General features: G+C 72.8%; 43 protein-coding genes (2 of these 43 cut by a window edge). 17 read left to right on the top strand and 26 right to left on the bottom strand.

Annotated features, from left to right (window positions below; translation table 11 throughout):
* The 4 genes in view from QSK37_RS35820 to QSK37_RS35805 are tightly spaced (at most 27 nt apart) and all read left to right on the top strand, a layout consistent with a single transcriptional unit that may run on beyond the window.
* Positions 1-708, top strand: partial view of an ABC transporter ATP-binding protein gene (locus tag QSK37_RS35820; protein ID WP_285629811.1) — the 3' portion only. Its footprint begins 297 nt before the window's first position; only the last 708 of its 1,005 coding nucleotides appear in the window; its start codon lies off the left edge, out of view; its stop codon occupies positions 706-708.
* Positions 701-1,699, top strand: coding sequence for an ABC transporter ATP-binding protein (locus QSK37_RS35815; RefSeq protein WP_285629809.1), 999 nt, complete (start codon positions 701-703; stop codon positions 1,697-1,699). Before QSK37_RS35820 ends, QSK37_RS35815 begins: the two co-directional genes overlap by 8 nt.
* Before the next feature lie 2 nt (positions 1,700-1,701).
* Entirely contained in the window at positions 1,702-2,625 is a 924-nt protein-coding gene (locus QSK37_RS35810) for a MurR/RpiR family transcriptional regulator (protein ID WP_285629807.1), read from the top strand.
* Positions 2,626-2,652: 27 nt separating this feature from the next.
* Complete coding sequence (locus tag QSK37_RS35805) at positions 2,653-3,600, top strand: N-acetylmuramic acid 6-phosphate etherase (RefSeq protein ID WP_285629805.1); 948 nt, start codon at positions 2,653-2,655, stop codon at positions 3,598-3,600.
* A 63-nt stretch (positions 3,601-3,663) separates the two neighbouring features.
* On the opposite strand, the gene QSK37_RS35800 is transcribed toward QSK37_RS35805, so the two are convergent.
* The 18 genes from QSK37_RS35800 to QSK37_RS35715 form a co-directional block, all read right to left on the bottom strand.
* Positions 3,664-4,650, bottom strand: a complete 987-nt coding sequence (locus QSK37_RS35800; protein ID WP_285629800.1) for an N-acetylglucosamine kinase — start codon at positions 4,648-4,650, stop codon at positions 3,664-3,666.
* Positions 4,650-5,909, bottom strand: coding sequence for a 6-phospho-beta-glucosidase (locus tag QSK37_RS35795; protein WP_285629798.1), 1,260 nt, complete (start codon positions 5,907-5,909; stop codon positions 4,650-4,652). Before QSK37_RS35795 ends, QSK37_RS35800 begins: the two co-directional genes overlap by 1 nt.
* Entirely contained in the window at positions 5,906-7,243 is a 1,338-nt protein-coding gene (locus QSK37_RS35790) for a GH1 family beta-glucosidase (protein ID WP_349498017.1), read from the bottom strand. The genes QSK37_RS35795 and QSK37_RS35790 overlap by 4 nt, the downstream gene beginning before the upstream one ends.
* The gene (locus QSK37_RS35785; protein WP_285629794.1) at positions 7,240-9,087 is read right to left on the bottom strand and encodes a YyaL domain-containing protein; all 1,848 of its coding nucleotides are present in this window, start codon (positions 9,085-9,087) and stop codon (positions 7,240-7,242) included. Before QSK37_RS35785 ends, QSK37_RS35790 begins: the two co-directional genes overlap by 4 nt.
* Positions 9,088-9,112: 25 nt before the next feature.
* Positions 9,113-11,626: a glycoside hydrolase family 2 protein gene (locus QSK37_RS35780; RefSeq protein WP_285629792.1), complete on the bottom strand. Its 2,514-nt coding sequence runs from the start codon at positions 11,624-11,626 to the stop codon at positions 9,113-9,115.
* Positions 11,623-14,166 (bottom strand): alpha-mannosidase, encoded by a 2,544-nt coding sequence (locus QSK37_RS35775; protein WP_285629790.1) that lies wholly within the window; start codon positions 14,164-14,166, stop codon positions 11,623-11,625. The genes QSK37_RS35780 and QSK37_RS35775 overlap by 4 nt, the downstream gene beginning before the upstream one ends.
* A gap of 54 nt (positions 14,167-14,220) precedes the next feature.
* The gene (locus tag QSK37_RS35770; protein WP_285629788.1) at positions 14,221-14,808 is read right to left on the bottom strand and encodes a D-sedoheptulose-7-phosphate isomerase; all 588 of its coding nucleotides are present in this window, start codon (positions 14,806-14,808) and stop codon (positions 14,221-14,223) included.
* Positions 14,805-15,842 carry an ROK family protein gene (locus tag QSK37_RS35765; protein WP_285629787.1) on the bottom strand — a complete coding sequence of 346 codons (1,038 nt, stop codon included), beginning with the start codon at positions 15,840-15,842 and terminating at the stop codon, positions 14,805-14,807. The genes QSK37_RS35770 and QSK37_RS35765 overlap by 4 nt, the downstream gene beginning before the upstream one ends.
* 3 nt (positions 15,843-15,845) lie before the next feature.
* Positions 15,846-16,775 (bottom strand): carbohydrate ABC transporter permease, encoded by a 930-nt coding sequence (locus QSK37_RS35760; RefSeq protein WP_285583794.1) that lies wholly within the window; start codon positions 16,773-16,775, stop codon positions 15,846-15,848.
* The gene (locus QSK37_RS35755; protein WP_285629785.1) at positions 16,775-17,725 is read right to left on the bottom strand and encodes a carbohydrate ABC transporter permease; all 951 of its coding nucleotides are present in this window, start codon (positions 17,723-17,725) and stop codon (positions 16,775-16,777) included. Before QSK37_RS35755 ends, QSK37_RS35760 begins: the two co-directional genes overlap by 1 nt.
* Entirely contained in the window at positions 17,725-19,083 is a 1,359-nt protein-coding gene (locus QSK37_RS35750; RefSeq protein ID WP_285629783.1) for an ABC transporter substrate-binding protein, read from the bottom strand. The genes QSK37_RS35755 and QSK37_RS35750 overlap by 1 nt, the downstream gene beginning before the upstream one ends.
* Before the next feature lie 968 nt (positions 19,084-20,051).
* Positions 20,052-21,179 (bottom strand): LacI family DNA-binding transcriptional regulator, encoded by a 1,128-nt coding sequence (locus QSK37_RS35745; RefSeq protein ID WP_285629781.1) that lies wholly within the window; start codon positions 21,177-21,179, stop codon positions 20,052-20,054.
* The gene (locus QSK37_RS35740) at positions 21,169-22,986 is read right to left on the bottom strand and encodes an alpha-amylase family protein (RefSeq protein ID WP_285629779.1); all 1,818 of its coding nucleotides are present in this window, start codon (positions 22,984-22,986) and stop codon (positions 21,169-21,171) included. The genes QSK37_RS35745 and QSK37_RS35740 overlap by 11 nt, the downstream gene beginning before the upstream one ends.
* 41 nt (positions 22,987-23,027) lie before the next feature.
* Positions 23,028-24,839 (bottom strand): MBL fold metallo-hydrolase, encoded by a 1,812-nt coding sequence (locus QSK37_RS35735; RefSeq protein WP_285629777.1) that lies wholly within the window; start codon positions 24,837-24,839, stop codon positions 23,028-23,030.
* Between the two features lie 101 nt (positions 24,840-24,940).
* On the bottom strand, positions 24,941-25,684 hold the full coding sequence (locus QSK37_RS35730; protein WP_285629773.1) for a protein kinase family protein: 744 nt from the start codon (positions 25,682-25,684) through the stop codon (positions 24,941-24,943).
* 31 nt (positions 25,685-25,715) lie between these two features.
* Entirely contained in the window at positions 25,716-26,000 is a 285-nt protein-coding gene (locus tag QSK37_RS35725; protein ID WP_285629771.1) for a hypothetical protein, read from the bottom strand.
* A gap of 109 nt (positions 26,001-26,109) precedes the next feature.
* The gene (locus tag QSK37_RS35720; protein ID WP_285629769.1) at positions 26,110-29,235 is read right to left on the bottom strand and encodes an amidohydrolase family protein; all 3,126 of its coding nucleotides are present in this window, start codon (positions 29,233-29,235) and stop codon (positions 26,110-26,112) included.
* Positions 29,236-29,459: 224 nt separating this feature from the next.
* Positions 29,460-31,538, bottom strand: a complete 2,079-nt coding sequence (locus QSK37_RS35715; protein ID WP_285629767.1) for a beta-glucosidase — start codon at positions 31,536-31,538, stop codon at positions 29,460-29,462.
* A 267-nt stretch (positions 31,539-31,805) separates the two neighbouring features.
* Between QSK37_RS35715 and QSK37_RS35710 the strand changes: the two genes are divergently transcribed.
* Both QSK37_RS35710 and QSK37_RS35705 read left to right on the top strand, forming a co-directional pair.
* Complete coding sequence (locus QSK37_RS35710; RefSeq protein ID WP_285629764.1) at positions 31,806-33,476, top strand: serine/threonine protein kinase; 1,671 nt, start codon at positions 31,806-31,808, stop codon at positions 33,474-33,476.
* 85 nt (positions 33,477-33,561) lie between these two features.
* Positions 33,562-34,161: an LURP-one-related family protein gene (locus tag QSK37_RS35705; RefSeq protein WP_285629763.1), complete on the top strand. Its 600-nt coding sequence runs from the start codon at positions 33,562-33,564 to the stop codon at positions 34,159-34,161.
* 68 nt (positions 34,162-34,229) lie between these two features.
* Here QSK37_RS35705 and QSK37_RS35700 read toward each other — a convergent pair whose 3' ends face one another.
* Positions 34,230-34,679 carry a type II toxin-antitoxin system PemK/MazF family toxin gene (locus QSK37_RS35700; RefSeq protein ID WP_285583774.1) on the bottom strand — a complete coding sequence of 150 codons (450 nt, stop codon included), beginning with the start codon at positions 34,677-34,679 and terminating at the stop codon, positions 34,230-34,232.
* Between the two features lie 140 nt (positions 34,680-34,819).
* Between QSK37_RS35700 and QSK37_RS35695 the strand changes: the two genes are divergently transcribed.
* The 8 genes from QSK37_RS35695 to QSK37_RS35660 all read left to right on the top strand — a co-directional run bounded on the left by QSK37_RS35695 (position 34,820) and on the right by QSK37_RS35660 (position 45,773).
* Positions 34,820-35,221, top strand: a complete 402-nt coding sequence (locus QSK37_RS35695; protein ID WP_285583773.1) for a luciferase domain-containing protein — start codon at positions 34,820-34,822, stop codon at positions 35,219-35,221.
* A 40-nt stretch (positions 35,222-35,261) separates the two neighbouring features.
* Positions 35,262-35,480 (top strand): three-helix bundle dimerization domain-containing protein, encoded by a 219-nt coding sequence (locus QSK37_RS35690; protein ID WP_285629761.1) that lies wholly within the window; start codon positions 35,262-35,264, stop codon positions 35,478-35,480.
* A 205-nt stretch (positions 35,481-35,685) separates the two neighbouring features.
* Positions 35,686-38,937: an ABC transporter permease gene (locus QSK37_RS35685; RefSeq protein ID WP_285629759.1), complete on the top strand. Its 3,252-nt coding sequence runs from the start codon at positions 35,686-35,688 to the stop codon at positions 38,935-38,937.
* A complete protein-coding gene (locus tag QSK37_RS35680; RefSeq protein WP_285629758.1) occupies positions 38,934-41,594 on the top strand; it encodes an FtsX-like permease family protein in 2,661 nt (886 codons plus the stop codon). The genes QSK37_RS35685 and QSK37_RS35680 overlap by 4 nt, the downstream gene beginning before the upstream one ends.
* Positions 41,591-42,538: an ABC transporter ATP-binding protein gene (locus QSK37_RS35675; protein WP_285629757.1), complete on the top strand. Its 948-nt coding sequence runs from the start codon at positions 41,591-41,593 to the stop codon at positions 42,536-42,538. Before QSK37_RS35680 ends, QSK37_RS35675 begins: the two co-directional genes overlap by 4 nt.
* A complete protein-coding gene (locus QSK37_RS35670; RefSeq protein WP_285629756.1) occupies positions 42,525-43,214 on the top strand; it encodes an ABC transporter ATP-binding protein in 690 nt (229 codons plus the stop codon). Before QSK37_RS35675 ends, QSK37_RS35670 begins: the two co-directional genes overlap by 14 nt.
* Positions 43,215-43,235: 21 nt before the next feature.
* Positions 43,236-43,760 (top strand): chloramphenicol phosphotransferase CPT, encoded by a 525-nt coding sequence (gene cpt, locus QSK37_RS35665; protein WP_285629754.1) that lies wholly within the window; start codon positions 43,236-43,238, stop codon positions 43,758-43,760.
* A gap of 618 nt (positions 43,761-44,378) precedes the next feature.
* A complete protein-coding gene (locus QSK37_RS35660; protein ID WP_285629752.1) occupies positions 44,379-45,773 on the top strand; it encodes a tryptophanase in 1,395 nt (464 codons plus the stop codon).
* A gap of 18 nt (positions 45,774-45,791) precedes the next feature.
* On the opposite strand, the gene QSK37_RS35655 is transcribed toward QSK37_RS35660, so the two are convergent.
* Positions 45,792-46,352: a NuoB/complex I 20 kDa subunit family protein gene (locus QSK37_RS35655; protein ID WP_285629750.1), complete on the bottom strand. Its 561-nt coding sequence runs from the start codon at positions 46,350-46,352 to the stop codon at positions 45,792-45,794.
* A gap of 90 nt (positions 46,353-46,442) precedes the next feature.
* On the opposite strand from QSK37_RS35655, the gene QSK37_RS35650 reads away from it, so the two are divergent.
* The 3 genes from QSK37_RS35650 (at position 46,443) to QSK37_RS35640 (ending at position 48,608) form a co-directional block, all read left to right on the top strand.
* Positions 46,443-47,333 (top strand): LysR family transcriptional regulator, encoded by an 891-nt coding sequence (locus QSK37_RS35650; protein ID WP_285630266.1) that lies wholly within the window; start codon positions 46,443-46,445, stop codon positions 47,331-47,333.
* A gap of 115 nt (positions 47,334-47,448) precedes the next feature.
* Complete coding sequence (locus tag QSK37_RS35645) at positions 47,449-48,303, top strand: SAM-dependent methyltransferase (RefSeq protein WP_285629748.1); 855 nt, start codon at positions 47,449-47,451, stop codon at positions 48,301-48,303.
* 92 nt (positions 48,304-48,395) lie between these two features.
* Complete coding sequence (locus QSK37_RS35640) at positions 48,396-48,608, top strand: hypothetical protein (protein WP_285629747.1); 213 nt, start codon at positions 48,396-48,398, stop codon at positions 48,606-48,608.
* 117 nt (positions 48,609-48,725) lie between these two features.
* Here the strand turns inward: QSK37_RS35640 and QSK37_RS35635 are convergent, their stop codons facing one another.
* From QSK37_RS35635 to QSK37_RS35610, 6 genes are all read right to left on the bottom strand, one after another.
* A complete protein-coding gene (locus QSK37_RS35635) occupies positions 48,726-50,255 on the bottom strand; it encodes an MDR family MFS transporter (RefSeq protein ID WP_285629746.1) in 1,530 nt (509 codons plus the stop codon).
* Between the two features lie 106 nt (positions 50,256-50,361).
* Complete coding sequence (gene cydC / locus QSK37_RS35630) at positions 50,362-52,080, bottom strand: thiol reductant ABC exporter subunit CydC (protein ID WP_285629744.1); 1,719 nt, start codon at positions 52,078-52,080, stop codon at positions 50,362-50,364.
* A complete protein-coding gene (gene cydD, locus QSK37_RS35625; RefSeq protein ID WP_285629742.1) occupies positions 52,077-53,732 on the bottom strand; it encodes a thiol reductant ABC exporter subunit CydD in 1,656 nt (551 codons plus the stop codon). Before cydD ends, cydC begins: the two co-directional genes overlap by 4 nt.
* Complete coding sequence (gene cydB, locus QSK37_RS35620) at positions 53,729-54,754, bottom strand: cytochrome d ubiquinol oxidase subunit II (protein ID WP_285629740.1); 1,026 nt, start codon at positions 54,752-54,754, stop codon at positions 53,729-53,731. The genes cydD and cydB overlap by 4 nt, the downstream gene beginning before the upstream one ends.
* Positions 54,755-54,770: 16 nt before the next feature.
* A complete protein-coding gene (locus QSK37_RS35615) occupies positions 54,771-56,168 on the bottom strand; it encodes a cytochrome ubiquinol oxidase subunit I (RefSeq protein ID WP_285629737.1) in 1,398 nt (465 codons plus the stop codon).
* An 87-nt stretch (positions 56,169-56,255) separates the two neighbouring features.
* On the bottom strand, positions 56,256-57,671 hold the 3' portion of the coding sequence (locus tag QSK37_RS35610; protein WP_285629735.1) for an FAD-dependent monooxygenase. The gene runs 156 nt beyond the window's last position; only the last 1,416 of its 1,572 coding nucleotides appear in the window; the start codon falls outside the window, past its right edge; the stop codon is at positions 56,256-56,258.

Below are 57,671 nucleotides of genomic sequence, written 5' to 3'. Positions count from 1 at the left end.
CCGATGACGTCGTTGAACCCGATGATGCGCATCGGCCGGCAGGTGACCGAGGGGCTGCAGGCCCACGGCTGGTCGAAGGACGCGGCCCGCGACCGGGCGGTGACCGTGCTCGGCGAGGTGGGGCTGCCCTCGCCGCAGGCGCTGATGAGGCTCTATCCGCACCAGCTCTCCGGTGGCATGCGGCAGCGCGTGCTGATCGCGTGCGCGATCGCGCCCCGCCCCAAGGTGCTCATCGCCGACGAACCGACGACGGCGCTGGACGTGACGATCCAGCAGCAGATCATCCAGTTGGTCGCCAGGCTGCGGGACGAGTACGGCATCGCCGTCGTCTGGATCACCCACGACCTCGGCGTGGTGGCGCGGATCGCCGACCGGGTCGCCGTGGTGTACGCCGGCCGGGTCACCGAGCTGGCCCGTACCCGCTCGCTGTTCGCCACCCCGCACCACCCCTACACCGACGGCCTGCTGCGCTCGCTGCCGACACCGGGAGATCCGCACCAGGCGCCGTTGCCGCAGATCGGCGGCAGCCCGGTCGCGCTGTCCGCGCTCCCGCCCGGCTGCCCGTTCGCGCCGCGCTGCGCCCATCGACAGGACCGCTGCGACACGGAGGAGCCTCCATTGATCGACCGTGCCGGCTCACGAGCCGCATGCTGGGTGCCGCGCGAGGACTGGCACGCACCGTCCGCGGGGGTGACCGGCCGTGCCTGACCGGCCGACGTCCGGCGAGATCGCGATCGACGTCCGCGACGTCGTCAAGCACTACCGCACACCGGGGCGCGGCGAGGTCCAGGCGCTCGACCGCGTGAGCGTGAGCGTCGAGCGCGGCCAGGTGCTCGGCGTCGTCGGGGAGAGCGGCTGCGGGAAGTCGACGCTCGCGCGACTGCTGACACGGCTCGAACGGCCGGACTCCGGAAGCGTCGAGATCCTGGGGCGGCGGATCGACCTCGCCAAGCGGGGAGAACTGCGCGAACTGCGGCGCGGGATCCAGCTCGTCTTCCAGGACCCGTACGCCTCCCTCGATCCGCGGCAGCGGATCGGCGCCGCGCTGGCCGAGGTCCTCAGCGTGCACCGGCTGCCGTCCGGTGACGGACGCGTCGGCGAGCTGCTCGAGACCGTCGGGTTGCCGCCGTCCACCGCCGGCCGGTACCCGCACCAGCTCTCCGGCGGGCAGCGGCAACGCATCGGGATCGCCCGCGCGCTCGCCGTCCAGCCGCAGATCCTCGTCCTGGACGAGCCCGTCTCGGCGCTGGACGTCTCGGTCCGCGCGGAGATCATCAATCTGCTGGTCCGGCTCCGCGATGAGCTGGGGCTGACCTTCGTGTTCATCTCTCACGACCTCGGCGTGGTGCGCCACCTCGCCGACCGGATCGCGGTGATGTACCTGGGCAAGATCGTCGAGTACGGGCCGTGGGACGTCGTCTCCGACACCCCCGGGCACCCGTACACCCGGGCGCTGCAGACGGCGGTGCCGATCGCCGACCCCGGGCTCGACGCTCCGCCGACCGAGCTGGTGGTCACCGGCGAGGTCCCGGACGCCGCCGACCCGCCGTCCGGGTGCCGCTTCCACCCGCGATGCCCGCTGGCCGAAGATCGATGCCGCAGTGTCGAGCCGCTCATGCTGCCCGCGTCCGGCCGGCATCGGCTGGCCTGCCATGTCGTGCAGAGCGAGGCGGCGACGGCGGACGGGACGAACGGGTAACCGTGGCCACCGATCACTCGCCCGGCCCGCAGCAGGACGTGCTGACCACACTGCGCGGGCTCCAGCTGTCGCTGGTGCCGTCCAAACGGCGGGTCGCGACCTACATCCTGGGTCAGCCGGCGCATGCCGCCACGCAGACCATCTCCGAACTCGCGCGGGCCGCGCAGACCTCGGAGAGCACGGTGCTGCGGCTGTGCCAGGAACTCGGGCTGCGCGGGTACCGCGAACTGCGGATCGCACTCGCGGCGGAGTCGGGACGCGAGCAGGAGCGGGCGGCGAACCGCCCGATCGGGAGCGACATCAGCCGCGACGACGACCTTGACTCGATCATCGACACCGTCACCTTCACCGACCAGCAGGCGATCGCCGACACGGCGCGTAACCTCGACCGCGCGGCACTGGCCAAGGCGGTCGCGCTCACCGCGGGCGCGCGCCGGGTCGACATCGTCGGCGTCGGCGCGAGCGCCGTCGTCGCCCTCGACCTGCACCAGAAGCTGCACCGGATCGGGCTCATCGCCTACGCCTGGCACGACACCCACGCGGCCCTGACCGCGGCCGCGCTGCTCGGACCGGCCGACGTCGCGATCGGCGTGTCGCACACCGGTACGACGCCGGACACCGTCGACGTCATCCGCGAGGCGAGCGCGCACGGCGCCCGGACGATCGCGCTGACCGGCGTACCGAACTCACCGCTCGCCGCCGCGGCGGACGTGTTATTGACCACGGTCGACCGGGAGACGACCTTCCGCTCCGGAGCGACGGCGTCGCGGATCGCCGCGCTGAGTGTGGTCGACGTGCTGTTCACCGCCGTCGCCCAGCGCCGTTACGACCAGGCCATCGCCGCACTCGACGCGACCCGGCACGCCATCGCCGACCGCCGGGTCACCCGGACAACGCCCCAACCGCGCGGTGGGGAGACCCGCTGAACAACGCCGCCCATGGAAAGGCCATTCGTGAACCACTCTGGAATCCGGGTCACGTCCCCGACCGAGCAGGTCAACGCCCGGACCACCGAACTCGACGCCGTGTCGACGCTCGAACTCGTCCGCCTGCTCCACGATGAGGACCGTGTCGTCCCCGACGCGGTGGCCGCGGCATTGCCCGAACTGGCCAGGCTGGTGGACGACGCCGCGGCCCGGGTCGCCGACGGCGGCCGGGTGCACTACTTCGGCGCGGGCACGTCCGGACGTCTCGGCGTGCTCGACGCGGCGGAACTGCTCCCGACGTTCGGGCTGCCCGAAGGCGTGGTCATCGCTCATCATGCCGGCGGCACCACGGCGTTGCTGCGCGCCGTCGAGGACGCCGAGGACAACGACGATGGAACCGACACCGCCGACGTCATCGCCGCGGACGTGGTGATCGGCCTGACCGCCTCCGGCCGCACCCCCTACGTCGGAGCGGCGCTGACGGCCGCCCGGGAGGCCGGGGCGTCCTCCGCGCTCGTCACCTCGAACCCGAACGCCCCGCTGGCCGAACTCGCGGACTACGTGCTCGTCGCGGACACCGGGCCGGAGGCCCTCACGGGATCGACCCGGCTCAAGGCCGGCACCGCGCAGAAGCTGCTCCTGAACTCGTTCTCGACCGCGCTGATGGTCCGGCTGGGCCACACCTACCGCAACCTCATGGTCGACATGCGGGCGACGAACGCGAAGCTGCGCGGGCGGATGGTGCGGCTGCTCGTCCAGGCCACGGGAGCGGACGACGCCGACTGCCGGGCGGCACTCGACGTGTGCGGCGATCTGAAGACCGCGCTGGTCTACCTGCTCGCGGGGCAGCCCCCGGCCGGATCGGTGACACCGCAGGACTGCCGCGCCGCGCTGGCGGAGTCCGGAGGGCGGGTCCGGCAGGCGTTGGCGGCTCTGAACGTGCGCCCCGCGCCTCCGGCCGACCTCCACTCCTGACGAGGGCGCCGTCACGTCGGCCCGCGATGGGGCGGTGATGGACGTACGCCACCACCGCCCTGTTCAGCGGAGGTCGATGACGTCGGACGGGGACCTGGTGAGGAACGCACGGCGCACGGTCTCGACGCCGGCCGCGGCACCGGTCCGGTCGAGGCCCAGCAGGGCGGCGCCCGCGACCGGTGGAGCGTCGACGACCGCGAGGGCGAACTCCCGCTCCAGTTCCGGCGCGGCCTTCCTCACCGCACTCAGGAGGCGGCCCGCCGGGTCGGCGAACAGGCCGCCGCCCAGCACCAGCGTCCACGGTCCCTCGCCGCCCAGCGTTCGCCGGGCCGCGCGGGCCATGGCCGCGACCTCGGCGGCCAGCTCTCCCACCACCCCGGCCGCGACCGGATCGCCGGCGACCGCCTGGTCCAGGACCACCGGCACCAGGACGCCCAGTGCCTCCTCGGTCAGCGAACCGGCGAGCAGCCTCTCCCCCACCGCGTGGACCGACGGAACGCCCAGCGCCGAGCACACCGCCTCGCGCAGGGGGGTCGACGGGCCGCGGCCGTCCTCGGCGCGGGCGGCGACGCGTACCGTCTCCCGCGCCAGGAAGTCGCCCGCCCCGCTCAGGTCGCCCGTCTGCCAGCCCAGCGACGGGAACTCCCAGGCGACGGAACCCGACCGCGCGACGCCCTTCAGGCCCGCGCCGCACACCACACCGACGGCGGGCGCCTCCGACGAGGCGCCCAGGCGCAGCAGCGCCCACGCGTCGTTGCCGACCTCGACCGACCCGAACACCCCGAGCGAGGCGAGCGCCTCCCGCCGCGCCGACGCCTGCCACGGCACGTCCACCCCGGCCAGGTAGCAGGCGGCGTGCGCGTCCGCCAGGGCCACGCCCGCCGAGGCGGCCGCGGCGTCCGCCAGCCGGGCGATCAGCGCGGCCACGGCCGGCACGTCGAGGGCGCAGCCCGGCCCGCGGACCCAGGACAGGAGCGTCCCGGCGGGATCCACGAGCGCGACGTCGGTCTTGGAGTTGCCGCCGTCGACCGCCAGGACCAGCCGCGTCATCACACGGCCCACGGCAGGTACGCGCGGTTCGCCTCCAGCAGCAGATCGGTGAGCCGGTCGGCGACCGCGTACTGGCCGATGAGCGGGTGGGCCAGCAGCGCGCGGAACACCCGGTCGCGCCCGCCGTGCACGGCGGCCTCCAGCGCCAGGTGCTCGTACGCGGTGACGTTCGCGATCAGCCCGGCCAGCAGGGGCTCGACCGGCGCGGAGGGCAGCGGCACCGGGCCGTCGGCGCCCACGGTCGCGGGCACCTCGATGACGGAGTCCTCCGACAGGAACGGCAGGGTGGCGCCGTTGCGCACGTTGACCACGTGCGCCCGGCCGTCACCGGCGCGCAGCGACGCCATCAGGTCCAGCGCCGCCTCGGAGTAGAACGCGCCGCCCCGGCGCGTCAGCAGCTCCGGCTTGGCGGTCACCGACTCGTCGGCGTACGTGGACAGCAGCCGGCCCTCGATCTCCATGACCTCCTGTGCCCGCACGCCGTTCGCCTGCTGGCCGGCGACCACCTCGTCGTGCGCGTAGTAGTAGTGCAGGTAGTAGGAGGGCACGGTGCCGAGGCGGCGCAGCAGGCCGATCGGCAGGCCCGTCGCCGGCGCGACCTCCTCGCCGTGCTCGCCGAGCAGCCGCGGCAGCACGTCCTCACCGTCGAGCAGCACCCGCCGCTCCCAGGTCAGGTGGTTGAGTCCCACGTGGTCGAGGGCGATGCGCGACGGCTCGACCCCCAGCACCTTGGCGAAGTGCCGCTGGAAGACCATGGCCGAGCTGCACAGGCCGACCACCCGCGTGTGCCCGGCCGTCAGCAGCGCCCGGGTGACGATGCCGACCGGGTTGGTGAAGTCGATCAGCCACGCGTCCGGGTTGACCGCGCGCACCCGCTCGGCGACGTCCAGCATCACCGGCACGGTGCGCAGCGCCTTGGCCAGACCGCCGGCGCCGGTGGTCTCCTGGCCCAGGCAGTCGCAGCGCAGCGGCAGCGTCTCGTCCTGGAGGCGCGCGGCCTGGCCGCCGACGCGCAGCTGCACCAGCACGATCTGGGCGCCCTCGGCCGCCGGGGCGATGTCGGTGTGCGTGGTGACGGCCGCCGGGTGGCCGCCGGCGGACAGCATCCGGCGGCTCATCGCGGCCAGCACGTCGAGCCGCTCGGCCGAGACGTCCTGCAGGGCGATCTCGGTGACGTCGATCCGGTCGCGCAGGCGGACCAGTCCGTCGATCAGCTCGGGCGTGTACGTCGAGCCCCCGCCGACGATGGTGAGCTTCATTCGTCCTCCTCGATGTCGACCACGGCGTTCGCGGCGATCACGCGGGCGTAGTAGCGGGCGCTGTCCTTGACGCGGCGTTCCTGGGTGACGCGGTCGACGTGGACGAGGCCGAAGCGCTGGGAGTACCCCTCGGCCCACTCCAGGTTGTCCAGCAGCGACCAGTGCAGGTACCCGAGCACCCGCGCCCCGTCGTCCATCGCGCGGGCGAGCGCGAGCAGGTGCCGGCGCAGGGCCAGCGCGCGCCCGGTGTCGCGGACGCGCCCGGAGGCGTCCGGCCCGGCGTTCCAGACACCGCCGTTCTCGGTGATCAGCAGCGGAACGGCGTAGTCGCGGCGCAGGCGCACGAGCAGGTCGTAGAAGGCGCCGGGCACGTCCTCCCAGCCCGTCTCGGTGCGCGGGACGCCCTCCTCGGCGCGCTCGACCCGCCACGGCAGCCCGTCCTGCGGCGCGGCGGAGACCCGGCGGCGCGTGTAGTAGTTCACGCCGAGCAGGTCCGAACGGGTGCCGATCACCGGCAGGTCGCCGTCGCGGACGAAGTCCAGCGGGCCGACCAGGCCCTCGAACAGCTCCACCATGTCCCGCGGGTACTCCCCGCGCAGCACCGGGTCGAGGAACCAGCGGTTCGTGTACCCGTCCGAGCCCCACGCCGCCTCGGCATCCGCCGCCGAGGCCCCGTACGTGGGGTACAGGCTCAGCGGGATGCCCGCCCGAGCCTCTGGGCGGCGTTCGCGGATGCGGCCCATCGCCAGGCCGTGGGCGAGCAGCAGGTGGTGCGCGACCAGCACGGACGTACGCAGATCCTGCTCCCCCGGCGCGTGCAGGCCGAGGCGGTAGCCAAGGACCGAGACCACCCACGGCTCGTTCACGGTCAGCCAGGTCCCCACCCGGTCGCCGAACGCGTCGAGGCAGACCTCCGTGTACGCGGCGAACGCCTCCGCCGTCGCGCGGGACGTCCAGCCGCCGCGGTCCTGCAGTGTCTGCGGCAGGTCCCAGTGGTACAGGGTCGGCACCGGCGTGATGCCGCGTTCGAGCAGGCCGTCGATCATCCGGTCGTAGTGCGCGAGGCCGGCCGGGTTGACCCGGCCGGTGCCCGCCGGGACGATCCGCGGCCAGGCGAGGGAGAAGCGGTAGGCGTTCATGCCCAGGCCCGCCATCAGGTCGGCGTCGCCGGGCCAGCGGTGGTAGTGGTCGCAGGCCACCTCACCGGAGTCGATGCCGCGCTCGGCGGCGAAGGTGTCCCAGATCGACGGGGCCCGGCCGTCCTCGGCGACCGCGCCCTCGACCTGGTACGCCGACGTGGCGGCGCCCCACAGGAAATCCGGCGGAAAGCTCACCACTCCGCTCCCGGCAGGTTCAGGGCGGCCTCGCAGCCGAGGAGGAGGACGCCGACGCTCCACGCGTGCGAGAGCGTGAGCAGCATCCCCTTCGCCTGGAAGCACTCCGTCTGGTAGTAGCGTTCGCTGGCCATGCCCTTGTAGGCGTTGAAGTCGCCGTCCTCGCGGGCGATGAACTGCCGGAAGCAGGCGAGGTTCTCCCGGGTCCGCTCCAGGTAGTACGGATCACCGGTCGCCTCGGCCAGCTCGGCCATCTCCGGCAGGCAGATCAGGCCGTACGCGTGCAGGTGCTGGTTGCTCGGCGACGCCTGGTCCGCGCCCCGGCTGCGGAAGCCGTACGCCCCCAGCAGCGTGTGCGGGTCGAAGCGCACGTCGTAGGTGTAGCGGAAGGTCAGCATCCAGTCCGCGGCGCGGCGGGCGAGGTCGCGCCAGCGCGCCTCGCCGGTGACGCGCCACAGCGCCATGTACGCGAGGATCGCGGCGTACCCGTCCTCGGACGTCGGCGCCAGGTCGACGTCCTCGGGCGCGCCGTGCAGGAACTCCTCGTCCACGAAGTGCGCGTAGTGCTCGCCGCCGTGGACCGCCGCCGGCAGGTAGGCCGGGTCGAGGTCGCTCGCCTCGGCGAGCGCGGCCACCCAGGTCAGCCCGGCCGCTCCCTCGCGCGACAGGACCTGCCCGTCCGCGGCGTGCAGCATGCTGCCGAGGTTGCCGTCGGCGTTCTGGCTCTTCACCGCGACGTCCAGGTTGCTCCGCACCGCGCGCTCCCAAGAGTCGTGCGAGACGCCCAGAGTCCGCTCCGCGACGACCGCCCGGTGCAGGAACAGCGTCGCCTCGGCGAGGGTGCGGGCATGCAGGCCGCCGGGCACCGGCGTCCAGCTCCCGACCCAGCCCCGGCTCCCGCTCCACTGGCCCCAGAACGTGCCCGACGGCGCGAGGTTGGCGCAGATGTGGTCGATGACGGCGGCCCCGGCCGTGACCTCCTCGGGCAGCGCCCGGCGGCGGCCGTGCGCCAGCAGCGCGTGCGCGTACGGGATGCCGCTCACCCAGGCGACGTGCATCGCCTCCCGGTCGCCGAGCCCGCGGACGTTGCCGTTGAACTCCCGGTCGAACGCCGCGGTCTCCAGCAGCACGGCCGGATCGGGGCGATAGTGCCAGCGGTGCAGGCCGTGCGCGGCGAGGTCGGCCGCCTCGGACACGCCGACCCAGGGCCGCAGCGGCTCGGTGGCCGTCCGCGCGTGCCGCTCGCGCAACACCGGCGCGTACGCGTGCCGGTCCGCGGGCAGCGGGTAGACGCACAGCTCGACCGTGTGCCGCTCCCCCGGCTGCCACAGGTGGGTCTGCGCCATCGGCGGCAGCGGCACCTTGTCGCCGTAGTAGCTGACCGGCGCCTCGCGGTAGGGGAACTCGGCGTGGAGGGTGGCGGTGCCCGCCTCCCAGGAGAAGCCGATGCCGGTCAGGCCCAGCGAGCCGTCCTCGTCCACGGCCAGCGCGAGCCCGCCTTCGCCGGTCCAGGCGAACACGGCGGGCGTCGCGGCACGGTCGGCGCGGAAGCTCCACGCGGGCGAGACGAACCTTTCGGTGTCGGCCTCCCGCGCGTACCGCGGGTAGAGCCGGTCGTTGCCCTCCGGGCGGTTCTCGCCGTAGAACAGCCCGGGGATCATCCAGTACGGGTCGTCCTCGGCGGGCAGGCTCGCCGACACCCGCAGCCGCGCCTCGGCGGGCTCGGTGCCCCGGTAGGTCGCGGTCACCGTCACGGTGACGCCGCCGGCCGGGGTCGGGTCGGTCGAGCGGTCCAGCTCCACGTCGAACACACCGGGGTCGAGCCCGGTGACGGTCAGGTCCATGTCCGCTCCCCATCGGAGTTCTCGGTCAGCACGCGGGGTTCTCGGTCAGCACGCGGGCGGGAACGTTCCAGCCGTCGAGCAGCACCCGGCGCTCGGCGGGCGGCACGCCGTCCCATCGGCACCGCAGCACGGTCTCCTCGCCCGGCAGCAGGTCCACCGCGTTGTCGTCCCAGCGGGCCCAGCCGGGCCGGTCCGCCGGGCGGCCGTCGAGCAGCCGTACGAACGGCGCGGCCGGGCCGTCCTCGTGCCGCAGCCGCAGCGTCCACTCGTCGCCGGAGGCCGCCAGCCGCACCTCCACGCGGGCCGGCGGGAGGGAGAGCAGCGCTCCGAAGCCGGTGCCGGCGGTGAGCAGGTACCGGTTCCGGTACGTCCGTCCGCCCGCCCGCAGTGCCAGGTCGAGGACGAAGGGCGCGCCCGCCAGCGCGGCCGTGGCGCAGCGGATCTCGCCGCATGGCCGCAGGCCGCCCGCCCCGGCCACGGGCGCGTCCGCCTCGCTCCGCCATGCGGCGGACGCGATCTCCTCGCCGTCCAGGCGCAGCACCCGCGCGGTGACCTCGCCCGGACCGGCCCACACGGTGGCGGTGAACTCCTCGCCGGTCACCCGCGGCGCCGGCAGGGCCGCGCACACGAGCGGCGAGCGGTACGCGCGGCGCACGTAGTGGTAGGCCGCCTTCGGCTCGCCGAAGTAGTCGACCGCCGCCGTGCACCAGCCGTTGGGAAAGGACTCGTTGAGCTGCCACGGCAGCACGCCGCAGCTCCCGGGCCGCCGCCGGTTGGCCTCGACCGCGTACCGCAGGCCGTCGGCCTGGAGGAACTGGCTCGCCCGCGACATGGCGGGCAGGTCACCGATCGCGTCGTCGAAGGCCGCGCGGACCAGGGGCTCGTTGTTCCACCACCGGCCCAGGTGGTCCCAGACCGGGTCGCCGTGCGTGGGCAGCGTCGCGCCGGGCACGACCGAGGCGATCGCGCGTACGTTGCTCATGCCCTCGACACCGAACTCGCTGAGGAGCAGGCCGCGCCCCTCGTCGTAGAGCCGGTAGTGGTCGGCCGGCCCCTGGTGCTCCCACGGGCCGTGCACGTCGTGCTGCTCGGGCGCGGTGCGCACGCTGTCGAGGGTGTTGCCGAACACCGGCCCGAACGGCGAGGTCGGCAGCCACCGCCGGTCCGGGTCCAGGCGCGCCACCACCTCGTGCAGCGCCGCCAGCACCGGGGACTCGCCGTCGGTCAGCGGGACGCCGTCGGCGTTCTGCAGCTCGTTGCCGCCGCACCAGATGGCCAGGCTCGGGTGGTTGCGGCGCGCGGGCACGATCCGCTCGGCCTCGGCCCGCATCCGCGCGACGAACGCCGGATCCGTGCTGGGCACGCTGCTCATCCCGGAGCTGGACTGGGCGAACTCCTGCCACACGAGGATGCCGTACTCGTCGCACAGGTCATAGAACGTCCTGCTCTCGATGAGGCCGCCGCCCCAGACCCGCAGCATCATCACGCCGGCCTCGCGGGCGAGGGTGAGCAGGTGGCGGAGCCGATCCTCGCCGGCCGCCCCGTACATCGCGTCGACCGGCACCCAGTTCCAGCCCAGGATGTCGGCCGGCTCCCCGCCGACCGTCAGCCGGTACGGCAGCGCGCCCGCCGGCCCGGCGGGTTCGCGAACGAAGCCGATGTCGCGGAAGCCCACGCGGACCCGGCGTTCGTCGCCGCGCCGGCCGGACCCGTCGCGGACGGTCGTGTCGAGCGTGTAGAGGTACGGCTCGCCGAAGCCGTTCGGCCGCCACGGGCGCGGCGAGGGCACCTCGAGGACGACCTCGGTGACCGCGCCGGCGAGCGGTACGACGGCCTCGGCGACGACCGCGCCGTCCGCGTCGCGCAGCGCGCAGGCGGCGGTCGCCCCGGTCGTGTCGCCGTCCGCGGTCACCGTGACGGTGAGCCGGTCCGCCGCGGGCCGCGCCCACACGTCCGCGAGACGCACCGCACCGGTGATCCGGAGCCGGGCCGGGCCCCACAGCCCCTGGTGGACCATGCGCGGGCAGAAGTCCCAGCCGTAGCCCATCCGGCCCTTGTGCACGGTCACGGCCTCGGTGTGGCCGACCTGCGGCTCGCTGACCGGAGCCGGGTCGACCACGACCGCCAGGGCGTGCTCGCCGGCGCCGAGCCGCTCCGTCACCTCCGTCACGAGCGGGACGAACGTGCCCTCGTGCGCGGCCACCCGCTCGCCGTCGAGGTGCACGGTGGCGGAGTGGTCGACGCCGTCGAACTCCAGGAACGCGCGCTCGCCCTCCGCCAGGGCGGGCGTGCGCAGCGTCGTCCGGTAGACCCAGGTCCGCTGCGGCACCCACTCCGACAGCAGGCTCTGCCGCCCGACGCGCGGATCGGGCACCTCGCCCGCCGCGAGCAGGTCCGCCAGCACCGAGCCGGGCACCCGCGCGGGCACCCACCGGCCGCCCACGTCGCGGGCGTGCAGCTGGGCGCGGTGGAGCTGCCAGTCGTCGCCGAGGAAGCCGCGCAGGCGCCAGTCCCGGTCGAGGGCGACCACACCGGTCATTCCGTACGGTCCAGGATGGTGTCCTCCGCCCGGTCCTCCGACTCGCTCAGTGGCCGTTCGAGCAGGTCGGTCTCGACCACCGGCAGCCTCCGGTCGTCCGGCACGAACAGCGTCTTGATCTCGTGCGGGTCGAACTCCGCGATCACCGTGCGCCGCAGGAACGGCAGGTGGACCGTTGCGGTCGCCGCCGCGCCGTCCGTCTCGTAGCCGCGCACGATGTGGCCGTCACCGTCCTCGGCCCGCTTGACCACCGTGATCACGACGTTGCCCGCGTCGCTCGCGTCGGCGAAGGACCGGTGCTGGGGCAGCGGGCCGTCGTGGAAGGACTCCAGCAGGGCGACCGGGAGCTGGTCCAGCTCGGCGGCCGCACGCGGCGTGCCGGCCGCGCGCCAGTCGCCGTCGTGCGGCAGCAGCCGGTACGTGAACCGCTGCACGCCCTGGTCCATCGCCTCGAAGTCGCCGTCCTCGGGCAGCGGCTCCGGGGTGTGCCAGGCGTACGGCGGGCTCCGCAGGACGGTGACGCCGATGTCGCCGTCGGACACGTCGCCGCCGTACTTGGCGTCGTTGAGCACCGAAAGCCCGGCCGGGCCGGCGGGCGTCTCCCCCGACACGTCCACCCAGGTGTGGCTCACCGTCTCGTGGCCGTCCGGCACGCGCTCCAGGTGGCCGTACGGGATGGCGTGCGTCGCGGTGACGCCGGTCAGCGCGGTCGGGAAGCGCAGCTTGAGCATCCGCAGCCGCTCGTGCCAGTCGACGGTCACCCGGACCTCCAGGTGCCGCGCGCCCGCGACCAGCACGTAGTCCTCGCGCATCGTCGAGGAGCCGTACGCGCTGTCGACCCGCACCACGTGGCGCACCGGGCCGGACTCGACCACGCGGACCGACGTCGGGGTGAACCGGCCGATCACGTCGCGGTAGGACACGACGCTGTGGCCCCAGGTGTCGGTCGGGTCGTCCAGGACGGCCGCGTGCGCCGCCCGCGCCGCCTCGCCGTCGATGAGGTCGACGCCGCTCGCCTTGTGCACGAGGCTCGACAGCCAGCCGGTCTCCGGGTCGATCTCGGCCCGCAGGTGCTCGTTCTCCAGGACGGTGCCGCGCTCGGCGACCGGGCCGCTCACCGGGTCGGCGTACAGCCGGTAGAGCCGGTAGCCGAGCGGCGGCAGCTCCACCGGCACCACGAGCACCCGCCGCCCGCCGCAGACCGTGGACGAGCGCGCCGGCTGGACGGGCACGCGCCGGTCCGCGTCGTCGACGGCGACGATCGCGCCACGGCCGAGCTGGGCGCCGAACTCCACCTCGACCGTGGTCGCCACCGGCCAGGGGTGCGGGTTGAACACCGCCAGCGGCGCCATGCCCTCCTCGGGCGCGACGGCGATCTGGCGGCTGATGCTCTGGATCGCCCGGTTCTGCAGGCGCGCCGCGATCGAGCGGGCCTCGCCGAGCTGGTCGCGTGCGTCGTCGTACGCGCTGGGCAGCGCCGTGCCGGCCGCGGTGTCGTGGAAGTGGTTGAGCAGCACCTGCCGCCAGGCCGTCTCGAACTCCCCGGTGACCGGCGGCATCGCCGCCACCTCTCCGGCGATCGCCGCCCACTTCTCCGCGGCGGCGAGCGCGTGCTCGGTGGTGCGGATCAGCTTCTTGATCCCCGAGTGCGCCGAGTAGCAGCCGACTCCGTGCGGCTGGATCTCGCCGGTGTACTCCGGCAGGTCGCCGTCCCTGGCGTCGTCGAAGAACGCGCCGACCGTGGAGAAGATCATCCGCGGGAACTGGTCGCTGCCGTTCAGCTCGACGATGCTGTCGATGTTGGCCCGGGTCGGGCCGCCGCCGTGGTTGCCGACGCCGTAGAAGCACATCAGCGGCTCGGTCGTGTGCGGGAGCTGGGCCAGGGCCTTGCCGACGTGCGTGCCCAGGTGCCCGGCCGGGCTGCAGTACTCGTGCGGGATCCGGTAGGTCAGCACCCGGGAGCCGTCCGCCGACCGCCACCAGAACGTCGGGCCGGGCAGCTCGGCCTCGTGCGGCTGCGGCCGCATGAAGGCGTAGCTCTCCATGCCGGACTTGCTGAGCAGCTGCGGGATCACGGCGTTCTGCCCGAACGGGTCGACGTTGCAGCCGACCGAGGCCATCCGGCCGAACCGGTCCGCCAGGAACCGCTGGGAGTACAGCGCGTGCCGCACGAACCCCTCGCCGCCCGGGATGTTGCAGTCCGGCTCGACCCACCAGCCGCCGACGATCTCGAACCGGCCCGCGTGCACCTGCTCGCGCAGCGCGTCGAACAGCTCCGGGTCGTGCTCCTCGATCCACGCCAGGTACCCGATGGAGTCGCAGGTGAAGACGAAGTCGGGGTACTCGGCGATGCGGTCGAGGGCGGCGCGGAACGTCGCGCGCGCCTCCTGGAAGCCCTCCTGCCACGGCCACAGCCACACCGCGTCGATGTGCGCGTTTCCGATCATGTGGAGGGGCCCGCGGGTGGCCCGTCCGATCGGGGGCGCCGGGTGGGAGGTGGACGCCGTACGCGGCCGGGGGTCCGGTTTCGCGCTGATCATGGTGAAGCGGGGGTTCCTTCCGATGGTGGGGGTGCCGGTCCGTGACGAGAACGGCTACGAGGACTCGGCGGCCCAGCGGTCGATGTGCTCGCTGAGCAGGTGCAACAGCAGGACGTGCGCCTCCTGGACGCGTGCCGTACGGGCCGAGGCGACGGCGAGGACCCGGTCGGCGTGCTCGGCCGCCGGTCCGCCGCCGCTGTCCGCGTGCCCGGTGAGCAGCACGGTCAGCGCGCCGGCCTTGCGGCCCGCGGCGAGCCCGGCGACGACGTTGGGGGAACGCCCGCTCGTGGTGAACCCGACGACGACGTCGTCCGGGCCGGCCAGCGCCGTGACCTGGCGGGCGAAGACGTCGTCGAAGGAGTAGTCGTTGCCGATGCAGGTCGACACGGTCGGGTCGGTGGACAGCGCCACGGCGGCGAGCGGCCGGCGCTCGCGGCAGTACCGGCCGATGAGCTCACCCGCGAGGTGCTGGGCGTCGGCGGCCGAACCTCCGTTGCCGAAGGAGTAGACGACGCCGCCGCGGGCCAGGCGCGCGATCACCTCCTCCCCGAGCGACTCGACCTCGGGCACGAGGCCGCGGACCGACTCGATTACGGCGAGGTGCTCGTCGAGGTACTCGGCGAGCGCGGGCTGGTCGGTCATGGGGACGAGACCTCCTTCGTCGGGGGAAGACGGTGACTTCGGTTCCCTCGCTCCGCGAGGTCATGGGTCCTTCCTCCGCCGTCGAGGTGGAGGAACGCCGACGCGGCCGCGCCGACCACGCCGACGGTGTCGCCGTGCGCGGACAGCTCGACGCGGGCGGCGGCGCCGGCCGGCCGCATGGCCTGGGACAGCGCCGCGCGGCGCACCGGCAGCAGGAGGGCGTCGCCGGCGCGGGTGACGCCGCCGCCCAGGACGACGAGCTCGGGCTCGATCACGTTGATCATCACCGCGAGGGCCCGGCCCAGTGCTGCGGTGGTCTCGTCCCAGACGTGCCGGGCGAGGGCGTCGCCCCGGCCGGCGTGCGCGGAGACGGTCTCGGCGGTCACCACCGGGACCTCCCGCATGGAGGACGCCTCACCGGTGGCGAGCGCCTCGTTCGCGCGCCGGGCGATCGAGGTGCCCGAGGCGTACGCCTCGATGCAGCCGCGCTGGCCGCAGCCGCAGAGGCGGCCGTTCCAGTCGATGACGACGTGCCCGAACTCCCCGCCGTTGCCGGCCGCGCCGCGGTACAGCCGGCCGTCGAGGATGACGCCGCCGCCCACCCCGGTTGAGACGGTCAGGTAGAGCATCTGGCGCACGTCGCCCCAGCGCCCGTAGTGGTACTCGCCGAGCGCGGCGGCGGTGGCGTCGTTCTCCAGGAACGACGGCCGGCCGTACGCGGCGTCGACCAGGTCGACGATGGGCACGTCGTCCCAGCCCGGCAGGCCGGGCGGGCCCTGCACCCGGCCGGTGACCGGGTCGAGCGGGCCGCCGCAGCCGATGCCGACCGCGGCCATGTCCTCGGCCCGGTGGCCGGCCTCGGCCAGGGCGTCCCGGCCGAGGTCGAGGAGACGTTTGACGGTCGTGTCCGGGCCCTCCTCGACCCGCGTCGGCGTCCGTACGAACGACCGTACGTCGCCGGCCCGGCCCACGACGCCGGCGGCCAGTTTGGTGCCGCCGATGTCGAGGGCGAGTACGTGATCCCCGAATGTCACGTGTCAGCCCTTCCGGCCCGTGGTGGCGATGCCCTCGATGATGTGCCGCTGGGCGAAGGCGAAGATCACGATCATGGGTATGGTCGCGATCAGGCTCGCCGCCGAGATGATCTCCCAGTGGTGTTCGCCGCCGTTGCCGAACGTGTCGATGATCGACTTCAGGCCGCGGGGCATCGTGAACAGCGAGGTGTTCTGCAGGTAGATGAGTGGCTTGAGCAGGTCGTTCCAGCTCGCCTGGATCTCGAAGATGAACACGATCGCCAGTGCCGGCCGCGCCAGCGGCAGGGCGATGCGCCAGAACAACCCGAAGAAACTGCACCCGTCGACGCGCGCCGCCTCGAACAGCTCCCGTGGCAGCGACAGGAAGAACTGCCGCAGCAGGAAGATGTAGAACGCCGAACCGAAGATGTTCTGCGCCCACAGCGGGACCTGCGTGCCGGTCAGGCCCACCTTGTTCCAGATCAGGTAGACCGGGATCATCGTGACCGCCTGCGGCAGCATCATCGTGGCCAGCACCAGGCCGAACAGGATGTTGCGGCCGGGGAACCGGAAGTAGGCGAAGCCGAACGCCACGACGGCGCTGCTGATCGTGACCGTGGTGGCGGCGGCGACGCCCACCACCGCGCTGTTGATCAGCCAGTTCACCATGTTGCCGTAGTGCCAGACGTCGGCGAAGTTGGCGAAGCGCCAGTGGTGCGGGATCAGCGCGTTGTCGAACACGTCGGTGCGCGGCTTGAACGACGCGCTGATCAGCCACAGGAACGGATAGGTGAACAGCACGCTCGCGAGCCCGAGCACCACCAGGTACGGCGCGCGCTTCCACACGGGAGGGCGGTCGCGCCGGCCGGCGCCCGGCGGCGCCGTCCTGGCCTTGCGGGTGGCCGGGCCCTCGGCCGCGGGCGTCGCGGTCAGGCCGGCGGGAGAAGCGGCCATCAGTCCCTCTCCCCCTCGTAGTAGACGAACCGGCGCGAGACCCGCACCTGGATCGCGGTGATGATCATGATCACGATGAACAGCAGCCAGGCGAGCGCGGAGGCGTAGCCCATGTGCAGGAAGCCGAAGCCCTGCTGGAACAGGTAGATGACGTAGAACAGCGCCGCGTCGTTGGAGTAGGTGCTGTTCTGCTGGCCGCCGAAGAACATCGTGTACGCCTGGTCGAACATCTGCAGCGCCGAGATGGTCTGCACGATCAGCGTGAAGAACAGCGCGCCGCTGATCATCGGCAGCGTGATCTTGCGGAACCGCATCCACGCTCCCGCGCCGTCGAGCGAGGCGGCCTCGTACAGGTCCTTGGGCACCTGACGCAGCGCGGCGAGGTAGATGACGACCATGCCGCCGACACCCCACAGCATCGTCAGGGCCAGGCCCGGCTTGACCCACGCGGTGTCGGTCGTCCAGTTGGGCCCGTTGATCCCGACCAGGTGCAGCGTGCGGTTCAGCAGACCCTGGTTGCCGTTGAGCAGCAGCAGGAACAGCGCGCCCGCGGCGACCGGCGGCGTCATCACCGGCAGGTAGAACACGGTGCGGAAGAACCCTGACGCGCGTCCGACCCGGTTCAGGACCATCGCCAGGGCCAGCGCCACGACCATCGCGGCCGGCACGTAGATGACCGCGTAGACGAGCGTGTTGGCGAGCGCCTTGCCGACCTTCGGGTCCGAGAACATCTGCCGGTAGTTCGCCCACCCCACGTTGTGGGGCGAGCTGATGGCGTTGTAGTCGGTGAACGACAGCACGAGGCTGGCGATCATCGGGCCCAGCGTGAACACGAGAAAGCCGACGATCCAGATGCCGATGAAGCCGTACGCGGCGCGCGCCTCCCGGCTCCGGGTGCCCTTCCTCTTCTTCTGCCGCACACGGGTCGCGGCGGTGGTGACGGCCGCCATCACTTCACCGCGCTGAACGCCTTAGCGGCCTCCGACTGTGCCTGTTTCATGGCGGCGTCGGGCTTCTGCTGGCCGGACAGCGCGCGGTTCACCGCGTCCGTCCACGCCGTCTTGATCTCGCTGCCCGCCTTGGACGGCGCGATGCTGAAGGCGTACTCGGTGGAGGCGTAGTAGTTCTGGATGGCCTTGTCGAAGCCGGTGTCGCCGGGCTTGACGTACTTGGCCTTGATCTGCGCGTCGGCGGTGGGGTTGCCGGTCCACAGGCCGGTGAAGATGGACTTGTTCTTCTCCACCGTCGCCTCGCGCGCGGCGCCGGCCTTGATCCACGTGTCGGTGGCGGTCATGGTCTTCATCCAGTTGACCGCGGCGGCCGGGTTCTTGGAGCCCTTCGGCAGGCACCACGCGCTGCCGTTGGAGAAGCTGATCGGCTTGCCCTGGCGGTCGGTGAAGGGAATCGATTCCAGGTTCAGCTTCGGCGTCGCCTGGACGAGGACGTTGACGTACCAGCCCTCCCACGGGAACGCGCCGGCCTGGTCCTTCTGGAACTCGTTCTTGGCCCCGAACAGGTCCCAGGTGTCGCGGAAGGCCTTGAACTTCGACCAGCCGCCCTGCTCGTCGATGAGGCTGAGCGCGAACGTCAGCGCCTCGATGATCTTGGGGTCGTCGAGCTTCGGCGAGCCGTCGGGGTTGATCAGCTCGGCGCCGTTGGCCTTGGCCCACAGGGGCAGGAACTCCGGCAGCTTGGGGTCGAACCCGATGCGGGAGATCTTGCCGCCGTTCGCCTTGTAGAGCTTGACGGTGTTGGTGTGCAGCTTGTCCCAGTCGCTGGTCGCGAGGTCGGCCGCGGTCAGGCCGGCGGACTGAAGCGCCTTGCCGCTCATGAGGATGTTGCGGGTGTCGTAGAACTCCGGGACGCCGTAGACCTTCCCGTCGATCGTCACCTCGCGCACGGCCGCGGGCCGGTAGAGGCTGGTCTTGAGCCCGGCCTTGTCGAGGTGGTCGTCCAGGGGCTGGACGGCGCCCTTGGCGGCGTACGTGCCGACGAGGTCCCGGTCGAGGTACACGATGTCCGGCGGGTTGCCGCTCGCGACCGCGGACAGGAACTGCTGCGGGTCGAAGTCGCCTTCGTTGATGTTGACCTGGACCTTCGGGTACGCGCTCTTGAACGCGTCGATGCGCGCCTGGGCGACGTCGTCGGGCTTGCCCATGCCCTGGATCGAGATCGCTCCGGTGTCGCCCTTGGACGCACCGCCACCGCCGCTCGTGCTCTTGCCGCCGACACCGCCACAGGCGCTCGTGACGGCGCCGAGTGCGAGCGCGCCCGCCGAGCCGGTGAGAAAACCGCGTCGGGTGATCATTGCTCACTCCTCACAACCAGGCGAATGTCCGGGCCAGGCGTGAAGAGTACGCGGTGACCTGCGGTTTCCGGTGAACTCGGGCACTGCGGGCGCGTGGGGGACCGGCCCGGACATTGAATGTGGCATCGTTACCACAGTGCGGCCGACCATATTTTCGGCCCGCAGTCGCTGTCAAGACCATGTTTCGGACGGATTAACGCGCCATTCTTGCCCGTGCCACACGCGCCTCAGGGCCACCGACGCCACCGTCCGCCCGGCCCGACCGCGCGACCGTGCCGCTCAGGGGGTGCGGCCCGGCCTCCGGCCGGAGCGTCCACCGGGCTCGTCCGGCCGCTTCCATCGCCGTCCCGGCGAGATGCCGCCAGGACACGTCACCGGCTACCGGATGTGTCCCGCTGTGGTGGGCCCGCGTCGGAAAGATCGTCAGCGACTTCACCGTCGCCCTCATTCGTCTTGGTCTCGACCGCGAGCGGGAAGGCGACGGCGAACGAAAGCGCTCAGATCCTTTCTTTCGCAATAGGACCGCCTCTTGCTGGAAGATTCCGCCGGACCACCGGAGAGGCCGGCCGGCGAGTGCGTCCTCGGGTTGACCAGCCCGACGACGCCGACCATCGGGTTCCACCTGATCGGCTCACAGCCGCCGCTCGACCAGGTCGTTCATCGGATGAAGGCACCGGCCTCGCCATGCGGGTCGCGAGGCCCGACCAGGGCGGGGCCCGCACTCCGCCACCCCTTTTTCCGGCTCCGCCGATATTCATGCCGGACGTATACCGACAGACGCCACAGCAGCGGCGAAGACAACCCCGAATTCGTTATGCGCTGATGCGGAAGGAGCAGCACCGACTCCTTCAAGGACGCCCGCGACAATCTGGTGAAGTCCAAGACGGCGGCGGTCGAGTTCTGTCTCTCGCTGCCCGTCACCGTCTCCGCGCCCCGGCGGGCCAGGTCCGCTGAGGCCCCGCGCGGGCTCAGGCCGACGGCGCGGCGGCGGCCGGGCCCGGGTCCGGCCGGACGGAGGTGGCCGGCGACGTGCGCGGCGGCGCGGTGGAGCCGCGCAGGACGATCGAGGGCTCGATGTAGCGCACGGTCATGTGCCCGGCCGCGCCCCCCGCGATGCGGTCGACGACGAGCTGCGCGCAGGCCCGGCCGAGGTCGTCGGTGTGCTGGTCGACGGTGGTGATGCCCGGCGAGACCATCGACATCCAGGGCACGTCGTCGAACGCGACCAGCGAGATGTCGTCGGGCATGCGGTGGCCGCCCTCCTGGAGCGCCTGGAAGGCGCCCTCGGCCAGCCGGTTGTTCGCGGCGAACAGCGCCGTGACGTCGGGCCGGCGGTCGAGGAGCGCGGTCACCGCCTCCCGCGCCGTGTCGGGCTGGAACCGGGTCGGCACGACCAGGCCCGGATCCATCGGCAGGCCGGCGTCGCGCAGGGCCGCGCGGTAGCCCGCGAGACGGCCCGCGCCGGTCGTCCAGCCGGTCTCGTCGATCAGCAGCGCGATGCGCGTGTGCCCGAGCCCGATCAGGTGGTCGGTGATCCGCCGCGCGCCCTGGACGTTGTCGACCAGCACGCCGTCGGTGGTCAGGCCGTCCACCATGCGGTCGGCCTGCACCACCGGCACGCCGTCGTCCATCAGCATGTGCACCGCGCGGTCCGACACGGGCGTGATGATGGCCGCCGAGACGCGCACCGCGAGGAACGTGCGGGCGCCTTCGACCTCGGCGTGCTGCTCACCGTCGTTGTTGACGACGATGACGTGGTAGCCGGCCGAGCGCAGCTGCTGTTCGATGACGGCCGCGAGGTTGGCGTAGAACGGGTTGCGCAGATCCGAGATGAGCACGCCGACCGCACGGCTCCGGCGGTTGCGGAGCGTACGCGCGTTGATGTCCGGGACGTACCCGATGCGCTCGGCCGCCTCGAGCACCCGCGCCCGCACGTCGGCCGCGACGTAGCCGTTGCCGCTCAGCGCGCGGGACGCGGTGGAAGGTGAGGTCGCGGCGGCGCGGGCGAGGTCCTGGATGGTCGGCCGCCGGCGGGGCTGGGGCGACGGTGTGCCGTTCGGTCGGTGTCCGGCACCGTCCTCACGTCTACGCCCCATGGCCGATGATTCTATGTGGCGGCACGGCGAGCCCATGTTCCGCGCGGTACGCCGCCCACGCCTCGGCGATGGCGGCCCAGGTGGCGGCCTCGACGCGTCCCGGAGCCCAGTCCATCTCGTCGGCGTAGTACAGCGCCGGCACGCCCAGTCGCGGCGCCGCGGCGGCGTACGCCCGCAGATGCCGCTCGCCGGGCAGGCGCCAGCCGTCGGTGTCCACCGGCAGCTCCGGGCACGCCGCGTGCACGACCCGCGCCCGGTAGGTCATCTGCTCGACGACGGCGTCGTCCGACGGCGGCACCAGCCCCTCGGGGTGGTCGTTGTGCAGCGCGTCGTTGAGCCGGATCATGTCGGTGACGTCGAGGAAGCCCGGGTCCGGCGTGTGCGTGACGATCAGTGAGTCCGGCTTGACCCGCTTCGCCGCCCGGTACGCGACCGCCAGCAGCTCGTGCAGCAGGTCGAAGCCCCACGACGGGCCGGCGTGGCGCAGGGCGGTGCCCGACGGCGTGCGCGCGGTGAAGTCGATCTTCAGGCCGTCGGCGTTCAGCCCGTCCGGGCCCAGCATGTACGCCATCGCGTCCTCGATCACCGCGCGGCCCGCGGGGCTCTCCGGATCGATCGCGAGCGGTGTGCCGTCCGGAGCGCGCACACACGCCTCGGCGGGGGCGCCCTCGGGGTCCCACGCCTTCCACCAGAGCAGCACCCGCTGTCCCCCGGCCTGCCGGTCGGCGACGAAACCGGCGAGATCCGGCCACTTGACGGCGTCGGGCCGGCAGGTGGCGTACCGCTCCTGCCACTTGTCGTCCACGACGATCGTGCCGGGGACGATCCCGCGACCGGCCAGGGCGTCCAGCCACTCCTCGTACAGCGCGCGGCGCGACAGCGCGGGCGCCGGCGACCCGTCCACGGCGGCCAGGGCGCACTGGGCGCCCCAGCCGCAGAAGATGGGCTGGAGCCGGTCGCCGGAGGGCGGGCGCGCGGCGTCCCGGCCGACGACGGCGGGCGCGAGCCCGCGGGCGGCCAGCTCGTCGCGGTACGCGCGCAACCCCGCGTACGGGTCGGCCGCGCCGAACAGCAGCAGCACCTCGGGCGTCGTGAACGTCCCGTCGGCGGCCGTGTGCCCCTGGTACTCACAGCGCAGGCTGAACCCGCCGGGCGCCGGGTCGTAGACGACGTCGACGAACGTCCGCCGGGCCGCGGCCAGCCCGAGCATCAGCCACGGTCCCTCCGGCAGGGTCCGCTCGTCGGCGGCCCGCTCGCGGGACAGTCCGAAGCAGGTGGGCGCCGGCGTGAACAGCCACCGGCCCACGCCCGGCTCGCCGCCCTCGCCGTTGACGCTGATGACGGCGGGTTCGACCGCCGGGCGGGCGACGCGCCAGGGGTGGTCCGGGTTCGGGGAGAAGACGGTGTGGTGGGCCGCGCCGCTCGGCAGCACGCCCTGCGGCAGCCGCGCTCCGCCGAGCAGCCGCACCGTGGTGACGCGGCCCTCACCGCGCACGGTCGCCCCGAAGGTGATCCGGCCGGGGTGAAACTCCACCACGTGCGTACGCGCGGTCCACAGCGAGCTGGCGCACGACACGGTCAGCCGTACGCACGAGTCCGTGGACTCCCAGGTCACGGCCTCGACATGCGTCGTCTCGTCCGGGCCGGCGAGCGTGTCGACGGAGGCGAGCAGCCGCAGCATCCCCCAGGACCCGCCGTCCGCCCCGGTGACGTCGGCCAGCAGCCGCTCCCGGTCGACGCGCGCGGTGTAGTGCTCGGCACGGATCTCCAGCCACCCGTCGGTCTCACCGACGTCCATGCGCGTCATCGGTCGCTCACCCTCCTCACTCGCTCCGCGGCCGGGCCCGGTCATCGCACGTCCACCAGGGCCTCGGCCTGCTGGCCGAAGTCGCGGTCGCCGGCGGTGAGGTTGGCCGCCAGCCGCGCCCGCCGCCGACGGCCCGGCGGGGGTACGACGGTGAACCGCACCACCGCCTCGCCGCCTCCCTCGACCTCCACCGCGCGGGACGCCGGGGTGGCCAGCCACCCTTCGGGCACGACCAGGTCGACGCGGAGCTCGCAGCGCTGCCGGAACGGGTTGAGGACCACCACCTCGAACTCCTGGTTCTCGCCGCCGCCCACCGTCGAGCGGTACGGCAGGATCCGCGCGCCGAAGCCCTCAGCGCCGAAGTCCACCTCGTCCAGCGGCAGCAGCGCCCGGTGCAGGCGGGCCAGTTCCTCGCCCTTCGCCAGGAGCATGTCGAGGTACCGGTCGTCGACCGGGCGCGGCTCCCAGTGCCCACTGATCATCAGGTCCGGCGACAGCCGCCGGTAGAGCAGCGCGGAGTCGACGAAGTCGTCGACGCGGAACCGGTTGCGGTACTGGAAGTTGAGCACCTCGGTCCGCTCGCCGTCGACCCAGCCACCGTCCTGCTGGTCGCCCGTGGCCAGCACCCTGGTGCCGTCGGCCTCGAACGCGATCGCCACCGCGTACAGCGTGTGGCCGGGCAGCGGGTACATGGTCAGCTCGTACTCGTGCCACCGCACGGGAACGCCCGGCGCGACCGCGCGGTCGACGGGCAGCGGGTCGTACCAGAGGCACGGCAGGTCGTACCGGTGCGGGTCGCGCAGGATCGGCGCGATCGACTCCCCGGCCCAGATCTCGGTGCCCTCGACCTCGTGCAGCAGGCCGAAGCCCGCCACGTGATCGTCGTGGTAATGGGTCGGGATGGCCACCTCGACCCGGTCGACGCCGTACGTGCGCTTGAGCGCGTCGAGCGAGGCGAGCCAGGGGCGGCGTGAGGAGCGGTCGTCACCGGTCGGCAGCCCGGTGATCATGTCGAGCCCGTAGTCGATGAGCAGCGCGGCGCCGGAGTCCGACAGCAGGGCGTAGCTGGTCGCGAAGGAGGTGCGGTTGCGCAGCAGGTGCGGGGTGACCTCCTCGTACGGCCGCCGCAGCCAGGCGTCCAGGTCCCACGGCTCATCACGGCGGAAGTCGACCAGTGCCTGCAGGTTGCGCCGGGTCTGCGCGAGCGTCTCCGCCGGCTCGGCGATCGGGCGGCCGTGCGAGGGCAGTACGAGGTCGGGGGCGCGCTCGGCGACCAGGTCGAGCGAGATCACCGACGCGGCCGCGCCCTCCAGGGCGTTGTAGCCGCGCTGCAACGCCGAGACCGACCAGACGGTGCCCGGCCCGTACAGCAGGTCGCCGGTGAAGGCCATCCGCCGGCCGTCCAGCTCGGCGAGGTAGCTGACCGAGCCCAGCGTGTGCCCGGGGGTGGGCATCGCGTGGACGTCGACCCCGCCGACGCGCGTGGTGCGGTACTCGGGCAGGACGCCGTGGACCGGTACGTCCTCCAGCAGGGAGAACCGGTCCTGGCGCAGGTCGTAGTAGTTGTCGATGACGCGCGTCTGCCAGTGCGTGCCGACGTCGGCGAACAGGTCCCGCTCGGTGGAGGGCACCCAGATGCGTATCCCGGCGGCCGCGGCGCGCGCCAGCCCCTGCCCCTGGTCACGGTGGTGATGCGTCATCAGCACGTCGGTGATCCGCTCGATGCCGTGGTCGGCCAGGTGATCCAGCACGGAGCCGGACCCGAAGTCGATGGCGACGGCGTCCGTACCGGTGACGAGCAGGTAGACGTTGCAGGTGTCGTGATGGACCCGCAGGCTGTCCGTAATACGCATATGGGAACGATTCCATACGGATGGACCGGCAGGGAAGTCTCCCTGGCCACGTCAGGTGGCGACCGGCGCGGAGCGGGCCGGTCGTGGGGATCCGGCGACGATCACCACTCGATGATGTCGCCGCGCCAGTACCGCCCTGTTATCGCGCCATTGCTTTGAATCTCCCGCAGGCGGGACATCGCGTTCGTCACGGACTGGGCGTCGATGCCCGCGTCCTTCAAATCCGTGGCCAGGCGCACCGGGTCGACCGCGTTCACCTGGGCGAGCACGTCGGCGTCGAGCTGCTGCCCCACGTGGTTCTTCACGTAGGTCGAACGAATCACCTCGTCGTCGTACCGTGGGAAGGAGATCGAGTTGTCGGTCGCGGCCGGACGTCCATGGTGGGTGAAGACATTGCCGATGTTCCGGTCACCACTGCCCATGACATAGTCCAGAACGGCCATCCGCTGCTGGTCGAGCCGGTCGTACTCGTGCGGCAGTTTGCCGGGGGTCGCGTCATGCAGCCAGTCCTGGAGCGACCCCTTCCCGTACGGGCCCTCCCAGAAGGTGGTGCGGGGAACGAGCCCGAAGCCGAGATGCCGGTCGGTGATCGAGGCACCGACCTCGCGGTTGATCATCTTGTTGGCGGGCACCCCGTAACCGATGTCCATGTCGGGATTGAGCTTGTACAGCCTGCTCGTGCCATCGGGTAGATCGACCCGGTACGCAGGGAAGTTGTTGCTGATGTCTTCCAGCTGAGGCTTCGAGAGCTTACGCGTCCAGACGCCGTCGACCTGCTCCACCGGTCCGCGAAAGAACGCGGCCGCCTTGCCGAAGAGGCGCCCCAGCGCCGCGTCCTTGGCCATGCGAATTCCGATTCAGTGTGGGCCTGGGCCGTCAGTTCAGGTTGTCGCGTTGGCTCTCGTCGACGAGGCTGTAGTAGCTCATGTTCCGCCGCTCCAGGAGAGCGCGCATGAAGGCCGCGCCCTCGCCGGCCGGCACTCGCCGGTTCTCCCGGATGAGCGGTACGCCGTTTTCGTAGTAGTCCCTGGCCAGGGCGCCCCACTCCGGGTCGAACACGGTGAGCGAGACGCCTGATTCCGGGCTCCACCGGAACTCGGCGACCCGCTCCGCCTCCGTTGCGCGGGCGTACAGCGTCACCCGAGTCGGCGTCGGTCCCATCGGTTCACGCACCCCCGTACCGGCCCGGTCTTGATCGGACGTCTCCCCGTCCCGCGCCGAACCTCCGGAAAATCATATTCCCGTCAGAACCTCCGAGCCCGGGGCGCGGTCAGCTCTCCGCGCAGCAGGACCGCTTGCTCTCCTCCAGGTAGTGGGGGTCGTGCCACCAGTACTTCCGGTTCGCCGGGTGCTCCGGCAGCTTGGGCAGCAGCCGGCCCGCGGGCGCGGCGGCCGTGCGGGCCGGGGAGGCGAACGGCGCGAGCAGGTCGTCCACCGTGTGCAGTTCCCCGTTGACCATGACCTGCCGCACGTCGGCCGCCCGGGAGATGTCGGTGAGCGGGTCACCGCCGAGGAAGGCCAGGTCCGCGTACATGCCCGGCTTGATCTGGCCGAGCGGCTCCCCGAGGAACTCCCCCGGCACCCGGGTGGCCGTGGTCAGCGCCTCGTACGGCGTGAGCCCGTACTTGACCAGGGCGCGGAGGTTCATGTGGGTGCTGACGGCGGTGTGGTCGATCGGCGAGTCCGTGCCGGTGATGATCCGGCCGCCGCCGCGGATCGTCGCGACGACCTGGGCCACCTGGGCGGCGAGGTTCCGCTCGTTCACGGTCTGGTCGGTGGTCTGGGCCGTCTTCACGGCGGCCTGGAGCGAGGCGTACTCCCAGGAGGGGTACAGCGTCTTCACCCGCCGGTCGGTGACCAGCGAGGTGTCCTCGCGGAACATCGTCGCCGCGACGAACAGCGTCGGCGTCCGCACCGCGCCGGAGGCGGTGAAGATGTCGATGACGTCGCGGTACCCGGTGCCGAGCGCGGTGACCGTGCGGGAGTAGCCGAACCGGTTCGTCGCGCCCATGTGCTCCATGCCGTCGCCGCCGAAGGCCGTCGCCGGGTAGTGGTAGTGCGACGTGGCGTGCACGCGGTGCTCGTGCGCCCAGGTGATGACCTTCCGCTGCCACTCGGTGGGCAGCCGCACGTAGGCCTTCATCAGGTCGTAGTCGAGGGCGCCGGCGCGTTCGAGCTCGAGGGCGAGCTGGTCGTCGTCGAACGTGGGCCGCATGAAGTTGTAGAAGATGCGCGGCCCGTCGACGGCCTCGCCGGTGGCGAAGTAGCGCGGGGCGACGCGGGCGCCGGACTGGAACGCCTCACGCGCCTCGACCATGTGGTACGCCGGGCTGCCCGGCGACCGGGTGGTGGTGATGCCGAGCGACAGCCAGAGCCGCCCCTGCCGGTCGCCGTACTCGTAGCCCTGCATCTCCCGGTGGTTGTGCATGTCCACCAGGCCCGGGACGACCACGGAGTCGCCCGCGTCGACGACCTTGTCGCCGCGCCCGTGGCCGCGCGGCTCGACCGCGACGATGCGGTGTCCCTCCACCACGATGTCCACGTTGTCGCGCAGCGTGCGGCTGCTGCCGTCCCACATGCGCGCGGCGCGGACCACGGTGCGCCCATTGGAGCGGGCGTTTGCCCAGGTCAGCGGCATCGGCAGGGTGCGCGTACGGCCGCCGTCGACGGTCACGAGGCGAAGCCGCCCGTTGTTCAAATACAGCAGCTGCTTCGAGTCGCCGCTCCAGCTCACCGCGTCCGTCACCTCGTGGGTGAGCTGCCGGGGCTTGCCGTCGGGCGTGCCGTCGGGATGGACGTCGACCACCCACAGCACGCTCGCGACGACGAACGCCATCTTCGTGCCGTCGGGCGACCACACGGGGCCGTCGTCGCCGCGCGTCTGGATGGAGCGGTCCGGCAGCGGGTCGACGTAGGTGCCGGCGCCGGTGCGGCGGTCCACCAGGAGGATCTTGCTGAGCCCCTCGCGATAGCGCGCGGAGTACGGCTTGATAGCCGCGAGCGCGATGACGTTGCCGTCGGCGGACCAGGTCGGCCGTCCGGGCTCGAAGGTGGCCGTGTAGACGGGCTGGACGTCGCCGGAGGAGACCTCCACGGTGTAGAGCGCGCCGGTCTGGTCGAGGAAGGCGATGTGCGCGCCGTCGCGCGACCAGGTGCCCGACACGGCGGCGGCGTTCGGCAGGTCCGTCAGCCGGCGGTCGGCGCCGGTCCGCAGGTCGCGGATCCAGATGTCCAGCTTGCCGGCCCGGTCGGTCGAGTAGGACAGGTACCGGCCGTCCGGCGACCAGGCGGGGGCGCTCTTCCACCAGTGGTCACGGGTGAGCGGGCGGGGCGCCTGGCCGATCGTCATCGTGTAGATGTCGTTGAGCGCGCGGAACGCCACCTGCGTGCCGTCCGGCGACAGCACCGGGCTGCCGATGCCGACGACGGGCTTCGGCTTGGTGGAGTCGAAGTCGCGACGGCGCTTCTTGTACGCCGGCGCGGTGACGGTGACGCCCGCGCTGAAGCCGATGTCCTTCCGCGTGCCGTCGCTCACCGAACGGCGCCGGATCCTCCCGTCGGCGGTGTAGAGGAACTCGTCGCGCGACAGCCACGACACCCGGAACGGGAACACCTCCTCGCCGGTCACGAGGGGCTTTCCCGAGCGCCAGAGCTCGCTGCGCCCGTTCAGGACGACGGAGTACACCAGGTCCCGGCCGTCCGTGGTCCAGGCCGGATTGTGGATCACCTGGCCGGCGGGGACGGTCACCGGTGTCGTGCGCTCGCCGGTGCCGAGGTCGACCACGTCGATCCGGGTGTTGGCCACGACGAAGGCGATGCGCGTGCCGTCCGGCGACCACGCCGGTTCGTACTCCTCGGCGGTCGTGTCGGTGACCGGGGTGAGGTCGCCCGACGCCACGTCCAGCGTGTGGATGCCGTAGCTGCCGGTGAGGTCGGAGGACAGGACGATCCGCCGGCCGTCCGGGGAGAAGCGCGGCTCACGGTGGTCGTACGGCCCGTGGGTCAGCCGGCGCGCCCCCGACCCGTCCGGGCGGATCATCCAGATGTCGAAGACGCCCTCGCGGTAGGACTGGAAGGCGATCCACTTGCCGTCCGGCGACCACTCCGGCTGGGCGATGTCGTACAGGTCGCTGGTCAGCCGGCGGGCCTGGCCGCCGGAGGCCGGCAGCACCCACAGCACGCCGACGAGGTCGATCGCGATGAACCGCCCGTCCGGCGACAGCTGGGCCGCGACGTCGGTGCCCTCGCGCAGGCGGACGGTGCGGCCATGGCCGGGCGACTGGGACGCGGCGGCCTCGGCCGGCCGGGCCGAGCCGACGTCGATGCCCCCGATCCCGGCGATCGCGGCGACTCCCGCCGCACCCGTCAGGAGGCTCCGCCTCTTGATGCCCGCCATGTGCTCTCCGTCCTCGCGCGGACCGGCGTGGACGCTCGGCGTGTCCGCCGAGCGCCGATCGTCCCGTGCCGGTCCTCGTCTCCGCGCGCGATCTCGCGGACGGAACGCTAGCCGCCGAAACGACCGCCGAACAGCACAATGTCCTGTTTCGGCCCCGCCACCCAGACGAAGAATGCGCTGACCTGGGCGTTCTATTGGTAACGATCTGACAATGTCCCGACCGGTCAGTATGCCGGAAGAGTCACGGACGCCGACAACGGCAGGTCACGCGAGGAATCACCGGCCGCGATCGTGTAACGGCCGCCGGGGACGGTCCAGCGCTGCGCCGCGCCGTCCCAGACGGAGAACGCCCGCCGGTCGAGGGTCAGCCGCACGTGCTTCACCTGGCCGGGTCGCAGGGTCACCTTGGCGAACCCCTTGAGCTGCCGCGGCGGCTCGCCGGCCGACGCCGGATCGGTCACGTACACCTGGGCGACCTCCGCGCCGGTACGCGATCCGGTGTTGCGCACGTCGAGGCCGACCGTCACCCGCCCGTCGTGGCCGGGCCGGCCGACGGTGAGGTGGCCGAACGCGAACCTCGTGTACGACAGGCCGTACCCGAACGGGAACAGCGGATCCTGTCCCTGCGCGTCGTACCAGCGGTAGCCGACCTGGAGCCGCTCGGAGTAGGTCGCCACGCCGTTCACTCCGGGGTAGCGCTCCGGCGAGCTCACCGGCGTCTGAGTCTCGCTGCGCGGGAAGGTCACCGGGAGCTTCCCCGAGGGATCGACGTCGCCGAACAGCAGCGCGGCGAGCGCGTTGCCGTCCTCCTCGCCCGGGTACCAGGCCTCCAGCACCGCGGGGACGTCGCCGAGCCACGGCATCAGGACGGGCGCTCCGCTGTCGAGCACCACGATCGTGTGCGGGTTGGCGGCCACGACCGACCGTACGAGGTCGTCCTGGCCGCCGCTGAGCGACAGGCTCGTACGGTCCGTGCCCTCCTTCTCCACGTCACCGACGATGACGACGGCCACGTCCGAGGACTTGGCGAGCGCGGCGGCCGCGGCGGGGTCGGCGCCGTCCGAGCTCCGCACGGTCACGCCCGCGCCGGCCCGCTTGGTGATGCCGTCGACCGGGCTGACGGTGTAGAGCGGGTTGACGTGCGCGCTGCCGCCGCCGCCCGGATGCGCGGCCTGGGCGTACGGCCCGACGACCGCGATCGAGTGCAGGCGGCGCGCGTCGAGCGGCAGGGCCGCGCCGGAGTTCTTCAGCAGCACGCTGGTCTGCTCGGCGACCGACCGCGCCACCGCGCCGCCCGCGGCCGCGTCGATCGGGGTGACCGTCCGCGGGTGGTCGAACAGGCCCGCGCGGATCTCGGCCGCCAGCCGGCGCTCGATCATCGTGTCGAGCTGGGCCATGCTCACCGTGCCGTCGAGGACGGCCTGCTTGAGCTCCTCGTCGTACGGGCCGTTGTCACGCAGTTCGAGGTCCTGGCCGGCCCGGGCCGAACCGACCGCCGTGTGGGTGGCGCTCGCGTCGGACTGGACGAATCCGCCGAAGCCCCACTGGCCGCGCAGCACGTCGGCGAGCAGGTGCCGGTTCTCGCACATGAAGGCGCCGTTGACCGACGGGTAGGCGCACATCACCGAGGCGACGTGGCCCTCCTTCACCGCGGCCTCGAAGGCCGGCAGGTGGATCTCGTGGAGGGTACGGTCGTCGATCTCCTCGTCGATGGTCCTGCGGTTGGTCTCCTGGTCGTTGGCGGTGTAGTGCTTGACCTCGGCCAGCACGCCCTGGCTCTGGATGCCCCGGATGTCGGCCACGGCGAGCCGGCCGGCGAGATAGGGGTCCTCGCCGTAGTTCTCGAAGGCGCGGCCGTTGCGGTAGACGCGCACCATGTTCACGTCGGGGGCCTCGATCAGGCTGTGTCCGACGTCTCCGGTCTCGCGGCCCTCGACCTCGCCGTACCGCCGGGCCAGCTCGGGGTCGAAGCCGGCGGCGAGGGCGACGGGCGCGGGCAGCGCGGTGGCGTTCGGCTGTCGCGGCACCGCGCCGGTGCCGACGCCGGCCGGGCCGTTGGAGATGAGGAAGTCGGGGACGCCCAGCCGCGGGATGCCGGGAACGAGGCGTGAGACGCCCCCGGCCCCGGTGCCGGTCGTGTGCACCTGGGAGATCTTCTCGTCCAGGGTCATCTGGGCGACGAGGGCGGCGGCGCGGCGCTCGGGCGTCGGCGGCGCCGCGCCCGCCGGTGCTCCGCTCGCGGCGGCGAGCGCGCCGAGCGTGAGGGCCGCCGTGGCGGCCAACGCGGTGGGCAGGCGACTCATGGGTCCTCCCTGAGGTCGGCCGGGCGGCTGTCAGACAAACACCAGACATCCGATGCGTCAATATCGCCACGCCCGCCATGGGCGTCAGAAGGGCGGGTCAGGCCACCAAAGCAGGACATACATCGGATCTCTCCGCTGCTCCTAACTCGGGCAGATCATTAGAAAAGAACACGAACAGTGACGTTCAGGTTGCGGCGGGCTGTGGTCGGTTGCAAGATCTATGCCCCAAGAAGATCTTTGACCGTGGGGGCCGAGAAAGGTGTGCTCGTGGACAGACCGTCCGCACCGAAGACCATCGGCGGCGAAGTCCTGCCTCCCGGCGCGGAGCCGCTGGCGGCCGACGACCCGGCCGAGATCGACGGCCACCGTCTGACGGCGCGGCTGTCGTCCGACGGCACGGGCATCGTCTACCTCGCCCACGACGCCGCCGGGGAGCACGTCGCGGTGAAGACGACCCGCGCGCCCGACCAGGTCCAGGCCCGGCGGGACCTGCGGATGGAGGCGTCCTGCGCCCGGCGCCTGCCGCCCTTCTGCACGGTCGCCCTGCTGACCGACGGCACCGACCACACGCCGCCCTACCTCGTCCGCGAGTACATCGAGGGCCCGTCGCTGGAGCAGTACGTCGACGCTCTCGGCCCGCTGGACGCCGAACGGCTCATGGCGCTGGCCGTCGCCCTCGGGCGGGCCGTCGCCGCCGTTCACGCCGCGGGCCTGATCCACTGCGACCTCCGGCCGGCCAACGTCCTCCTCGCGTCCAACGGCCCGCGGATCATCGGCTTCTCCATGGCGCAGGAGGCGCCGGTCTCCGGCCGCCCCGCCGAGCTCGGCACCGTGCCGTACGGGCCGGGGTGGGTGGCGCCGGAGCGCGTCGCCGGCTTCCCGGCCGGCCCGGCCTCCGACATCTTCGGCTGGGGCTGCCTCATCGCGTACGCCGCGACCGGGCGCAGCCCGTACGACGGCGACGGCGGGGACGGACGGTGGAGCGTCGCCGGCGAGGAGACCCTGACGGCCCTGGACGAGCCGGTCCGCGGCCTGGTCGAGGCGGCGCTGGCGGTCAACCCGGCCGACCGGCCCTCCACCGGGGAGATCGCCTCCCGGCTCGGCGGCGCCGCCGAGAAGCCGCGGCCGGTCTCCCCGCCCGCCGTACGAGAGCTGTCCGTGCGTCCCGTCGAGTCGTCCGTCGACGCGCCGACGGCCCCGATGTCCGTCGTGGCACCGGAGATCCTGGCCGAGCTCACCGGTGAGGCGCCGCCCGTGCCGGTACCGGCGCGCGACCCGGTGCCCGAACTGCCCCGGCGCCGTTCCCAGCACGCCACTGAGCCCGCCGCGACCGAAGCCCTGGCCGAGGCCGCGACCGGCGGCTTCGCGACCACCCGCCTCCAGGACGGCGGGCGGGACGACGCACCGGCCGCGCCTCCGCGGCGTGCCGTCGAGGCCGCGCTCCCGGGCGAGGCGCCGCCGCGTCGTGTCGACTACTCCTCGGGCACCAGCGGCCGGCCGCGCACCGAACCGGAACGGCGTCCGCGGCGGCTCCGGGCCGTCGCCATGGTCGCCGCGCCGGCCGCGCTCGTGGCCGTCCTCGCCACCGTCATCGCGATGGTCGCCACCGGCACGAAGGGCGAGCCGGCCGGGCCGAGCAGCGCCGTACGGCCGGGCGACGGCCCGGCGGACTCCGCGGGTCCGGCGACACCCGCGCCGGGCGCCCCCGGGCGCCGGTCGTACGGGCCGCGTCACGCCGCGGCCGCGCACGCACCCTCGGGCTCACCGTCGGCCACACCCCGCCGGCACGCCGGGTCGAGGACGTCGACGGCGAGCCGGCCGACCGGCGGGCACAAGCCGGGGTCGCCGCACCCGTCCTCTCCCCCGCCCGCCTCGCACACACCGACGCCGACCCCGACGCCCACGCCGACCGACACCGGACCCGCCCAGGCGGGATGACCCCGGCATTTCCGGGCACAGGGCGAACTCTTTACCGTTCGTGTACCTTTTCTCGCCATTCGACGCCGCGAGAACGGGATATCCGATGGACTTCGAAACGCTCCAGGCCCAGCAGCGCCTGCTCATCCGGCAGCGCGTCCGGCTCATGGTCAACCAGTACGAGGTGCACACCGAGACCGCGGACGGGTCCGAGGGTGAGCTGGTCGCCTTCGCGCAGCAGAAGCGCATGGCGTTCAAAGAAGAGGTGACCATCTACACGGACGACAGCAAGCAGCACCCCCTGTTCGCCTTCAAGGCCCGCAAGCGGCTCGACCTCGCCTCCGCCTACGACGTGACCGATCCGCAGGGGCGGCCGATCGGCGTGTTCCGCAAGGACTTCAAGGCGTCGCTGCTCGCCTCGACGTGGCACCTCGAGCAGCCCGGGCTGGGCGTGACCACCGGCTCGGAGCGCAACAAGGCCGTCGCGATCCTGCGCCGGGTCTGGGACTTCATCCCGTACGTCGACAGCCTCCCGTTCGCCTGGCCGTACCACTTCGACTTCACCGCGGACGGGCAGGAGACGTTCAGCGTGGACAAGAAGTTCGGCCTGCGCGACCGGTACGTCGTCGACATCAAGGACGAGCGTCTGGACCGCCGGCTCGTCATCGCCCAGGCGGTCGCGCTCGACGCGCTGCAGCACCGCTGAGCCACCGTGAAGGGCCCGCCCGCATCCGCGGGCGAGCCCTTCACGGTTCTGAGTGAGTGCCGGTCGCGTCAGGCCCGTGCGCGGGTGGGCGTCCAGCCGTGCAGCCGCATGAGCACCGCCGCGACGCGCGCGAACCGCTCGGGGTCCAGCACCGCGCCCTCCCGGCGGATGTCGTCCTCGTCCAGGGCGAACACGCGGTCCAGCCGCAGGTAGGAGTCCCGGCCCTCGCGGTCCCAGGTGCCCGAGCCCAGGTCCAGCCAGTCGTCGGAGTGCTCGTGGCGGCGGCTCGACAGCATCATGGCCAGCAGCCGCCGCCCGTGGCGGCCGACGACGAGCAGCGGCCGGTCCTTCCCGCGCTCGGGGTCCTCCTCGTACGGCACCCACGCCCAGACGATCTCACCGGGGTCGGCCAGCCCGTCGAGGTCCGGGGAGTACTCCAGAGTCGCCGCGCGCTCGGCGGTGTAGATCTCGCGTACCGCGTCCCGTGCCGGCCGGGGAACCTCGCCATGATCAAGCATTCGCGCAGCCTATCGGTCCGGCCGTGACGAACGGACCGATGTGGAACGGAAACGGAGGATGGCGCGCCGATGACCGGACCGGTAACAAATTCGGGCGTTCCACTTCCGATCATGGTCTTTTCCCGACAAGTATGCATGTTGTGAAGACACTCGATCAGTCCACCGGCTCCCTCGCCGGACGCCTCACGGCGCAGCTGGACGCCTGGCCCGCGGTGCGCGCCGGCCGGGCCGGGTGCGGCGTGGGCACCGGGTTCTCGCCGGCGCAGCGGGTGGAGGCGCAGATCGTCCACCTGCACGGCGGTGACGAGGCCGAGCTCCATCTCACGCGACCGGTCATCGCACGCCTCGGTGACGCGCTCCTCAAGTCCGGCCGGGTGGCGGTCACGCCCGGCGGCGACTGGGTCCGCGTGCGCCTCGACACCGAGTCCGACGTCGCCCTGGTGATGTCGCTCGCGAGCGTCGCGCTGCAGGCGAACGGCTCCTCCGGGACGGCCGGGCAGAATGCTTCGATCTCCCCGTGTCACGCGGGCTCGTCGGGGTAACCCTGCGGCGAGGACGCCAGCCACGTGAACGGAGGTCTTCGTGAGCGCCGACACCATTCGTGAACGGCACGCCCTCGAGCATGTCACCGACCGCCTCTCCCGGTCCTTCTCCGGCCGCGTCTCCCCCACCCGGGTCGACGCGACGGTGAACGCCATCCACCACCGCTTCGACGGCAGCCCGATCCGCGAGTTCGTGCCCGTCCTGGTCGAACGCATCGCCCGCGACGAACTGAGACACGCACCGCCCGAAACCGGCTGAACGACCGCACGCGTCCTTCCCACAACCGACGTCGCGCCCTCACGACACGGCCGCTCCGCACCCGCGGGGCGGCCGTGTCGTGTCCGGCGCCCGCGGACGCTCACGGGAAGATCTCGAACGCGGCACCGTTTCGTGACCTTCCTTGCCGGGCCTCCCGGCCGCGCGCGAGCATGAGCCTTTCGGGGAGCGCGCTGGAGGCGACGGGGTGCACAGATCAGGCCTGGTGGTCAGCCGTGCGCTGGGTCATCGCCTGCTGGTCGTCGCCGCCTCGGCGACCGCCCTCTTCGCCGTCACGGTGCTGGCGGCGCTCGGCGGGTACACCGCGTCCGTCACCGGTGAGGGACTGCGGGCCACACTCGCGGGCGCGACCTGGAACGGCGCGGGCACCCGCATCACCACCTCCGTCGCCGCACGCGACATCCCCGCCGAGCAGCGTAAGGTCACGGCGGCCGTCGCGAAGGTCTACGGCCGCGTCCCGGTGGCGATGTCGCTCAGCGCGCGCGGCGACTCCTACGCCGTCCCCGGGCAGGAGCACAGCGCCCACCCGCAGCTCACCGCGTTCGCCACCTACTCCGGCATCGAGGGCCACGCCCGCCTGACCGGCGGCCGGTGGCCGGCCGCCACGACGGGCCGCACCATGGAGGCCGCGGTGCCGGTGACGGCCGCCCGGGCGATGCGCCTCCACACCGGCCAGGTCGTCACGCTGCACAGCCGCGTCGGCGGCCCGCCGGTCTCCGTCCGGATCACCGGCCAGTTCACGCCGAACCGGGCCGACGACTACTTCTGGGGCGGCGACCGGCTCGTCACGACGGGAGTCGAGCGGCTCGGTTACACCACCTTCGGGCCGCTGGTCGTGCCCCCGCCGACCTTCACGACACGGTTCACCGCCTCGGTCACGGCCCGCTGGCTGGTCCTGCCCGCCGTACGGGAGATCCGGTCCGGGCAGCTCGCGGACGTCGCGGCGCGGGCCCGCGCGCTGCCCACGACGCTCGGCTCGGGTTACGCCGTCAAGTCCTCCGTCGCGGACCTGCTGACGCAGGTCGACCGCGCGCTGCTCGTCTCGCGCTCGACCCTGCTCATCCCCGCGCTGCAACTCGTCGTGCTGGCCGTGTACACGCTGATGCTCGTCGCGCGGCTGCTCGCCGAGCACCGCCGCCTGGAGGTCACGCTGATGCGGGCCCGGGGGGCCTCCACGCGGCAGATCGCCGCACTGGCCGTCGGCGAGGGCCTGCTGCTCGGCCTGCCCGCGGCGGTGGCCGCGCCGTTCCTCGCGCCCCTCCTGGTGCGAGCCGCCATGGCCACCCCGCTCCTCGGCACGCCCGGACTGCGCCTCGACCTCGCACCGACCCCGCTGACCTGGGCGATCGCGGTCGCCGGCGCGCTGATGTGCGTGGTCGCGATCACCCTGCCGCCGCTGCGGGGGATCCGGCGGACCTACGTCGCGACGATGGCCGCGCGCGGCCGGGGCGAACGCCGCGCGATGCTCCAGCGGGCCGGGGCCGACCTCGCCCTGGTCGTCCTCGCCGCGCTCGCCGTCTGGCAGCTCGCGCACTACGGCGGTCCGGTCACCGCGACCGCCGCGGGCGCCGGCGTCGACCCGCTGATCGTCGCCGGTCCGGCGCTCGCGCTGCTGGCCGGGGGCGTGGTGATCCTGCGACTGGTCCCGGTCGCCTCGCGCGCCGGCGAGCGGGCCACGACCCGCGGCCGGGGCCTTGCTCCGGCGCTCGGCACCCGGCAGGTGAGCCGCCGCCCGCTGCGCACCGCCGGCCCGGCGCTGCTCCTGGTCATGACGGTCGCCGTGGGCGTCCTGTCGGTGGTGACGGGGGTGACCTGGCGGCAGTCGCAGATCGACCAGGCCGACTTCCAGGCCGGTACGGACCTGCGGATCGGCGCGCCGAGCGACCAGGGCTCCCCCGCGACGCCCGGCCAGGGCGGACGCTACGCACGGCTGCCCGGGGTGACCGCGGTCAGCCCCGTCCTGCGGGACACCGCCTCCACCGGCAGCACCGACGTCGCACTCCTCGCGGCCGACGCGGGCACGCTCGGCGGGCTGCTGCGGACCCGGGCGGGCCTCCCGCCGGGGTCCGGCTGGCAGGCCATGTCCGCGCGGCTCGCTTCCACCGGCACCGGCACCGGCCTGACCGCCGTCCCCGTCCCGGGCCGGCCGACCCGGCTCTCGGCCGGTCTCCGCTTCGGGCCGTCCGCGGACGGTGAACCGGTCGCGGTGTCCCTGGTCGTGAGCGACGCGCTGCACACGACGTACGAGATCGATGCGGGTACCGTCCCGGCGGACGGCGCGACCCACACCAAGGTGATCGACGTGTCCGCGCTCGCCGGCCGCGACGGCGTGCTCTCCTATCCCCTGGCCTTCCGCGGTCTCCGCTTCACCTACGTCCGCTCCCAGGACGCGCCCTCATCCCGGCTCGCCGTGACGTCCCTGCGGCCCGGCACGGCGAAGGGCTTCGGGCCCGCGGTGCGGCGGCCCGCGGGGACGCACTGGTCCGGGCAGATCACGCTCAGCGCCGGAGTGGGTTCGCCGATCGGCTTCGGCTCCGGCGGGCTGATGACGGCGCGCCTGCCCACCACTATCGACCCCACGACACCGACCCCGCAGGTCGCCGGCAGCATCGCGCTGCGCACCGGGTCCGCCGCCGCGGGGCACGCCGTCCCGCGGCCCGGCCCGATCCCGGCGATCGTGACCCGTGACCTGGCCGCCCGCGCCCACGTCACCACCGGCGGCCGGCTGGACCTGACCGAGAACGGCATCGACCAGCCCGTCACCGTCGCCGGGATCGTCGCGGCGCTCCCCTCCACCGCGCCGGGCGCCCCGGCCGTCCTCGTCGACTGGACCGACCTCGGCGACGAGGCACTGGCGAACGGTCTGTCCGTGCCGCCGCCGACCGAGTGGTGGCTGGCCACACGCGGGACCGCCGCGGTGCGCGTGCTCGGCGCCCATCCGTCCTGGACCGGCACGACGGTCGACCGGGCCGCGCTGCGGCACCGGCTCCGCGACGCGCCGCTGGGCGGGGCGCTGCAGGGCGCCCTCATCCTCGGTTTCGGCGCGGCGCTCGTGTTCGCCGCGATCGGGTTCGCGGTCAACACCGCCGTGTCCGCGCGGGAGCGGGCGGGAGAGTTCGCGATCCTGCGCGCCCTCGGCGTCCGCGGGCGGCAGGTCCTCGGGCTGGTCGCCGTCGAACAGGCATTCCTCGTCGGCATGGGCCTGGCCGGCGGCCTGCTGCTCGGCATCGTCGTCGCCCGCCTCGTCGTGCCGCACGTCGTGCTGACGGTGAGCGCGACCGCGCCGTACCCGCCCGCGCAGGTCATCCTGCGATGGCCGGTGGTGCTCGCCATGCTCGCCGCCATCGTCGTCCTGCTCACCGCGGTACTGCTCCTGCTCGTCCGCTCACTGCGCCGCGGCGGCCCAGGCCAGACCCTGCGGCTCGGGGAGGACTCATGAGCCTCCTGCTCCGCCGTACGGCGCGCGCCCGGTGGGCGCCGCTGCTCATCCTCGGGCTGCTCGTCCTCGTCACCGCGTTCCTGGCCGGCGCCGGGCCGCGCACGCTGGTCGCCGGGTACGACCGCGCGGCGCGCGAGACGGTCGCCGGCGCGCCGTTCGGCAGCACCGACCTGGTCGCGACGGCCCAGATCAGCCCGGTCGCGCCGACGGACGAACGGCTGCGTGCGCGGTTCCCGTCCGCGACCGCCGGGGGACTCGCGGCGGAGCAGAGACGGTGGCTGGGGCTCTTCCCACCCACGCTGCGGCGCACCATCGCCACCGCCGACACGAACGCCGCGACCCAGTTCATGGGCCTGACCGGCGCCGGCTCGCGCGAGCTGTCGCTGGCCTTCTCCAGCACCGCGCCCGGCCACGTCCGCTACGTGTCCGGACGTCCCCCCGGCGCGCCGGAACCCACCGCGCACGGCCCGCGCTTCGAGGCCGCCCTTCCCGTACGCGCGGCCCAGCGGCTGGGCGTCAAGGCCGGTGACGTGGTGACGACCACGAGCCAGCCGGCGCTCGACGTCCGCGTCACCGGCCTGTTCACCCCGGCCGACCCCGGCAGCGGCTACTGGGCCGCGCACCACCGGTACGAGGACGCCGAGCTGAAGAAGCTCCAGAGCGGGCAGATCATCATCCTGGCGACCGCGCTGGTCGACCCGTCCGGCTACCGCGCGCTGTGCGGGCGAACGCCGTTCCGCATCGATCTGACCTGGACCTACACCCCGGCGGCGTCACGCGTCACGGCACGCGACGCGCCGGCGCTGGTCGAGGACGTCCATCGGGCCGGCGAGGCGCTGCCGACGGTACGCGTCGACGCGGCGGGCCCGGCGCTGGACACCCGGTTCGACGACATCCTGGACGACTTCGTACATCGGCTGCACACGACGCAGACGCTGCTGTCGCTCTCCCTCGCCGGGTTGTTCGCCGCGGCCCTCGGCGTGCTGCTCCTGGCCGCCCGGCTGCTGTCGGCCCGGCTCGGCGCGGACCTCGCGGTCCAGGCGGCGCGCGGCGCGTCGCGGGCCCAGCTCGCCGGGCTGGCCGGCGGCCTGGCCGCCCTCGTCACGCTGCCCGCGGCGGCGCTGGGCCTGCCGGCCTCGGCCCTGCTGGTGAACGGGCCCGCGCAGCCGGTGTCGCTCGCCGCCGCCGTCGTATCCGCCGTGATCGCGATCGCGCTGCCGGCCGTGGCCGCCGGGCGTCGTCGCCGGCGCCGCGTCCGCCCCGCACACCGGAGGCTGGTCGCGGAGGCGCTGCTCGTCGTGCTGGCGGTCGCCGGCACCTACCTCCTGCGGCGGCGCGGGCTCACCAGCGACACGTGGGCCTCGGGCGTCGACCCGTTCCTGTCGGCGGTGCCCGCGCTCCTCTCCGTCGCGGCGGGCCTGCTCCTGCTGCGGGTGCTGCCGGTGCCGCTGCGGCTGGCCGGCCGGTTCCTCGCGCGGGGCCGCTCCGCCGTGCCGTTCGTCGGCGTCGCGCGGGCCTCCCGCCAGGACGCCACGGCGGTGCTCCCCCTCGTGGTCCTCCTGCTCGCCGTCGCGGTCATCGGATTCGGCTCGACGGTCCAGACGAGCCTGGCCCGTACCCAGCGGATCGCGACGTACGAGGACGTGGGCGGCGACGCGCGCGCCGACGCGCTGACCATGGACGCCCGGGTGGTCGACCGGGTCCGCCGCTCGCCCGGCGTCCGCGCCGCCGTACCGGCGCAGACCGTCGACGGGGCCCGCCTGCTGTCGAACGGCGACGTCGCCGACGAGCTGACGGCCGTCGGCGTCGACCTCGGCGCGTACCGGCGGATGATGGCCGGCACCGGGCTGCGGATCCCCGCCTGGCCGCGTACCCGCCCGGGAGATCCGGTGCCGGCGCTGTTGTCCCCCGCCGCGCGCCGCAAGGCCACCGGCGGCGGGCTCGCGCTGTCGACCGACTACGGGCGGCGGATGCCGGTACGGATCGCCGGCACGGTCGCGCGGTTCCCCGGCCGGGCGCCGGGCGAGGGGTTCGTGCTGGTGCCCGCCGACGCCCTCGCCCGCGCCACCGGCGGCAGTGCCGGATCGGTCTCCGTCTTCGTCCGCGGCGAGCACCTCGACGTGGCCGCGCTGCGCCGTAACGTCGTGCAGCCCGACCTGGGCGACGCGGGCGCCGGCACCGTCACGACGTACCGGATGACCCACGACGCGTTCACGCAGGGCGAGCTTGGCCGTCTCGTCGGCCGCGGTTTCGGCCTGACCGGGGTCCTCGTCGCCTGCTACGGGACGCTGGCGGTACTGGTGATCCTGTTCGCCGGGGCGGCCGAACGCGGGCGGGCCGTTTCGTACCTTCGCACCCTCGGGCTCAGCCGCCGCCAGGCGCGGTCGCTCGCGTTCGTGGAGATCGCGCCGACGCTCCTCGCCGCGTCGGCGGCCGGCTGGGTGCTGGGCCTGGTGCTGCCCGGACTGCTGGGACCGGCCATCGACCTGCGCCCGTACACCGGCGGGTCCCCGGTCACCCACTACGTGCCCGACCTGCCCCAGGCGGCCGGGCTGGCCGGTGGCCTGCTGGTCTTCGCCGTGCTGGCCGTGTTCATCGACGCCGTGACCGCCGCGCGCCGCGGCCTCGGCGGCGTCCTGCGGATCGGAGACACATGAACGACGCACCCGATCTCGCCGAGCTGGAGCGGCGGGCCGCCGGGCGCGGTCCGGAGTACGGCGAGAAGGCGCACATCGTCTGCGACAACCTCGTACGGATCTACCAGACCGAGGGCGTCGAGGTGATCGCGCTGCAGGGGCTCGACCTGCTCGTCGGCGAGGGTGAGATGGTCGCCCTCGTCGGCGCCTCCGGGTCGGGCAAGTCCACGCTGCTGAACATCCTCGCCGGGCTGGACGTGCCGACCGCGGGCGTGGCCCGCGTCGCCGGCGCGGACCTGCTCGACATGTCCGGGCGCGACCGGCTGCGGTTCCGCCGCGAGCTCGTCGGGTTCGTCTGGCAGCAGACCGCCCGCAACCTGCTGCCGTACCTGACGGCCGCCGAGAACGTCGAGATGCCGATGCGGTTCGCCGGCGTCGGGCGGCGCGAACGCCGGGCGCGCGCGGCGGAGCTGCTCGACCTCATGGGCGTCGGTGACCGGGCCGCCGCCCGGCCGGCCGAGATGTCCGGCGGTGAGCAGCAGCGCACCGCCATCGCGGTCGCCGTGGCCAACCGGCCGAAGGTCGTCCTGGCCGACGAGCCGACCGGCGAACTCGACACCGCGACCGGCGCTCAGGTCTTCGGCGCGCTGCGCCGCGCCAACCGCGAACTGGGGGTGACCACGGTCATCGTCACACACGATCCGGACGTGGCCGGCAGCGTCGACCGTACGGTCGGCATCCGCGACGGCCGCACCAGCAGCGAGATCCTGCGCCGGACCACCCGCGACGCGTCGGGCCGCGAAGAGGTGATCGCCGAGGAGTACGCCGTGCTCGACCGCGCGGGCCGGCTGCAACTGCCACGGGAGTTCACCTCGGCCCTGGAGATGAAGGACCGGGTACGCCTCGCGCTGGAGACCGACCACATCGGCGTCTGGCCGGACCGGAGCAACGATGATCACCGTTGAGGGCCTGAACAAGACGTACCGGACCGGCCACACGCCGGTACGGGCGCTGCGGGACGTGAGCATGCACGTCGCCGAGGGCGAGCTCCTGGCCGTCAGAGGCCGGTCGGGGTCGGGCAAGACGACACTGCTGAACCTCATCGGCGGCCTGGACTCGCCGGAGTCGGGCCGCGTCGTGGTCGGCGAACACGAGGTGACGGCGCTGAGCGAGGCCGGCCTGCAGCGGATGCGGCGCGAGACCGTCGGGTTCGTGTTCCAGTCGTTCGGCCTGATCCCGGTTCTGTCGGCCGCCGAGAACGTCGGCGTCGCACTCCGCCTGACCCGGACCCCGGCCCGCGAGCGCGAGGAACGGGTGCGGTTGCTGCTGGCCATGGTGGGCCTGAGCGACCACGCACGCCAGCGCCCGTACGAGCTGTCGGGCGGGCAGCAGCAACGGGTCGCCATCGCCCGCGCGCTGGCCCACCGCCCACGGGTGCTCATCGCCGACGAACCGACCGGACAGCTCGACTCGGAGACCGCCCAGTCGATCATGCAGCTGATCCGCGCGGTCGTCCGCGACCAGGGCGTCACCGCCGTCGTGGCCACCCACGACCCGCTGCTGATGCGTCACGCGGACCGCACGATCGAGCTCAGCGACGGGGTTCTCGTCACCGACGCGGAGACGTCTTCGGCCCGGTGAGGTCCTCCGTAGAGTGACGGCATGACCCAGGTGATCGTCCTCAACGGCGGATCCAGCTCCGGGAAGTCGGGGCTCGCCCGCTGTCTGCAGTCCGTGCTGCCGGACGCGTGGCTGACACTGGGCGTCGACACGCTGATCCAGGCGATGCCCCTGGCCGTCCGCGTCTCGGACGTCCCGATCAGCGCGGACGGGGAGGTCGGCACGGGCCCGGAGTTCCGGCGGCTGGAGGCCGCGTGGATCGAGGGCGTCGCCGCGATGGCCCGTAGCGGGGCGCGGATCATCGTCGACGAGGTCTTCCTCGGCGGGCCGGAGTCCCAGCGGCGATGGCGGGAGGCGCTCCGCGGGCTGGACGTGCTGTGGGTCGGGGTCCGGTGCGACGGCACGGTCGCCGCGGGCCGCGAGATCGCGCGCGGCGACCGGGTCCCGGGGATGGCCGCCCGACAGGCCGACCTGGTGCATCGGGGCGTGACGTACGACCTGGAGGTGGACACCGCGCGCACCGAGTCGCTGGAGTGCGCGCGGATCATCGCCGCACACGTCGGCTGACACCGGCCGCAGGCCGGGCCTCATCGCCGGTGCGCCGGCCGGATCAGCGCATGTCCACCAGCGGGAGTGGGTGAACAAGGCGAGCGTCTCCGCGACGATCTGACCGTGCCGGTGGGCGCCGTGGTTCTGGCTGACGCGCCCCGCGACGACCATCAGGTCGGCCTGCCGGAAGCTGCCCGACGGCGCTCCACGCCGAGGCGCGAGAGTCGTGACGAGGGTCGCCGACCGCCATGAGTTCCATTCCGCGGCACGCGAGCCCGAACGTCGTCGGCCACGTCGACGACTTGCGCGCGCGGCCGAGCACCTTTTCCACCGCGGTGAGGAGAAAGCGCGACTTTTGCGCTTCAGCTGCCGGATCTCCCGTGCGGGCCGTCTCGCGCGGGTCTCCGGAGTCATCATTTAGGACATTTTCGAACAGTACTTGACGGGGGTAGCAAACAGCCCGAAACTAGCTGTACCTTACAGCCAGTAACTCAAAGGGACGTTCGGCAACGAACCACCTAGCGCGACGCGCGGCCCCCTTCAATCCGATCGCGCCCACGCTTCGTCATGCCCTAACCCAGTCCACGCCGGGTCAGCCCCGATCGCCACCCATGTTTCCCGCCCAAGGAGGACCCGATGGAGGCTTACCGCATTAAGGTCGTCGAGCCGATCCCCATCACTGCGCGTGACCAACGTGAGGAAGCACTTGCCCGGGCCGGCTACAACATGTTCAATCTCCGCTCGGACGAGGTCACGATCGACCTGCTCACGGACTCGGGCACCGGAGCGCTTTCCGTCGCCCAGCAGGCCGCCGCGGCGATCGGAGACGAAACCTACGCCGGCTCGACGTCGTTCTATCGGTTCCACGATGTCATCACCGACCTGACGTCCTACCCGCACATCCTTCCCGTCCATCAGGGCCGGGCCGCCGAGCGCATTCTGTTCACCGCGCTACTCGAACCCGGCCACATTGTGATCAGCAACACGCATTTTGACACCACTCGGGCAAATGTCCAGCTTGCCAAGTGCGAAGCCCGCGATCTTCCCTGCCCAGAAGCAAAGGACATCGACAGCAGATATCCGTTCAAGGGCAACATCGATCTGGCCGCGCTCGAGGAGGCCCTCGAGAGCCCTGACGCCGGCAAGATCGATCTGGTGATCATGACGATCACCAACAATGGCGGCGGCGGTCAACCGGTGTCAATGGCCAATCTCAAGGCCGCTGCCGCACTGTGCCGCCGGCACGGCGTTCCGATGTTTCTTGACGCGGCGCGATTTGCGGAGAACGCCTGGCTGGTAACCCAGCGCGAGGCAGAATACAAGGACAACACTCCACGGGAGATCGCGCAGGCCGCATTCGAACTCGCCGATGGCTGCATGGCGAGCTTGAAGAAAGACGGGATCTCCCATATGGGAGGGTTCTTGGGGATACGGGATGACGATCTGGCCAATCGCTGCCTGAATCTCCTGACCGCGACCGAGGGTTTTCGTACCTATGGCGGCCTGGCCGGTCGCGATCTCGACATGCTCGCGCAGGGCTTGGCGGAAGTCACGGATCCGCGTTACCTCAGGTCCAGAGCGGAGGCCACCGCGCACCTGGCCGAGCTCGTCACTCTGGCGGGAGTCGACATCGTCCAGCCAGTGGGGATTCACGCGATCTACTTGAACGCCGGACGGCTCTTGCCGCACATTCCCCCGGACCGGTTCCCCGGCCACGCGCTGTCCTGTGCGCTCTACCTGGAGGGTGGAATCCGTACCGTCGAGATGGGCTCGCTGTTCGCGGGAGAGGTCGACGAACAAGGTCGGCTGGTCACCCCGGCAACGCACGAGTTGGTCCGACTGGCCATCCCCCGGCGCGTGTACACCAAAAGCCACCTGGAGTATGTCGGCCAAGTGATCGCCGACATCGCGAAATACCCAGAACGAGTACCCGGCTATCGGGTGATCGAGTCTCCGCCCATCCTCCGGCATTTCAATGCACGCCTGGAGCCGTTTTCCACTTCTGCCCCCTCTACCGCTCTTCAGGAGTAGCGGTGTGGTGGCGATCGGTCACCCGGGCTTCGCCGTGAGCGGCAGGTCGATCATCGGGAGCTCGGTGAGCCGGGCCCGCTCCTCCGCGACGATCTGGGCGCGCCGGTGGGCGCCGAGTTTCTCGTTCCCCACCTTGTCGTGCAGCTTGACGATCGCGTCCAGCAGCATCTCCGGCCGCGGTGGGCAGCCGGGCAGGTAGATGTCGACCGGGACGATGTGATCGACGCCCTGGACGACCGCGTAGTTGTTGAACATGCCGCCCGACGACGCGCACACGCCCATGGCGATCACCCACCGTGGCGCCGCCATCTGGTCGTAGAGCTGCCGCAGCACCGGGCCCATCTTCTGGCTGACGCGGCCCGCGACGACCATCAGGTCGGCCTGCCGGGGGCTGCCCGACGGGCGCTCCATGCCGAAGCGCGAGAAGTCGTGCCGAGGGTCGCCGACCGCCATGAGTTCCATTCCGCAGCACGCGAGGCCGAACGTCATCGGCCACATCGACGACTTGCGCGCGTGGCCGAGCACCTTCTCGACCGTGGTGAGGAGGAAGCCGCCAGGCAGGTTTTCTTCGAGTCCCATAACACTTCGAGGCTTCCCGGTGGACCTGCGGCGATCAATGCCGGGTTCCGCCACGATCGTTAAGCACGGCGACATAATGGCCGGGTGGAGATGCGGGAGATCGAGGCGTTCCTGGCGGTGGCCGACGAACTCCACTTCGGCCGCGCCGCCGAGCGCCTGCGCGTCAGCACTCCCCGGGTCAGCCAGGCGGTGCGCGCGCTCGAACGCAGGGTCGGCGCTCCGCTGTTCGAACGCACGAGCCGGCGCGTCCGGCTGACGCCGGTGGGCGAACGGCTGCTGGCCGAGCTCCGGCCGGCCTACGAGCGGATGGACCAGGCGCTGCGCCAGGTGCGGCGGTCCGTGAGCCGCGAGTTCCTCCGGGTCGGCTTCGCGACGAGCATCCCGGGCGCGGTCGCGCCACGGCTGATCGAGGCGTTCGAGGGGCTGCGCCCGCAGTGCGCCGTGGTCCGGTCCGCGCATCCCAACACCGATCCGCCTCGCTGGGGGAGGCACTGGCCGGTCGACGTCTTCGTCGGCTGGCTGTCCTCCGACCCCTCCCTCCGCGACGACCCGGAGTTCCGCGTCGGGCCGGCACTGCTGCGCGAGGAGCGCGCGGTGCTGGTCGCGGCGGGACACCCGCTGGCCCGCCGCGCCGTCGTCGACGCCGAGCAGCTGGCCGACCACGACATCCTCTATCCGAGCGACTTCCCGGCGCGGTTCGCCGACACGTGGATACCCTCGCGAACCCCGGGCGGACGCCCGCTTCGCCGGATGCCCGTGCACACCTCCGCGTCCATCGAGGAGGCGATCCTGCTGGTCGCCGAAGGGGAGCTCATCCACCTGACCGTGGCGTCGCTGCGTCCGGACGACCCCCACGTCGTCACCGTGCCCGTGTCGGGCCTGCCGCCCGTCGTCTGCGCGCCCGTATGGCTCACCGACACCGACCCGATCCGCGACTTCGCGAAAGCCGCCGCGCAGGCGTTCCCGGCGCCGGAGAGATGATTTTCGCCGCGCCATTCGACACACGCTGGTAAAGGTCGGTCAGACGGACGGACGGTACGCGAATTGGCCTATGCTTTACCTGGGAGCCTGCCCGAGCGACAGGAGGAAAACGGCTGTGAGCAAGGCGGATGGCGACGTGTCCGACGACACCATCGCCGACGAGCTCACGACCAGACCTTCGGCGGCGCTTCGCACGGACGTGGCCCACGGCGCGCGGATCTACGACTACATCCTCGGCGGCAAGGACAACTACGCCGCGGATCGAGCGGCGGGTGACGCCACCCTCAAGGTATGGCCGGCGCTGCGCGTTCATATGCACGCCAACCGTTCCTTCATGCATCGCGTGGTTCGCCATCTGACCGCGGAGAAAGGGATCCGTCAGTTTCTCGATATCGGCACCGGCATCCCCACCTCGCCCAACTTCCATGAGGTGGCTCAGGAGATCGCGCCCGAATGCCGGATCGTCTACGTCGACAACGATCCCGTCGTGCTCGTCCACGCCCGGGCGTTGATGAACGGCACCCGCGAGGGCAGGACCGCCTACATCCAGGCGGACATGCGCGAGCCGGAGAAGATCATCTCGGCGCCCGAGCTGCTCGAGACCCTCGACCTCAGCCGCCCCATCGGGCTGACGCTGATCGCCATGGTGCACTTCATCGAGGACGACGAAGAGGCCTACCGCGTGGTGCGGCAGATCATCGACATCCTGCCCTCGGGCAGCTACTTCGCGGCCGCGATCGCCACCGACGACTTCGACCCCGAGGTGCTGGGCAAGGTACGGGAGATCTACCACGCGCACGGCGAGACCCTTCGCTGGCGCACCCTGGCCCAGGCGGAGAAGTTCTTCGACGGGCTCGAACTCCAGGAGCCGGGCGTGGTGCAGATCCACAAGTGGCACCCCGACGCGACCGGCGCCCACATCGACGACACCGACATCGCCATGTACGGCGGGATCGCCCGCAAACCCTGAACCACCACTAGACGAGTGATTCCTGGTGATGCGTCACCGCCTGTGGGTCACGCATCGGAGGCAGGGAACCGGCACGGGTGATCGTCACGACCATGCCGACCACGGTCACCGCGTTCGCGCGTGCCCGGCTCGGCATCGGGATCCTCGGCGAAGGCCCCGAGATCCTCGAACTCCCGGGCCCGCTGTGGCGACGCGACGTGCGCATCGTGCGCGCGGCCGGGGCGGAGGGCCTGCCCGCGCAGGCGTTCACGCGCCTGCTGCGGAGTGAGGGTCCGGCCCTCACGAGCAGCCTGGCCGTCTGGTAGTCCGAGCACTATATTTCTACATACACGTAGATTTAAACTGAGTGAGTCCGCCTCCCCCGTCTTCGGACGAGCCGACGTCTCGGACGAACTGCATTCACCGGCGCGGGGGGCGGACCCTCAGCCCTCGACGGCCGGCCGGTCGATCCTCCTCGGCATGAGCAGCAGCGCCGCCACCCCGAGAACGGCCACGACGACGATCGCGACGAAGACGTGGTGCGTCGCGCCGTACAGGCCTTCGCGCACGAACGCCCTCACGTCGGGGGCGTCCGTACCGCCGTGCCCGGTGAGCGCGAGGCTCGACGCGTCGACGCTCCTGGGCAGCCGCCCGGCGAGCGCGGCCGGCGGGTGCGCGAAGTGGTCCGCGAGGGTGGCGTTGGCGATCGCGCCGAACACCGCCGCGCCGACGGCGCTGCCGAGCGAGCGGCTGAACATGTTGATCCCGGTCACGACGCCGCGGCGCTCCCAGCCGACGACCGACTGGGCGGCCACGAGGACCGGGCTGGCCATCAGGCCGAGCCCCGCGCCGACGAGGAAGCAGACCGCCCCGACCTCCCACACGTGCGAGCGGGTGCCGAGCAGGAGGCAGAGCGAGGTGCCCAGGACCAGGATCACGTTGCCCGTCAGCCCGGTGTCGCGGAAGCCGATGCGCAGGTAGACACGGCCGGAGAAGGTCGCCGTGAGCGGCCAGCCGACCGAGAGCGCGGCCAGCACGAACCCGGCCAGCAGCGCTCCGGTGCCGAGCACGGCCTGGGCGTACGTCGGCACGTACGAGCTGAGCCCGATCATGACGGCGCCGACCACGACCGCGGAGAGGTTACCGCCGGTGAGCACCCGGCGGCCGAAGACCCAGAGCGGCAGGATCGGCTCCGCCGCCCTGCGCTCGACCAGCACGAACGCCGCGAGCATGACCGCGCCGACGGCGAAGACCGCCAGGCTCGTCGTGGACGCCCAGCCCCACGAGACCCCGCCCTCGAGCAGCCCGAGGATCATCAGCGAGCAGCCGCCGGTCAGCAGCACCGCGCCCGCGTAGTCGATCGTGTGGGAGCGCCGCGTCACCTTCTCCTTGAACCGGCGGGCGAGCATCCAGGCGGCGACCGCGCCCAGCGGCAGGTTGACGAAGAAGATCCAGCGCCATGAGACGTACTGGGAGAAGACGCCGCCGAGGGTCGGGCCGATCACGGCGGCGATCCCCCAGACGCTCGCGAGGTACCCCTGGACCCGGGCCCGCTCCTCCACCGTGTACATGTCGCCCACCATCGTCATGCTCATCGGCTGGACGGCGCCCGCGCCGACGCCCTGCACGGCGCGGAAGGCGATCAGCGCCGGCATGTCCCAGGCGGCCCCGCACAGCACCGAGCCGAGCAGGAACACGGCGATGCCGAAGAACATCACCGGCCGGCGCCCGACGACGTCGGCGAACTTGCCGTACAGCGGCACGGTGACGGCCTGGGTCAGCAGGTAGATCGAGAACAGCCACGGGAACTGGGAGAAGCCGCCGAGGTCGCCGACCACGGACGGCACCGCCGTGGCGATGATCGTGCTGTCCAGCGCGACCAGCCCGGTGCTGAGCATGAGAGCGGCGAGCACGGGCCCGCGTTCCGACCGGAAGCCGACCCCCTTGACGGGTGCGGCCGAAGTCGTCGTCACGTGGGAGGGACCTTCCTGCGGAGGGGACTCGGGGGGCCGGTCCCGGCGCCCGAGAACGTGACCGGCCCCGGCACTGCTCAACTCATCGCCCACCCGAACCATTCCGTCATGGCGCGATCCGGCCCGCCGTGAGCGCATCGTCGTGCTCGCGTTCCCGCTCCCACATGTCCCGGTACGGGCCCGGGCGGGACAGCAGGCCGGCGTGCGTGCCCCGGTCGGCGACCCGGCCGCCGGACAGGACCAGGATCTCGTCGACCGCCGCCAGGCCGGCCAGGCGGTGGGTGACGAGCAGGGTCGTACGGCCCTCGGTGACCGCGAGCAGGTCGGCGGTGAGAGCGTCGGCGGTCGCGACGTCGAGGTGCTCGGCCGGCTCGTCCAGCAGCAGGATCGGGAAGTCGGCCAGCAGCGTACGGGCCAGGGCGACGCGCTGCCGCTGGCCGCCGGAGACGCGCGCGCCGTGCTCGCCGACGTACGTGTCCAGGCCCGCGGGCAGAGCGGACACCCAGTCCAGCAGCCGGGCGCGGCGCAGCGCGTCGCGTACCTCCTCCTCGGTGGCGTCCGGGCGGGCGAGCCGGACGTTCTCCCCGATCGTCGTGTCGAACAGGTGCGCGTCCTGGCCGCACACCCCGACGGCGCGCCGCACGTCGTCGCCGGCGATCTCACGCAGGTCGACGTCGTTCAGCGACACCTCGCCGCCGGCCGGGTCGAGCAGCCGCAGCAGCACCGCGGTCAGCGTCGTCTTGCCCGAGCCGCTCGGCCCGACCACCGCGCACCGTCGCCCCGGCGCGAGGTCGAGCGAGACGCCGTCGAGCGCGTACGGGCCGCCGGGCGTCCACCGGGCCCGCAGGTCCCGGACCCGCAGGGCGTACGGCGGCGCGGGCAGGGGCTCCGGCGACACCGGCTCCCGCACGGCGTCGGGGCGGTCGAGCACCGCGCGGACCCGATCCGCGGACCGGCGGACGCCGCCCAGGGTCCGGGCGGCGAGCGGCAGGCCCGCCACCACCTCGAACGCCGCCAGCGGCAGCAGCACGACGACCGCGAGCAGCACCCCGTCGAGCCGCCCGGACCGTACCGCGGGCACGCCGACGGCCAGCGCGCCCCAGACGGCCAGGCCGCCGGCCAGCGTCGCCAGCGCCGCGCCCGCGCCGGCGGAGGCGGAGGAGCGGGCCGCCGTACGGGTGTGGGCGCGGTCCAGCCGGGCCGCCTCGGCGAGCCGCTCGGGAGCCGCCCCGTACGCGATCAGCTCGGGGGCGCCGCGCAGCGTGTCGACGACGTGGGCGGTCAGCTCACCGCGCAGCTCGGCTCCCCGGCTCTCCGCTCGACGGGCGGCGACCGCGGACAGCCACGGGGCCAGCAGCCCGGCGACCAGGAGCGCCGCGAGCAGCACGGCACCGGCGGCGGGCAGCAGCGCCCAGGCGAGCCCGACCGAGGCGCCGCCGACGACCGCGGCGGCGGCGCCGGGCAGCAGGACCCGCAGGTACAGGTCCTGGACCGCGTCGACGTCGGCGACGAGCCGCCCGAGCAGGTCGCCGCCGCGCAGCGGACCGACGCGCTCCAGCCGCTCGTACACGCGTGCCCGCAGGTCGGCGAGCACGCGGAACGTGACGTCGTGGCCGGTCAGCCGCTCGGCGTAGCGGAACACGCCGCGTCCGATGCCGAACGCCCGCACCGCGACGATCGCGACCATGAGCGTGAGCACGGGCGGGTGCTGGGCCGCGCGTGAGATGAGCCAGGCCGAAGTGGCCATCAGCGCCACGCCGGAGCCCAGCGCGAGCACGCCGAAGAACAGGGCCAGGAGCAGCCGCGCCGGCCGGACCCCCGTCATGCCGCCACCCCCGCCGGCTCGATCCGTACGGTGCGGTCGGCCAGTGCCGCGAGCGCCGGGCGGTGGGCGACGAGGACGACCGTACGTCCGGCGGCGGCCCGCCGGATCGCCTCGGCCACCGCGGCCTCGCTCTCCGCGTCCAGGTTCGAGGTCGGCTCGTCCAGCAGCAGCAGCGGCGCGTCCCGCAGGAACGCGCGGGCCAGCGCGACGCGCTGCCGCTGACCGGCCGACAGCCCCGCGCCGCCGTCGCCGAGCCGGGTGGCGAATCCGTCCGGCAGCGCCTCGACGAACTCCAGCGCGTTCGCGTCGGACGCCGCGCGCCGCACCTCGTCATCCGTCGCGTCCGGGCGGCCCAGCCGGATGTTGTCGGCGACCGTCCCGGCGAACAGGTACGGCCGCTGCGGCACCCAGGCGATCCGCGCGCGCCAGGCGTCCGGGTCGAACGCCGCGAGGTCGGTCCAGTCGACGAGGACGCGGCCGGCGTCCGGGCGGACGAAGCCGAGGAGGACCGCGAGCAGCGTGGACTTGCCCGCGCCGCTGGGCCCGACGAGCGCGACCGTCTCGCCGGGATGGACGGTCAGCGAGAGGTCCGCGAGCGCGGGCGCGTCGCGGCCGTCGTAGCCGACCGTGACGCCGTCGAGCCGGATCGTCGCCCGGGTCAGGTCCGGGACGTCGGTCACGGTCCCGCCCGCGGGCGCCGGCGTCTCGACCACCTCGAAGATCCGCTCCGCGGCGGTGAGGCCCTCGACGCTCGCGTGGTACTGCGCGCCGACCTGCCGCAGCGGCAGGTACGCCTCCGGCGCCAGGATGAGCACGAGCAGCGCGGTCCGCAGGCCGATCTCCCCGTTCACCAGCCGCAGCCCGATCGAGACGGCGACCAGGGCGACCGAGAGGGTGGCGAGCAGTTCGAGGACCAGCGCCGACAGGAACGCCACCCGCAGCGTGGCCATGGTGGCCCGGCGGTACCGGTCGGTGACCTCGCGTACGGTCCGCGCCTGCGCCTTCGCCCGGCCGAACACCTTCAGCGTCGGCAGGCCGGACACGACGTCGAGGAAGTGGCCGGCGAGCATCGACAGCGTCCGCCACTGGCGGTCCATCTTCGCCCGGGTGGACAGCCCGACCAGGATCGCGAAGACCGGGATCAGCGGCAGCGTCAACACGATGATCAGCGCGGACACCCAGTCACCGGACAGGATTCGCACGCCGACCGCGAGCGGCACGATGACGGCGAGGACGAGCTGCGGCAGGTAGCGGGAGAAGTAGCCGTCCAGCGCGTCGACGCCCCGCGTCGCCACCGTGGCCAGCTCCCCTCCGCGCTCGCCGGAGAGCCAGGCCGGGCCGAGCCGTACGGCCTGGGCCAGCAGCCGCCCGCGCAGCTGCGACTTGACCGCCGCCGACGAACGGTGCGCGGCGACCTCCTGCAGCCACGCGACGAGCGCCCGGCCGGCCACGACGCCGAGCAGGAGCAGCAGCGGCGTGCGCAGCGCGGCGAGCGACGCGCCGCCGAGGAACGCCCGCGCGATCAGGTCGGCCAGCAGCGTGGCCTGCGCGATGACCAGCCCGGCCGTGGCGGCCCCGAGAGCCACGGACAGGGCCAGGTAGACCCGGGTGGTGCGGGCGTACCGCAGCAGCCGGGGGTCGAGCGGCTTCACCGGACCGGCCGCGGTGAGGCCTGCGGCTGCCGGGGTGTGGGCGGCACGCCGATCCGCCGGCGGAACACCCAGTAGGTCCAGCCCTGGTAGAGCAGCACCATCGGGGTGATCGCCAGGGCGACGATCGTCATGATCTTCAGCGTGTACGGCGAGGCGGCGGCGTTGGAGGTGGTGAGCCCGTTCGCCGCGGCGATCGTCGACGGCATGACGTACGGGAACAGCGCGAGGAAAATCGTCACGACGGCGAGCACGATGGCCGCGCCGGTGCCGGCGAAGGCCCAGCCCTCCCGGCCCCGCGCGTTCGCCAGCGCCGCGCCGGCCAGCGCGAGGGCCGCCGCCGCGACCGCTGGCCAGGTGACCGGCTTGCCGTACAGCAGCTGGGTGAGCAGCAGGTACGCCCCACCGGCCACGATCGCGGCGGCCACGGCCAGGCGCGCGACCCGGCCCGCCCGCCGCCGTACCTCGCCGGTCGTCTTGAGCGCCACGAAGACCGCGCCGTGCAGCACGAACAGCGTCAGCGTGGCGAGCCCGCCGAGCAGCGCGTACGGGTTGAGCAGGTCCACGACGGTTCCGGCGTACTCGTGGGCGGCGTTCAGCGGCACGCCGCGCACGAGGTTCGCGAACGCCACGCCCCACAGGAACGCCGGCACGAGGCTGCCCCAGAACAGCGCCCGGTCCCAGCGGCGGCGCCACGGCGCGTCGTCGCGCTTGCCGCGGTACTCCAGCGCGACGGCGCGCACGATCAGCGCGAGCAGGATCGCCAGCAGCGGCAGGTAGAAGCCGCTGAAGAGCGTGGCGTACCACTCCGGGAACGCGGCGAAGGTGGCCCCGCCGGCGACGATGAACCAGACCTCGTTGCCGTCCCAGACCGGGCCGATCGTGGTGAGGATCACGCGGCGTTCGGCCTCGTCCCGGCCGAGCACCGGCAGCAGGACGCCGACCCCGAAGTCGAAGCCCTCCAGGAAGAAGTAGCCGGTCCACAGGAAGGCGATGAGGATGAACCAGACGGTCGTGAGGGCCATGACGCGTCTCCCCCTCTCAGTAGGCGAACGTGAGCGACGGCTCGGCGCGGTCGTCCCCGCCGAGGGTTTCCTCCTCGGAGGGCGGACCGGCCTTGGCGTACCGGATCAGGAGCCGCGTCTCGATCACGAGGAGCACGCCGTACAGGGCGGTCAGGGACAGCAGCGAGACGAGCATGGAGGTGGCGCCGACGCCCGGCGAGACGCTCGCGGACGTCTTCAGCACCCCGTACACCGACCAGGGCTGGCGGCCCATCTCGGTGAAGATCCAGCCGGCCGAGTTGCCGATGAACGGCAGGGTGAGCGAGGCGACGCCGGCCCGCCAGACCCAGCGGTTCGCGGGGAGCCGCCCGCGCCGGGTCAGCCACAGGCCGAGCAGGGCGATGCCCGCGGTGAGGAACCCGATGCCGGCCATGAGCCGGAAGTTCCAGTACGCGAGCGGCACGATCGGCCGGTACTCGCCCGCGCCGTACTTGGCCTGCTCGGCGGCCTGCACGTCGTCGATGCCGAGCACCTTGCCGTCGAAGTGGCCGGTGGCCAGGAACGACAGCACGCCGGGCACCTTGACGCTGAAGATCTCGCGGCCTCCGTCGAGCGTGCCGACGGTGAAGATCGAGAAGGACGCGGGCCGTTCGGTGGTGTACAACGCCTCGGCGGCGGCCATCTTCATCGGCTGCTGCGCGGTCATCACCTTGCCCTGCTGGTCGCCGGTGACGGCGACGCCGAGCGAGGCGACGAACGTGACGACCAGTGCCATCCGCAGCGAGGGCCGGAAGACCTCGACGTGCCGGCGCCGGGCCAGGTGCCAGGCGCTGATCCCGACGACGAACAGACCGGCGGTGACGAAGGCGGCGGTGATCGTGTGCGGGAAGGCGACGAGCATGGTCGAGTTGGTCAGCACGGCCCAGAAGTCGGTGAGCCGGGCACGGCCGGTGGCGGTGTCGAGGTGGTAGCCGACCGGGTGCTGCATCCAGGAGTTGGCGGCGAGGATGAAGTACGCCGACAGCAGGGTCCCGACCGAGACGATCCAGATGCAGGCGAGGTGGATCCGCTTGGGCAGCCGGTCCCAGCCGAAGATCCACAGGCCGAGGAAGGTCGACTCGACGAAGAAGGCGAGCAGGCCCTCGATCGCGAGCGGCGCCCCGAAGATGTCACCGACGAACCGGGAGTAGGCGCTCCAGTTCATCCCGAACTGGAACTCCTGCACGATGCCGGTCACGATGCCCATCGCGAAGTTGATCAGGAAGAGCTTGCCCCAGAACTTGGTGGCACGCAGGTAGTGCCGCTTGCCGGTGCGCACCCACGCCGTCTGCAGCCCCGCGACGAGGGCGGAGAGCCCGATCGTCAGGGGGACGAAGAGAAAGTGGTAGACGGTGGTGATCCCGAACTGCCACCGGGCGATGTCGAGCGGATTCATTCCGCGGCCCCCATATAACTACTACGACGTGTAGTACTACCTCTCGTCGTAAATACTACCGGCCGTAGTACTACACGCCGTCGTAATCTAGGCCACACCCAGCCAGCGCGTCAGGGCGGTCTCGAGGCCGGCGGGGTCGCCGTCGGCCGACGCCCAGGCCACGAAGCCGTCGGGACGCACCAGCAGGCCGCTCACCCCGGCGCCGGCCGAGCTTCCCCGGACCAGCGTCAGCCGCCCGGCGTACGGCTCGGCCAGAGCCGCAAGCCGGTCGTCTCCGGCGAGATCGACGAGCAGGGTCCGGCCCTCATGGGCGTGGTCGGCGAGCCGGGTGCCGTCGTCGAACCGGAGGCCGGGCACGGCCGAGCCGACCAGCGGGTGGCCGTCCCCCAGGTCGTAGCGCTGCCACAGCCCGGAGATCCGCTTCACGTAGTAGGTCGCCCCGTCCCGGGTGCCGAGGAAGTCGGAGACCACACCCCTGAGCGCCCGGCTGTCGGCGTCGCCGCGCATCACGGCCACCTGCGCACGCGTCCATTCGAGCACCCAGGCGCCGATCGGATGCCGTTCGCCGGTGTAGGTGTCGAGCAGGCCCTCGGGCGCCCACCCGCGCACGGTGGCGGCGAGCTTCCAGCCCAGGTTGACGGCGTCGCCGAGCCCGAGGTTCAGGCCCTGGCCACTGAAGGGCGAGTGCACGTGGGCGGCGTCGCCGCACAGGAGCACGCGACCGCGCCGATAGGTCGTCGCCTGCCGCGCGTTGTCCGTGTAGCGCCCGGCGCTGCCGATGACCTCGGTGACGCGGACGTCGACGCCGCTGACGCGCCGCAGGCTGGCCTCGATCTCGGCCGCGGTGACCGGCGCCTCCCGGTCCGCCGGGGGGCCGTCGAACTCGACGGTGCGCACCCGGCCCGGCATCGGCCCGTGGACGTAGACGCCGGCAGGGGTGTACTGCCAGCCCCGCCCCAGGCGCTCCGCCCCCTCCACGGTGACCACCGCGTGGCGGCCCGTGATCCGCGGGTCGGTGCCGGGGAACTCGAAGCCCGCCAGGCGCCGGACCAGACTGCGGCCGCCGTCACAACCGACGAGCCACCCCACGCGCACGTCGCCCCGGCCGTCCAGGTGAACGGTGACGCCGGTCTCGTCCGCGTCGAACCCGCGCACCTCGACCCCGCGCCGGACCTCGACGCCGAGCTCGGCCGCGCGCCGGCCGAGGATCCGTTCCACCTCGACCTGCGGGACCTGGAGGTACCAACCGGACCGTCCCCGGCCACGCAGCTCGGGATCCTCCTCGTCGACGGGGCCCGCCGGCACCTGGATCCCGCCGAAGTGCCCGACGGAAGGCCGCCCCGGGCCGGCGGCCCTGGACCTGTCGGGGAGCAGCGCCTCCACCGCGGGGAGCAGCGCCTCCACCGCGGGGAGCAGGCCGCGCCGCTCGAAGGCCTCCGCGGAGGCGGTGTTGATCGCTCCCGCCTTGACGGCGGTGTCGGGCTCCTCCCGCCGTTCGGCGAC

The organism is Actinoallomurus iriomotensis (assembly GCF_030269445.1).
Lineage (GTDB): Bacteria > Actinomycetota > Actinomycetes > Streptosporangiales > Streptosporangiaceae > Actinoallomurus > Actinoallomurus iriomotensis.
The sequence above is the reverse complement of the archived record's forward strand: the minus strand, read 5'-3'. Positions and strand labels throughout refer to the sequence as shown.

What these genes read in the sequence shown, in the direction of transcription:
- QSK37_RS35800 (WP_285629800.1), bottom strand. Translation starts at nt 4,650, where the DNA reads ATGACGCGGCTGGTCCTGGCGGTCGACGGCGGCAACTCCAAGACCGAC.
- QSK37_RS35795 (WP_285629798.1), bottom strand. Translation starts at nt 5,909, where the DNA reads ATGAAGCTCACCATCGTCGGCGGGGGCTCGACGTACACGCCCGAGCTG.
- QSK37_RS35785 (WP_285629794.1), bottom strand. Translation starts at nt 9,087, where the DNA reads ATGGACCTGACCGTCACCGGGCTCGACCCCGGTGTGTTCGACGTGGAG.
- QSK37_RS35780 (WP_285629792.1), bottom strand. Translation starts at nt 11,626, where the DNA reads ATGACCGGTGTGGTCGCCCTCGACCGGGACTGGCGCCTGCGCGGCTTC.
- QSK37_RS35775 (WP_285629790.1), bottom strand. Translation starts at nt 14,166, where the DNA reads ATGATCAGCGCGAAACCGGACCCCCGGCCGCGTACGGCGTCCACCTCC.
- QSK37_RS35770 (WP_285629788.1), bottom strand. Translation starts at nt 14,808, where the DNA reads ATGACCGACCAGCCCGCGCTCGCCGAGTACCTCGACGAGCACCTCGCC.
- QSK37_RS35760 (WP_285583794.1), bottom strand. Translation starts at nt 16,775, where the DNA reads ATGGCCGCTTCTCCCGCCGGCCTGACCGCGACGCCCGCGGCCGAGGGC.
- QSK37_RS35755 (WP_285629785.1), bottom strand. Translation starts at nt 17,725, where the DNA reads ATGGCGGCCGTCACCACCGCCGCGACCCGTGTGCGGCAGAAGAAGAGG.
- QSK37_RS35750 (WP_285629783.1), bottom strand. Translation starts at nt 19,083, where the DNA reads ATGATCACCCGACGCGGTTTTCTCACCGGCTCGGCGGGCGCGCTCGCA.
- QSK37_RS35745 (WP_285629781.1), bottom strand. Translation starts at nt 21,179, where the DNA reads ATGGGGCGTAGACGTGAGGACGGTGCCGGACACCGACCGAACGGCACA.
- QSK37_RS35740 (WP_285629779.1), bottom strand. Translation starts at nt 22,986, where the DNA reads ATGACGCGCATGGACGTCGGTGAGACCGACGGGTGGCTGGAGATCCGT.
- QSK37_RS35735 (WP_285629777.1), bottom strand. Translation starts at nt 24,839, where the DNA reads ATGCGTATTACGGACAGCCTGCGGGTCCATCACGACACCTGCAACGTC.
- QSK37_RS35730 (WP_285629773.1), bottom strand. Translation starts at nt 25,684, where the DNA reads ATGGCCAAGGACGCGGCGCTGGGGCGCCTCTTCGGCAAGGCGGCCGCG.
- QSK37_RS35725 (WP_285629771.1), bottom strand. Translation starts at nt 26,000, where the DNA reads ATGGGACCGACGCCGACTCGGGTGACGCTGTACGCCCGCGCAACGGAG.
- QSK37_RS35720 (WP_285629769.1), bottom strand. Translation starts at nt 29,235, where the DNA reads ATGGCGGGCATCAAGAGGCGGAGCCTCCTGACGGGTGCGGCGGGAGTC.
- QSK37_RS35715 (WP_285629767.1), bottom strand. Translation starts at nt 31,538, where the DNA reads ATGAGTCGCCTGCCCACCGCGTTGGCCGCCACGGCGGCCCTCACGCTC.
- QSK37_RS35705 (WP_285629763.1), top strand. Translation starts at nt 33,562, where the DNA reads ATGGACTTCGAAACGCTCCAGGCCCAGCAGCGCCTGCTCATCCGGCAG.
- QSK37_RS35700 (WP_285583774.1), bottom strand. Translation starts at nt 34,679, where the DNA reads ATGCTTGATCATGGCGAGGTTCCCCGGCCGGCACGGGACGCGGTACGC.
- QSK37_RS35680 (WP_285629758.1), top strand. Translation starts at nt 38,934, where the DNA reads ATGAGCCTCCTGCTCCGCCGTACGGCGCGCGCCCGGTGGGCGCCGCTG.
- QSK37_RS35675 (WP_285629757.1), top strand. Translation starts at nt 41,591, where the DNA reads ATGAACGACGCACCCGATCTCGCCGAGCTGGAGCGGCGGGCCGCCGGG.
- QSK37_RS35670 (WP_285629756.1), top strand. Translation starts at nt 42,525, where the DNA reads ATGATCACCGTTGAGGGCCTGAACAAGACGTACCGGACCGGCCACACG.
- cpt (WP_285629754.1), top strand. Translation starts at nt 43,236, where the DNA reads ATGACCCAGGTGATCGTCCTCAACGGCGGATCCAGCTCCGGGAAGTCG.
- QSK37_RS35660 (WP_285629752.1), top strand. Translation starts at nt 44,379, where the DNA reads ATGGAGGCTTACCGCATTAAGGTCGTCGAGCCGATCCCCATCACTGCG.
- QSK37_RS35655 (WP_285629750.1), bottom strand. Translation starts at nt 46,352, where the DNA reads ATGGGACTCGAAGAAAACCTGCCTGGCGGCTTCCTCCTCACCACGGTC.
- QSK37_RS35650 (WP_285630266.1), top strand. Translation starts at nt 46,443, where the DNA reads ATGCGGGAGATCGAGGCGTTCCTGGCGGTGGCCGACGAACTCCACTTC.
- QSK37_RS35640 (WP_285629747.1), top strand. Translation starts at nt 48,396, where the DNA reads ATGCCGACCACGGTCACCGCGTTCGCGCGTGCCCGGCTCGGCATCGGG.
- cydC (WP_285629744.1), bottom strand. Translation starts at nt 52,080, where the DNA reads ATGACGGGGGTCCGGCCGGCGCGGCTGCTCCTGGCCCTGTTCTTCGGC.
- cydB (WP_285629740.1), bottom strand. Translation starts at nt 54,754, where the DNA reads ATGGCCCTCACGACCGTCTGGTTCATCCTCATCGCCTTCCTGTGGACC.
- QSK37_RS35615 (WP_285629737.1), bottom strand. Translation starts at nt 56,168, where the DNA reads ATGAATCCGCTCGACATCGCCCGGTGGCAGTTCGGGATCACCACCGTC.